The sequence below is a fragment of the Micromonospora sonchi genome (assembly GCF_014646235.1).
Lineage (GTDB): Bacteria > Actinomycetota > Actinomycetes > Mycobacteriales > Micromonosporaceae > Micromonospora > Micromonospora sonchi.
Genome location: NZ_BMNB01000027.1, coordinates 1 through 57,671, shown reverse-complemented (window position 1 = coordinate 57,671; position 57,671 = coordinate 1). Strand labels below are relative to the sequence as shown.

51 protein-coding genes and 1 pseudogene (1 of these 52 running past the window's edge) are annotated in these 57,671 nt (G+C 71.3%); 23 read left to right on the top strand and 29 right to left on the bottom strand.

Features of this window, described 5'->3' with window-relative positions; translation table 11 throughout:
* Nucleotides 1-799, top strand: partial view of an RICIN domain-containing protein gene (locus IEY61_RS23835; protein WP_189048075.1) — the 3' portion only. The gene continues 608 nt to the left of window position 1, outside the view; the window shows 799 of its 1,407 coding nt (coding positions 609-1,407); its start codon lies off the left edge, out of view; the stop codon is at nucleotides 797-799.
* 89 nt (nucleotides 800-888) lie between these two features.
* On the opposite strand, the gene IEY61_RS23830 is transcribed toward IEY61_RS23835, so the two are convergent.
* On the bottom strand, nucleotides 889-1,659 hold the full coding sequence (locus IEY61_RS23830; RefSeq protein ID WP_189048074.1) for a FadR/GntR family transcriptional regulator: 771 nt from the start codon (nucleotides 1,657-1,659) through the stop codon (nucleotides 889-891).
* Nucleotides 1,660-1,810: 151 nt separating this feature from the next.
* Between IEY61_RS23830 and IEY61_RS23825 the strand changes: the two genes are divergently transcribed.
* The 4 genes from IEY61_RS23825 to IEY61_RS23810 are packed head-to-tail and all read left to right on the top strand — an operon-like array spanning nucleotide 1,811 to nucleotide 6,122.
* Complete coding sequence (locus IEY61_RS23825; protein WP_189048073.1) at nucleotides 1,811-3,076, top strand: ABC transporter substrate-binding protein; 1,266 nt, start codon at nucleotides 1,811-1,813, stop codon at nucleotides 3,074-3,076.
* Nucleotides 3,077-3,086: 10 nt separating this feature from the next.
* Nucleotides 3,087-4,058, top strand: coding sequence for a carbohydrate ABC transporter permease (locus tag IEY61_RS23820; RefSeq protein ID WP_189048071.1), 972 nt, complete (start codon nucleotides 3,087-3,089; stop codon nucleotides 4,056-4,058).
* Nucleotides 4,058-4,885: a carbohydrate ABC transporter permease gene (locus tag IEY61_RS23815; protein WP_189048069.1), complete on the top strand. Its 828-nt coding sequence runs from the start codon at nucleotides 4,058-4,060 to the stop codon at nucleotides 4,883-4,885. The genes IEY61_RS23820 and IEY61_RS23815 overlap by 1 nt, the downstream gene beginning before the upstream one ends.
* A gap of 1 nt (nucleotide 4,886) precedes the next feature.
* The gene (locus IEY61_RS23810; RefSeq protein WP_189048067.1) at nucleotides 4,887-6,122 is read left to right on the top strand and encodes a mandelate racemase/muconate lactonizing enzyme family protein; all 1,236 of its coding nucleotides are present in this window, start codon (nucleotides 4,887-4,889) and stop codon (nucleotides 6,120-6,122) included.
* A gap of 82 nt (nucleotides 6,123-6,204) precedes the next feature.
* Here IEY61_RS23810 and IEY61_RS23805 read toward each other — a convergent pair whose 3' ends face one another.
* Complete coding sequence (locus IEY61_RS23805) at nucleotides 6,205-9,768, bottom strand: ThuA domain-containing protein (RefSeq protein ID WP_189048065.1); 3,564 nt, start codon at nucleotides 9,766-9,768, stop codon at nucleotides 6,205-6,207.
* Between the two features lie 463 nt (nucleotides 9,769-10,231).
* Between IEY61_RS23805 and IEY61_RS23800 the strand changes: the two genes are divergently transcribed.
* The 12 genes from IEY61_RS23800 to IEY61_RS23745 all read left to right on the top strand — a co-directional run bounded on the left by IEY61_RS23800 (nucleotide 10,232) and on the right by IEY61_RS23745 (nucleotide 23,934).
* Entirely contained in the window at nucleotides 10,232-11,740 is a 1,509-nt protein-coding gene (locus IEY61_RS23800) for a sugar ABC transporter ATP-binding protein (RefSeq protein ID WP_189048063.1), read from the top strand.
* The gene (locus IEY61_RS23795; RefSeq protein ID WP_189048061.1) at nucleotides 11,737-12,711 is read left to right on the top strand and encodes an ABC transporter permease; all 975 of its coding nucleotides are present in this window, start codon (nucleotides 11,737-11,739) and stop codon (nucleotides 12,709-12,711) included. Before IEY61_RS23800 ends, IEY61_RS23795 begins: the two co-directional genes overlap by 4 nt.
* 1 nt (nucleotide 12,712) lies before the next feature.
* Nucleotides 12,713-13,696, top strand: a complete 984-nt coding sequence (locus IEY61_RS23790) for an ABC transporter permease (RefSeq protein WP_189048059.1) — start codon at nucleotides 12,713-12,715, stop codon at nucleotides 13,694-13,696.
* A 13-nt stretch (nucleotides 13,697-13,709) separates the two neighbouring features.
* Nucleotides 13,710-14,891, top strand: a complete 1,182-nt coding sequence (locus IEY61_RS23785) for a substrate-binding domain-containing protein (RefSeq protein WP_229706393.1) — start codon at nucleotides 13,710-13,712, stop codon at nucleotides 14,889-14,891.
* Nucleotides 14,892-14,897: 6 nt separating this feature from the next.
* Nucleotides 14,898-15,749 (top strand): sugar phosphate isomerase/epimerase family protein, encoded by an 852-nt coding sequence (locus IEY61_RS23780; protein ID WP_189048057.1) that lies wholly within the window; start codon nucleotides 14,898-14,900, stop codon nucleotides 15,747-15,749.
* Between the two features lie 45 nt (nucleotides 15,750-15,794).
* Entirely contained in the window at nucleotides 15,795-18,200 is a 2,406-nt protein-coding gene (locus IEY61_RS23775) for an RICIN domain-containing protein (RefSeq protein WP_229706392.1), read from the top strand.
* Between the two features lie 170 nt (nucleotides 18,201-18,370).
* On the top strand, nucleotides 18,371-18,778 hold the full coding sequence (locus IEY61_RS23770) for a hypothetical protein (RefSeq protein WP_189048055.1): 408 nt from the start codon (nucleotides 18,371-18,373) through the stop codon (nucleotides 18,776-18,778).
* A gap of 467 nt (nucleotides 18,779-19,245) precedes the next feature.
* Nucleotides 19,246-19,863 carry a mycothiol-dependent nitroreductase Rv2466c family protein gene (locus IEY61_RS23765; RefSeq protein ID WP_189048053.1) on the top strand — a complete coding sequence of 206 codons (618 nt, stop codon included), beginning with the start codon at nucleotides 19,246-19,248 and terminating at the stop codon, nucleotides 19,861-19,863.
* A 132-nt stretch (nucleotides 19,864-19,995) separates the two neighbouring features.
* Complete coding sequence (locus tag IEY61_RS23760; RefSeq protein WP_229706391.1) at nucleotides 19,996-20,502, top strand: N-6 DNA methylase; 507 nt, start codon at nucleotides 19,996-19,998, stop codon at nucleotides 20,500-20,502.
* A gap of 419 nt (nucleotides 20,503-20,921) precedes the next feature.
* Nucleotides 20,922-22,115 carry a helix-turn-helix domain-containing protein gene (locus IEY61_RS23755; RefSeq protein ID WP_229706390.1) on the top strand — a complete coding sequence of 398 codons (1,194 nt, stop codon included), beginning with the start codon at nucleotides 20,922-20,924 and terminating at the stop codon, nucleotides 22,113-22,115.
* 267 nt (nucleotides 22,116-22,382) lie between these two features.
* Nucleotides 22,383-22,553, top strand: a complete 171-nt coding sequence (locus IEY61_RS23750; protein WP_189048051.1) for a hypothetical protein — start codon at nucleotides 22,383-22,385, stop codon at nucleotides 22,551-22,553.
* Nucleotides 22,554-22,899: 346 nt separating this feature from the next.
* Nucleotides 22,900-23,934 (top strand): XRE family transcriptional regulator, encoded by a 1,035-nt coding sequence (locus tag IEY61_RS23745; protein ID WP_268240686.1) that lies wholly within the window; start codon nucleotides 22,900-22,902, stop codon nucleotides 23,932-23,934.
* 6 nt (nucleotides 23,935-23,940) lie between these two features.
* On the opposite strand, the gene IEY61_RS23740 is transcribed toward IEY61_RS23745, so the two are convergent.
* From IEY61_RS23740 to IEY61_RS23710, 7 genes are all read right to left on the bottom strand, one after another.
* The gene (locus tag IEY61_RS23740) at nucleotides 23,941-24,846 is read right to left on the bottom strand and encodes an LLM class flavin-dependent oxidoreductase (protein WP_189048049.1); all 906 of its coding nucleotides are present in this window, start codon (nucleotides 24,844-24,846) and stop codon (nucleotides 23,941-23,943) included.
* A 32-nt stretch (nucleotides 24,847-24,878) separates the two neighbouring features.
* Nucleotides 24,879-25,790 (bottom strand): NADP-dependent oxidoreductase, encoded by a 912-nt coding sequence (locus IEY61_RS23735; protein WP_189048047.1) that lies wholly within the window; start codon nucleotides 25,788-25,790, stop codon nucleotides 24,879-24,881.
* A gap of 92 nt (nucleotides 25,791-25,882) precedes the next feature.
* Nucleotides 25,883-26,578, bottom strand: a complete 696-nt coding sequence (locus IEY61_RS23730) for a class I SAM-dependent methyltransferase (RefSeq protein ID WP_189048045.1) — start codon at nucleotides 26,576-26,578, stop codon at nucleotides 25,883-25,885.
* Entirely contained in the window at nucleotides 26,575-27,360 is a 786-nt protein-coding gene (locus IEY61_RS23725; protein ID WP_189048043.1) for an ABC transporter ATP-binding protein, read from the bottom strand. The genes IEY61_RS23730 and IEY61_RS23725 overlap by 4 nt, the downstream gene beginning before the upstream one ends.
* Nucleotides 27,357-28,337, bottom strand: coding sequence for an ABC transporter substrate-binding protein (locus IEY61_RS23720; RefSeq protein WP_189048041.1), 981 nt, complete (start codon nucleotides 28,335-28,337; stop codon nucleotides 27,357-27,359). Before IEY61_RS23720 ends, IEY61_RS23725 begins: the two co-directional genes overlap by 4 nt.
* Nucleotides 28,338-28,359: 22 nt before the next feature.
* A complete protein-coding gene (locus IEY61_RS23715; RefSeq protein ID WP_189048039.1) occupies nucleotides 28,360-29,448 on the bottom strand; it encodes a FecCD family ABC transporter permease in 1,089 nt (362 codons plus the stop codon).
* 142 nt (nucleotides 29,449-29,590) lie between these two features.
* Nucleotides 29,591-30,976 (bottom strand): MFS transporter, encoded by a 1,386-nt coding sequence (locus IEY61_RS23710; protein ID WP_189048037.1) that lies wholly within the window; start codon nucleotides 30,974-30,976, stop codon nucleotides 29,591-29,593.
* A gap of 303 nt (nucleotides 30,977-31,279) precedes the next feature.
* Between IEY61_RS23710 and IEY61_RS23705 the strand changes: the two genes are divergently transcribed.
* From IEY61_RS23705 to IEY61_RS23685, 5 genes and pseudogenes are all read left to right on the top strand, one after another.
* Nucleotides 31,280-32,920 carry a hypothetical protein gene (locus tag IEY61_RS23705; RefSeq protein WP_189048035.1) on the top strand — a complete coding sequence of 547 codons (1,641 nt, stop codon included), beginning with the start codon at nucleotides 31,280-31,282 and terminating at the stop codon, nucleotides 32,918-32,920.
* Nucleotides 32,920-33,993 carry a hypothetical protein gene (locus IEY61_RS23700; RefSeq protein ID WP_189048033.1) on the top strand — a complete coding sequence of 358 codons (1,074 nt, stop codon included), beginning with the start codon at nucleotides 32,920-32,922 and terminating at the stop codon, nucleotides 33,991-33,993. Before IEY61_RS23705 ends, IEY61_RS23700 begins: the two co-directional genes overlap by 1 nt.
* Nucleotides 33,990-35,045 carry a right-handed parallel beta-helix repeat-containing protein gene (locus IEY61_RS23695; protein ID WP_229706387.1) on the top strand — a complete coding sequence of 352 codons (1,056 nt, stop codon included), beginning with the start codon at nucleotides 33,990-33,992 and terminating at the stop codon, nucleotides 35,043-35,045. Before IEY61_RS23700 ends, IEY61_RS23695 begins: the two co-directional genes overlap by 4 nt.
* A 52-nt stretch (nucleotides 35,046-35,097) precedes the next feature.
* A pseudogene (locus IEY61_RS23690) lies at nucleotides 35,098-35,310 on the top strand (type II toxin-antitoxin system RelE/ParE family toxin); the annotation flags it as partial.
* Complete coding sequence (locus IEY61_RS23685; RefSeq protein ID WP_189048027.1) at nucleotides 35,310-35,630, top strand: helix-turn-helix domain-containing protein; 321 nt, start codon at nucleotides 35,310-35,312, stop codon at nucleotides 35,628-35,630. The pseudogene IEY61_RS23690 and the gene IEY61_RS23685, both read left to right, overlap by 1 nt.
* Before the next feature lie 66 nt (nucleotides 35,631-35,696).
* On the opposite strand, the gene IEY61_RS23680 is transcribed toward IEY61_RS23685, so the two are convergent.
* From IEY61_RS23680 to IEY61_RS23660, 5 genes are read right to left on the bottom strand one after another with little or no spacing between them, the layout of a single operon-like run.
* The gene (locus tag IEY61_RS23680; protein ID WP_189048025.1) at nucleotides 35,697-36,323 is read right to left on the bottom strand and encodes a hypothetical protein; all 627 of its coding nucleotides are present in this window, start codon (nucleotides 36,321-36,323) and stop codon (nucleotides 35,697-35,699) included.
* Complete coding sequence (locus IEY61_RS23675; protein ID WP_189048023.1) at nucleotides 36,320-37,615, bottom strand: ABC transporter permease; 1,296 nt, start codon at nucleotides 37,613-37,615, stop codon at nucleotides 36,320-36,322. The genes IEY61_RS23680 and IEY61_RS23675 overlap by 4 nt, the downstream gene beginning before the upstream one ends.
* Nucleotides 37,612-38,367, bottom strand: a complete 756-nt coding sequence (locus IEY61_RS23670; protein ID WP_189048021.1) for an ABC transporter ATP-binding protein — start codon at nucleotides 38,365-38,367, stop codon at nucleotides 37,612-37,614. Before IEY61_RS23670 ends, IEY61_RS23675 begins: the two co-directional genes overlap by 4 nt.
* Complete coding sequence (locus IEY61_RS23665) at nucleotides 38,364-39,146, bottom strand: zf-HC2 domain-containing protein (RefSeq protein WP_189048019.1); 783 nt, start codon at nucleotides 39,144-39,146, stop codon at nucleotides 38,364-38,366. The genes IEY61_RS23670 and IEY61_RS23665 overlap by 4 nt, the downstream gene beginning before the upstream one ends.
* Nucleotides 39,143-39,679, bottom strand: coding sequence for an RNA polymerase sigma factor (locus IEY61_RS23660; protein WP_189048017.1), 537 nt, complete (start codon nucleotides 39,677-39,679; stop codon nucleotides 39,143-39,145). The genes IEY61_RS23665 and IEY61_RS23660 overlap by 4 nt, the downstream gene beginning before the upstream one ends.
* Before the next feature lie 198 nt (nucleotides 39,680-39,877).
* Here IEY61_RS23660 and IEY61_RS23655 point away from each other — a divergent pair, with 198 nt between their 5' ends.
* Entirely contained in the window at nucleotides 39,878-42,775 is a 2,898-nt protein-coding gene (locus IEY61_RS23655) for an AfsR/SARP family transcriptional regulator (protein ID WP_189048015.1), read from the top strand.
* Here IEY61_RS23655 and IEY61_RS23650 read toward each other — a convergent pair.
* From IEY61_RS23650 to IEY61_RS23580, 15 genes are all read right to left on the bottom strand, one after another.
* Nucleotides 42,690-43,946 carry a zinc ribbon domain-containing protein gene (locus tag IEY61_RS23650; protein WP_189048013.1) on the bottom strand — a complete coding sequence of 419 codons (1,257 nt, stop codon included), beginning with the start codon at nucleotides 43,944-43,946 and terminating at the stop codon, nucleotides 42,690-42,692. The two genes, IEY61_RS23655 and IEY61_RS23650, sit on opposite strands and share 86 nt — an antisense overlap.
* Entirely contained in the window at nucleotides 43,943-44,467 is a 525-nt protein-coding gene (locus tag IEY61_RS23645) for a phage tail protein (protein WP_229706386.1), read from the bottom strand. The genes IEY61_RS23650 and IEY61_RS23645 overlap by 4 nt, the downstream gene beginning before the upstream one ends.
* A gap of 31 nt (nucleotides 44,468-44,498) precedes the next feature.
* Nucleotides 44,499-46,454 carry a putative baseplate assembly protein gene (locus IEY61_RS23640; protein WP_189048008.1) on the bottom strand — a complete coding sequence of 652 codons (1,956 nt, stop codon included), beginning with the start codon at nucleotides 46,452-46,454 and terminating at the stop codon, nucleotides 44,499-44,501.
* Nucleotides 46,454-46,864 carry a GPW/gp25 family protein gene (locus tag IEY61_RS23635; protein WP_189048006.1) on the bottom strand — a complete coding sequence of 137 codons (411 nt, stop codon included), beginning with the start codon at nucleotides 46,862-46,864 and terminating at the stop codon, nucleotides 46,454-46,456. The genes IEY61_RS23640 and IEY61_RS23635 overlap by 1 nt, the downstream gene beginning before the upstream one ends.
* Before the next feature lie 5 nt (nucleotides 46,865-46,869).
* Entirely contained in the window at nucleotides 46,870-47,133 is a 264-nt protein-coding gene (locus IEY61_RS23630; RefSeq protein ID WP_229706385.1) for a PAAR domain-containing protein, read from the bottom strand.
* Between the two features lie 61 nt (nucleotides 47,134-47,194).
* Nucleotides 47,195-48,937: a VgrG-related protein gene (locus IEY61_RS23625; protein WP_189048002.1), complete on the bottom strand. Its 1,743-nt coding sequence runs from the start codon at nucleotides 48,935-48,937 to the stop codon at nucleotides 47,195-47,197.
* The gene (locus tag IEY61_RS23620; RefSeq protein WP_189048000.1) at nucleotides 48,927-49,697 is read right to left on the bottom strand and encodes a CIS tube protein; all 771 of its coding nucleotides are present in this window, start codon (nucleotides 49,695-49,697) and stop codon (nucleotides 48,927-48,929) included. Before IEY61_RS23620 ends, IEY61_RS23625 begins: the two co-directional genes overlap by 11 nt.
* A gap of 4 nt (nucleotides 49,698-49,701) precedes the next feature.
* The gene (locus IEY61_RS23615) at nucleotides 49,702-50,139 is read right to left on the bottom strand and encodes a phage tail protein (RefSeq protein WP_189047998.1); all 438 of its coding nucleotides are present in this window, start codon (nucleotides 50,137-50,139) and stop codon (nucleotides 49,702-49,704) included.
* A gap of 61 nt (nucleotides 50,140-50,200) precedes the next feature.
* On the bottom strand, nucleotides 50,201-52,993 hold the full coding sequence (locus tag IEY61_RS23610; RefSeq protein ID WP_189047996.1) for a hypothetical protein: 2,793 nt from the start codon (nucleotides 52,991-52,993) through the stop codon (nucleotides 50,201-50,203).
* A gap of 4 nt (nucleotides 52,994-52,997) precedes the next feature.
* Entirely contained in the window at nucleotides 52,998-53,156 is a 159-nt protein-coding gene (locus IEY61_RS23605; protein WP_189047994.1) for a DUF6760 family protein, read from the bottom strand.
* Nucleotides 53,153-53,602: a hypothetical protein gene (locus IEY61_RS23600; protein ID WP_189047991.1), complete on the bottom strand. Its 450-nt coding sequence runs from the start codon at nucleotides 53,600-53,602 to the stop codon at nucleotides 53,153-53,155. Before IEY61_RS23600 ends, IEY61_RS23605 begins: the two co-directional genes overlap by 4 nt.
* Before the next feature lie 4 nt (nucleotides 53,603-53,606).
* Complete coding sequence (locus IEY61_RS23595; protein WP_189047989.1) at nucleotides 53,607-54,050, bottom strand: phage tail protein; 444 nt, start codon at nucleotides 54,048-54,050, stop codon at nucleotides 53,607-53,609.
* 24 nt (nucleotides 54,051-54,074) lie between these two features.
* Nucleotides 54,075-55,604 (bottom strand): phage tail sheath family protein, encoded by a 1,530-nt coding sequence (locus IEY61_RS23590; protein WP_189047985.1) that lies wholly within the window; start codon nucleotides 55,602-55,604, stop codon nucleotides 54,075-54,077.
* A 311-nt stretch (nucleotides 55,605-55,915) separates the two neighbouring features.
* The gene (locus IEY61_RS23585; RefSeq protein WP_189047983.1) at nucleotides 55,916-57,010 is read right to left on the bottom strand and encodes a HEAT repeat domain-containing protein; all 1,095 of its coding nucleotides are present in this window, start codon (nucleotides 57,008-57,010) and stop codon (nucleotides 55,916-55,918) included.
* On the bottom strand, nucleotides 57,007-57,393 hold the full coding sequence (locus tag IEY61_RS23580) for a hypothetical protein (protein WP_189047980.1): 387 nt from the start codon (nucleotides 57,391-57,393) through the stop codon (nucleotides 57,007-57,009). The genes IEY61_RS23585 and IEY61_RS23580 overlap by 4 nt, the downstream gene beginning before the upstream one ends.
* Nucleotides 57,394-57,671 lie beyond the last annotated feature (278 nt).

Below are 57,671 nucleotides of genomic sequence, written 5' to 3'. Positions count from 1 at the left end.
GCCGGGTGGCAGCGGGTGCGGCAAGGCCCCGACGCTCTCCAGCGGCACGCACACGATTCAGAGCAACGGCAAGAGCCGCCAGTTCATCCTGCGGGTGCCCGCCAACTACAACAACACCAACCCGTACCGGCTGATCTTCGCGTTCCACTGGCGCGGCGGCACCATGCAGGAGATCTCCAACGGTGGCACCAGCGGAGCCGCCTGGTCGTACTACGGCCAGCAGGAGCAGTCCAACAACAGCGCGATCCTCGTCGCGCCGCAGGGATTCGGCAATGGCTGGGGCAATGCCGGCGGTGAGGACGTCACGTTCGTCGACGACATGATCAGGCGAATCGAGAGCGACCTCTGCATCAACCCGCGCCAGCGCTTCGCGCTCGGGTTCAGCTGGGGCGGCGGTATGAGCTACGCCCTGGCCTGTGCGCGAGCCGACGCCTTCCGGGCCGTCGCGGTGATCTCCGGTGCCCAGATCAGCGGGTGCAGCGGCGGGACGCAGCCCATCGCGTACTTCGGGTTGCACGGCATCACGGACAACGTCCTGAGTATCGGCCAGGGGCGGTCGCTGCGGGACACCTTCGTCCGGAACAACGGTTGCACCCAGCAGAGCCCGCGCGAGCCGGCATCGGGCAGCCGTACGCACGTCACCACGACCTACTCGGGATGCCGGGCCGGCTATCCCGTGCAGTGGGCCGCGTTCGACAACGGGCACATGCCAGGTCCGGTGGACGGGACGTACGCCGAGAGTGGGGTCACGACCTGGACCAAGGGTGAGATCTGGCGGTTCTTCGCGCAGTTCTCCTGACCTGCGCTGATCCTGCCGGGGGCAGGCTCTCGGGTGGCCGGGCGGTTCCGACCGCCGCGGTGGACCGAGGGCCCGCCCCCGGTCATCTGTCACCGTCGCAGCCGGACCGGATCGCCTGATCCGCCGCGGCGCACGACCCAGGCCTCGGTGATGTGCGTGAACATCGCCTCGGCGGCGCCGTCCGGGTCGTGGGCGGCGATGAGTTCGTAGATGCGCCGGTGCCCGCGGTTGGACGCCACGCAGAGCGAGCGTTCGGTCCGGCCCATGTAGCGGGCGGTGTTGACGACCTGACTTTCCAGCGCCCGGACGACGCCGCGAGCGATGCGGTTCCCGGACGCCTGCATGATTGTGTCGTGGAAGGCCCGGTCGTGCTCGTGGTAGGCGACATGATCGCCGACCAGCTCGTCCATCCGGTCCACCAAGGCGCGCAACTGGTCGATGACCTGTGCGTCGGCCACCCGCGCGGCGACGTTGGCCATGTCGGACTCGAGGACCCGCCGGGTGACGACGAGGTCGTCGAGAATTGTCAGGTCGTCGTCCTCGGCGATGGTCGCCGCCAGCACCAGTTCGTCGAGCATGTCCCAGCTCGACGGCGAAGTGATCATGGTGCCTGCGCCCTGGCGGACCTGCACCAGCCCCTTCTCCTGAAGGATCTTCACCGCCTCCCGGACGACCGTCCGGCTCACCGAGAAGGTCTCGCAGAGAATCGGCTCGGGTGGTAGCGGCGTGCCGGGTGCGTGCACCCCGCGCACGATGCGCTCGACCAGCTCGGCGGTGACCGCCCTGGCGAGGTTGGCGGGCCGGCGGGTCCACGCCGGGGGCGGTGTGCCACTCAAGCCCGTCTGCTGCGATGCCGTCATGTCCCCTCCGAATGGCCTTGTCCGGCGTGCCCGCCAGGGGCCAGTGTACGAGCGAGGATTGACGTCACACGTCATACGAGTTACGTTTCCGGCAATGATGGCTGTCGACCCCAGGCCCGTCAGCCACGTGACTCTCCAGAGGTGACCAACGATGAAACAGCGAGCAGTGTGGTCGGCCGTTTTGGTGTTGGGACTGGCCATGGCCGGCTGTGGCAGTGCCGCAGGTCCAGGCTCTTCGTCGAAGGGGTCGGAGGGCAAGCTGGTGGTGTGGGACTGGAAGTCGGGTGAGCCTTCCGCCGCACCCTACATCGAAAAGGCCAAGGCCGACTTCGCCAGGAAGCACCCGGACGTCGCGGTCGAGTTCGTCGCGCAACCGTTCGATCAGTATTACACCCTGCTCGGTGCGGCGATCCAGTCCGGTAAGGGACCGGACGTCATGCTGTTCAACGGTGGCGGCCAGATCCGCGACCGGGTGGACGCGTTGGTGCCCCTGGACGAGTACGTGGCCGAGGACAAGGAACGGCTGGCCGGCTGGGACGCCTTCACCAGGGACGGCAAGATTTACGCCGGCCCGGTGACGCTTCAGGGGCATCCCATCTACTACAACAAGACGCTCTACGAGAAGGCCGGGCTCGACCCGGCGAGCCCGGCCACGACCTGGGAGAAGTTCCTCGCCGACTGCGCTGCCATCGTCAAGGCCGGCGCCAAGTGCTTCGCCCTCGGCAACAAGGAGGGCGCCGGTATCCAGTTCTGGCTCTCGGCTCTGGGGTCCGGCATCCTCACCGCGCAGGAGTACGACGACTGGATCGCCGGGAAACGCGACTGGAGCTCCCCCGCGGTCAAGCGCGTCTTCCAGCTCTGGAAGGAGGCCGGCGACGCGGGTCTCAACAACGACGGGGCCAACTCGACCGCGATGTTCAACGACGCCTTCGCCCTCTTTCAGTCCGGCAAGGCCGCCCACGTCATCGGCCTGATGTCGGACGTCGGGCACTGGAAGGACTTCAACGAGTTCCTGACGGCCGACAAGCTCGGCGTGATGAGCGCCCCGGTGGTCACCGCCGGCACCACCCCGAGCCTGCCCTACGACGGCGGTATCGGTTACGCCGTCGCGAAGTGGACGAAGGACCCCAAGGTCGCCGCCGACCTCGTACGCTCGCTGACCTCGACCGACGCGCTCAAGGCCTTCTACGCCGACGCGGGCGCGATCGCCGCCGACACCACGGTCGACGTGTCAGCGGGTGGCCCGGCCGTCGCCACGATCGTCGCCGAGATCAAGGGCGGCAAGCCCGCCCTGCATGTGGCGCTCTCCTCGAAGACCCTGGATCTGATGGGTCGGCTCTCCCAGCAGTTGCTCAGCGGTTCGGCCACCGTCGACGAGGTGGTGAAGCAGCTGGCCGCTTCCGACCAGGCGGGCTGAACCTGTGCCGATGGGAAATGCGCAGCCGTCGGTCCGTCCGGCTCAGGCCGGACGGACCGACGGGGCGGTGGCCAGTGGAGCCGCCCGCCGTGGCGGCCGGTCCCGGCGTGCCGGTGGTGGCTCGCGGACCGAGCGGCTCGCCCCGTACGTCCTGGTTGCCCCGGCCATCCTGATCATCGTGCTGCTGCGGCTCTACCCGCTGCTGCTCGGGGTCAACTTCTCCTTCACCGGCGACGGTGCGCGCAACGGGACACCGGTCGGCCTCGACAACTACCTCGAGCTGGTCGACGATCCGCTGTTCCGGACCGCGCTGGGCAACGTCGGGCTCCTGGTGCTGCTGCTGCCGGTGGCGGTGGCGATCCCCGGGCTGCTCGCGACCTTCATCTACCTGCGGGTGCCCGGTCACCGGGTCTACCGCAGCGTCTACTTCTTCCCGGCGGTGCTCTCCCCGGTCATCGTCGGCGCGATCTTCAATCTGCTGCTCGCCTTCGACGGCCCGCTCAACGCCGCCCTCGGCTCGGTCGGCATCGGTTCGGTGGACTGGCTCGGGAATCCCGACATCGCGATGTTCGTGGTGGTTGGCGTACACATCTGGGCGACCTTCGGGATGGCCCTGGTGGTGTTCCTCGCCGGGTTCGCGACCCTGGACTCCGCGCTGCTGGACGCGGCCCGGGTGGACGGGGCGTCGCTGTTCCAGGTCATCCGGCACGTGATCGTCCCGGGCCTGTCGCGCACCATCGCCTTCGTCTTCGTGACCACGATGGTCGGGATGCTGACCTCGATGTTCGGCCTGCTCTACGTGATGACCAGCGGCGGACCGGAGGGATCCACCTACCTTCCGGAGTACTACATCTGGATCCAGCAGGGCCAGATGAATCGGCCCGCCCTCGCCTCGGCCGCCTCGACAGCGCTCTTCGTGATCATGCTCGTCGTGGGGTTGCTGCAGGTCCAACTGCTCAGGCGGGCGGGAAGGGAGGACTGATGCCTGGTATGCGGCTGAGCCGGTGGCTGCTGGCCGTTCCGATGTCGCTGCTGGCGCTGGCGACGATCTATCCACTGCTGTTCACGGCCAACGTGGCGATGAAGACCCGGCGCGATTACATTCTCGACCGGTTCTCGCTCACCGACGCACTGCGTTGGGACAACATCAGCACGGCCTGGAACAGCGCCGGCATGAGTCGCTACTTCGTCAACTCCCTGCTCGTGGTGGCGTTGTCGGTGGTGCTGTTGCTGCTGCTCGGGTCGATGGCCGGCTTCGCCCTGAGCCAACTTCGGTTTCGCGGTTCGTCGGCACTTTTCCTGGGCTGCCTCGCCGGACTGTTCGTGCCGTTCCAGGTGGTCATGGTGCCGCTCGCCCGGATCATGGCCGACACCGCACTCATCGACACGTACCCCGGGTTGATTCTCGTCTACGTGGCCCAGTTTCTGCCCTTCACCGTCTTCCTGATGACGAGCTACTACAAGATGATCCCGTCAGAGATCATCGACGCGGCCCGGATCGACGGCAACAGCGTGTACGGCGTGTACCGACGGATCATGCTGCCGCTGGGCACCCCGGCCCTGTTGTCGGTCGGCATCCTCAACACGCTGTTCTGCTGGAACGACGTCCTCATGGCGCTGGTGATGATGCCCTCGGCCGAGCACCGGACGCTCATGGTCGGGGTGACCTCGCTGCGGGGGCAGTACTCCGACGACATCCCCACCTTCGCCTCGGGAGTCCTGATCGCCGCGATACCGGTCCTGGTGGTCTACCTCTTTCTCCAGCGCCAGATCGCCGACGGCGTCGCCGCCGGCTCCACGAAGGGCTGACATGCGGATCACCGGATATCGGACACTCACCACCGTCCAGGAATGGGGAAGACCCGTCGGCGACGCCAACGGGGTCTTCGCCGACGGGATGGTCCCGGTGCCGATCGTCATCGTCGACACCGACGCGGGGATCTCGGGATTCGGCATCGGACCGCACGTCGAGATCGAGCGGATCTTCGCGGCGATCGACGGCGAGGACCCCCGGGCCGTGACGACGCTGTACGACCGCATGCTGCGGCACACCTTCAAGGCGGGTCACGGGGGCCCGGTGTTCGGCACCATCGGGGCACTCGACACCGCCCTGTGGGACATCAAGGCGCAGGCCGCCGGACAGCCGCTGTGGCGGTTGCTGGGCGGACGCGACCGGCGGGTCCCCGCCTACGCGTCCGGCCTGGACATCGCGCTGACCGACGACGAACTCGTCTCGGCGTACGAGGACTATGCCCGGCACGGGCTGCGGGCCGCCAAGCTCAAGGGCGGCCTCGACATCGAGCGCGACCGGCATCGCCTGACCCTGGTCAGGGAGCTCCTGACCGAGGCCGGACACGGACTGCGGCCGGGTCTCATGCTCGACGTCAACGAGGCATGGACCCGCAAGCAGGCCGTCCGGCACATCTGGGAGCTCGAACGCACCCTGGACCTGATCTGGATCGAGGAGCCCGTCCGGCGCTGGGACGCCGAAGGCCTCGCCACCGTCGGGCGGGGTGTCCGCGCGTCAGTTGCCACCGGGGAGAACCTCACCGGGCTCGAGCAGTACCGTCCGCTGATCGCCGCCGACGCGGTCGACATCGTCCAGACGGCCGCGGTCGGGGGAGTCACCCATTTCCTGCGGGTGTCCGCCCTGGCGCACGCCCACGACCTGCCGGTCAGCCCGATCGGTAACAGCCCGATCGGACTGCTGCACGCGGCGACCTCCGTGCCGAACCATCTGACCAGCGAGTTGCAGGACCTGCATCCACCGGTCGGCGTCACCATCGATCTGCACGTCGAGGACGGTGCCTTCGTGCTCGGGGACTCGCCCGGACTCGGCGTACGGGTCGACGAGCAGCTCATCCGTGCTGCGGCCCGGCAGCCGCAGGCGCAGCCGGCCGACGGGCCGAACGTCCGGCCGGAGCGGGCCGGGCAGCGACTGTTGGCGCAGGCCGACGGGGTCGTACCCGCCCGGCGGCTGCCCTTCCCGGCGGCCGCCGGACCACCGCGCAACAGCCATGAGGTGTCGCCGACAGCGCGGCACTGAGAACAGGGGTCGGGACCGGCGTCCGACTCGTCGGACGCCGGTCCCGACCGGACCGTCACCGGCTGGTGCCGGCCGCGGGTCGTCAGGCGGGGCTGAACCGCCACTGCTGGTTGGTGCCGCTGTGGCAGGTCCACTGCAACAGCCGAGCCCCGTCGCTGGTGGCGGCGCTGTTGACGTCCAGGCAGAGCCCGCTCAGCACGCTCTTCACCGTGTACACGCCGGAGGTTCCGGTCGCCGTGGCGGTGAACTTCTGCTGGTTACCGTTGTTGCAGGTGGCCTGCTGGAGGAAGGCACCCGCGCTGGTGGAGCCGCCGGTGATCTCCGCACACTTGCCGCTGTGCACCGCCTTCAGGTAGACGGCGCCGCCGCCGGCATCGACCGCCTGCCACTTCTGGTTGTTGCCGCCGGTGGCCGCCCACTGATGGATCTGGGCGCCGTCGGCGGTGGAGACGCCGCTGACGTCCATCAGCTTGCCGCTGTGCTGCGCGGTCAGGGTCCACGTCTTGCCGGCCACCCCGTCACCCGGGGGGTTCCCAGGATCACCCGGCTGGCCGACGCCGGCCCCGCCGAAGGTGAACGAGTCGAGGTCGAACCAGTTGTTCGAGCTCCCCTTGAACACCATGTACAGGGTGTGGGTCCCGGCGAGTGCGGTGACGTTCACCGGGGACGTGGACTGGTAGTTGTCCCAGCCGCCGGTGCTCGGTACCGGTGTGGTGGCCAGCAGTGTGCCGGTCGGCGAGCCGGCGCGCAGCTCGATGGTGCCGCCGCCGGACGGCGAGGACAGCCGATACCTGACGTTGGTGATGCCGGTCAGGTTCATCGGGGTGAACGCCACCCAGTCGTTGTTGGAGATGTCCCCGACCCGCTTGCCGCTTTCCGCGCCGGCCTGGTCGACGATCCGGATGCCGGACTGGCTGCTGTAGTACTCGGCCTGCTTCTGCTTGGGTTGCAGGATCGCCTGCGCGTGGCCGGTGAGCGGGGCCGCGCCGCCCGCGCCGCCGTTGTCGGTGTACCGCGCGTTGAGCACGTAGAACAGGTTCGCGCCGTCCGGGTGCCCGCCGAGCAGGTCGGTCGGAATGGTGCCCGAGCAGCCGGGATAATCCGTGGTCTCGTGCGCGTGGTCGTCGTGCCCCAGCGCGGGGTTGAGGAAGACCTTGGCGCAGTCGATCGGTGCGCCGCCGGGGTCGGTGACGGTGATCTGGTATGACACCCGGTCGCCGAAGGTGAGCATGCCACCGTTGGCCGGGGTGGTGATGGTGACCACCGGCGCGGTGTTGCCGACGGTGATCTGGACGTTGGCGAAGCCGCTCTTGCCGGTGTTGTCGGTGACCTTCAACTGGGCCGTGTAGTTGCCGTTGGCGGTGTAGACCTTCGACGGGTTGGCCGCCGTCGAGGTGGTGCCGTCGCCGAAGGTCCACTGGTAGCTGATCGTGTTACCGGGGTCGGGGTCCATCGACCCGGCGCTGGAGAACTGCACGGTCAGCGGGGCGTTGCCGCTGGTGGGCGTGCCGGTGGCCTTGGCGATGGGAGACCGTCCGCCGTGGACGTAGTCGATCCGGTAGAGACCCGAGTCGCTGTTGCCGCCGCCGAAGTTGGTGCCCCATTCCAGCAGGTAGAGCGAGCCGTCCGGGCCGAACTCGAGGTCCATCGGCTTGTTGAACCGCGCGGTGGACATGAACGGGTTGGTCCGGGTCACCGCGGTCGCCGAGTCGAAGTGCACCTCCTTGATGTAGTTGCGGGTCCACTCGTAGAGGAAGTGGACGCCGTCGTAGTAGGGCGGGAACTTCGTCGCCGACGGGTTGGCCGGGTCGTAGCGGTAGACGGGTCCGCCCATCGGCCCCGAGCCGCCGGAGCCGAGCTCGGGGAAGGTCGGCGAGGTGCCGTAGCCGTACCACAGGTTGGGCGCGACCACCGGACGGAGACTGGTCAGGCCGGTGTTGTTGGGGGAGTTGTTGACCGGTGCGGAGCAGTTGAACTTGGCGCCGACCACCCGGGTGTCCGGGTTGTACGGCGCGTACGGCTGGTTGTCGCCGTGGCAGAACGGCCAGCCGTAGTTGCCCGGCGTCTTGATCACATTGAGTTCGACGAGGCCCTCAGGGCCGCGGTTGGTGGTCGGCGGATTCCGGTCGGGCCCGTAGTCGGCCAGGTAGACCCAGCCGTTGGCCGGGTCGATCGAGAAGCGGAACGGGTTGCGGAAGCCCATCGCGTAGACCTCCGGCCGGGTCTGCGCCGTGCCCTGGGGGTAGAGGTTGCCCGCTGGGATGGTGTAGCCACCGCTGGCCGAGGGCCGGATGCGTAGCAGCTTGCCGCGTAGGTCGTTGGTGTTGCCGGCGGTGCGCGCCGCGTCCTGCATGTGCTTGCCCGACCGCCAGTCCAGCGGGGCGTACCCCTGCCAGTTGGGGTCGAGGTTCGGTGCGACGTCGTCACCGGTGCCGATGTAGAGGTTGCCGTCCGGCCCGAAGTCGATGTACCCGCCGGTGTGGCCGGGCTCCGGGAACGTCCGGTCCCGGTACGCCGGGATGTCGATGATGGTGACCCCGCTGGACATGTTCAGCGTGTCACCGCTGAGCGTGTAGCGGGAGACGCGGTTCACGTCCGTGCTGCTGCTGGCTGGCGAGTGGTACAGGTACACGTACCCGTTGGTCGCGAAGTTCGGGTCCAGCGCCAAGCCGGTGAGGCCGTCCTCGCCGCCGGTGTAAACGCTGAGCGTGCCGGCGGTGACCGTGCTGTTCGTGCTCGGCTTGAAGATCTTGACCTGGCCGCCGCGTTGGATGTACAGCACCCGACCGTCGGGTGCCACGGCCAGCGCCATCGGGTCGACCGTGTTGGTGTCGAGGGTGCGCTTCTCGAAGTTGCCCCAGACCGTGCCACCGCAGTCGCCGGGCTCGTTGCCGGCGGCCCACTTCACTCCGCCGAGGACGTGGTTGCGGAAGTGGGTCTCGCTGTAGGACTCGGCGGCATGGCCCATCGCGGTGCTCCAGACCCGACCGCCGCCGGCCGTGCGGCACCAGGAGATCGGATGGTCCGGACCCATCGCCCGGGAACCCGGGTTGTACGTCCGCTCGTCGGCGGTCACCAGGACGTGCACGCTGCCCCGGGGGTTTTTGTCGAAGTTGTACCATTCCTCGCTGCGGTTCCAGCGGTCCGGCAGGCTGGCGGTCGACGGGTGCTTCTTGTCGGCGACGATGGCGGTGCCGGGCAGCACGCCGGGGGAGTGCTCGGGCATGTGCGCCCCGCCGTTCACGGTCTGGTCCCACCACGGGTACTCGCCCTCGATGCCCATGTCCGTGGCGTTGTGGATGGCGACGATGCCCTTGCCGCTGGCGAGGTATCCCTCCACCGCCTGGCGTTGGGCCGTCGAGGTCCACACCATGCCCGAGGTTTGGAACATGATGAGGACGTCGAAGGTGGCGAGGTTGGCCGGGGTGAAGACGTTCGAGTCCTCGCTGTGCACCAGCTCGAAGTTGTTCGCGGCCGCCTGCTGCTGGAACATCGAGACCCCGGCGGGTATCGAGTCGTGCCGGTAGCCGGCGGTCTTGGTGAACAGCAGGGCACGGAAGGCCGGGGCGGCCGATGCCGGGTGGACGAGCGCGAGCGAGAGCAACAGCCCCCCGATCACTCCGATGATCAATGTTTTGCGACGCATGCCGTCTCCTAGGTCGGGCGGGCAACGGTGGAGTGCGACCACGGCCCGACGGCACGCCAGGACGGCCAGCCGGTTCGGCGGGATGTCACACAGCGTGATGGAGGCCGTGTCCGTATCCCCGTGGTCGGTGGTGGTTGATGGGCGAATATTGACAATTGTCAATGCCTGAGGGAAACGTCCTACGTCACTCCTGGTGAGAATGATGGCGGTTGATCTCGCTGGCTCGCCCGACGCTGCCCGTCGGGGTGCGAGCTGACGGTTGCTCGGGTTGAGCATTGCGAAGAATCATCGAAACATCTATCTTCATACGTGTGATGTTTCGCTGATGTCAAGCGAATGTTTGCTCCATAAGAACGCAACCCTCGCAGCCAGCTGCGAATGTTCCGTCGTGCAGCGCCTCGATCCGCTCGGCGGCGCGGGCACGGATCTCGTCGGTGACTACTACCTGTAAGGGCTGCCTGCGATGTCAGATCCACCGCCGGTGCCGCTGCTCGCCCTGCGCGGCATCGGCAAGGCCTTCCTCGGCGTACGCGTCCTCGACGGCATCGACCTCGACGTCGCGCCCGGCGAGGTGCACGCCGTCGTCGGTGAGAACGGGGCCGGGAAGTCCACCCTCATGAAGATCATCTCGGGGGTGCACGTCCCCGACGGAGGCAGCATCGAGTTCGCCGGCGAACCGCGCGCGTTCCGCGGCCCGCGCGACGCGCAGCGGGCCGGCATCGGCATGATCCACCAGGAGTTCACCCTGCTGCCGGAGCGCACCGTCGCGGAGAACGTGCACCTCGGCCACGAGCCGGTACGCCGTGGCCTGGTCGACCGCCGGCAGATGCTCCACCACACCCGACAGTTGCTCGCCTCGATCGGAGAGAGCGCCCTGCCCGCCGACGCCCGAGTGAGCCGCCTCGGCATCGCCCAGCAGCAGGTCGTCGAAATCGCCAAGGCGCTCGCCCTGGACGCGCGACTGCTCATCATGGACGAGCCGACCGCGGCGCTGGCCGACCACGAGGTCGAACTGCTCTACGGGCTGGTGCGCCGACTCCAGCAGCGCGGCATCGGCCTGTTGTACGTCTCGCACCGGCTCACCGAGGTCTTCGACCTGTCCGACCGGATCACGGTGCTGAAGGACGGTCGCCGGATGACCACGCTGCGTACCGCGGACACCACCGCCGACGAACTGGTGCGGCACATGGTCGGCCGGGAGCTGTCCAGCTACTACCCCGACCGGGCCGACCCCGCGGACCTCGGTCCGGCCCGGCTAACCGTCCGTGGCGGGGGGAACCGGAAGCTTCGCGACGTGGACCTGGAGCTGCGGGGCGGCGAGGTGCTCGGCGTCGGCGGCCTCCAGGGCTCCGGGCGGTCGGCGCTGGCCCGAGCGGTCTTCGGGGCGGCGCCGTTCACGACCGGCGAGGTCACGCTCGACGGCGTACCGGTGCGGCTGCGCTCGCCGCGCGCCGCGATACGGGCCGGCGTCGCCTACGTCACCGAGGATCGCAAGGGCGAGGGGATCGTCGCCCGGCAGTCGGTGCTCGACAACGCGCTGCTCGCCAGCCGGGCCGCCGTCGCGGCGCGGTCCGGCCGCGCCGCACGGGCCACCCGCATCCGCGAGCTGCTCGCCGCCGTGCGGGTCCGGGCCGCCGGTGACGACCAGGAGATCCGCTTCCTCTCCGGCGGCAACCAGCAGAAGGTCGTGCTGGCCCGATGGCTCATGCTCAGCCCGCGGATCCTGCTCTTCGACGAGCCGACCCGGGGCATCGACGTCGGCGCGAAGTCGGCCATCCACGATCTCGTCCGCCGGCTCGCCCGCGACGGCGCGGCGGTTCTGATGATCTCGTCTGAGCTGCCCGAGCTGTTGGGGATGAGCGACCGGATCATCGTCATGCGGGACGGCCGGATCGCCGGTGAGTTGCCCGCCGGCACGACCGAGAAGGACGTGGTCGCCCTGGCGGTCGGCTCGGTGGAGGCGGCCGCGTGAGGGCTCTTGCCTTCCGGCCGACGCGCTGGGCCGTACCGGGCGTGTTCGTCGCCCTGGCCCTCACCCTCGCCATCGGCTGGCTGGTCGTGCTGATCGACGGCGGTCAGTTGTTCAACCAGTCGACGACGGTGAGTCTGCTGCACGTCGCCGCCGGGCTCGGGCTCGTCGCGGTGGGGCAGACCCTGGTCATCCTCGGCGGTTCGCTCGACCTGTCCGTGGCCTACGTGGTCAGCCTCAGCACCCTCGTCGCGGCCGAGACGATGAACGGCAGCGACGGGGCCCTGGTGCCGGCGATCGGCCTGGCCCTCACGGTGAGCGCCGCTGTCGGGCTGTTCAACGGCCTGCTCGTCACCCGGCTGCGGATCAACGCGTTCATCGCGACCCTCGGCGTCGGGCTACTGCTCAAGGGATACCTCGACAACGGTTACGACGGACCGGCCGGGGCCACCTCGCCCGCGCTGGTGCAAACCCTCGGCTACCAGCGCATCGGTCCGGTGCCGCTGTCGTTCCTGCTGCTGGTCGCCGTCGCCGGGGTGGTCTGGTTGGCGCTGGCCCGGACCCGCTTCGGTCACCACCTGGTCGCCGTCGGCGGTGATCCGGAGGTCGCCCGGCTCTCCGGCGTCCGCAACGACCGGGTGCTCGTCACCGCCCACGTGCTGTGCTCGCTCTGCGCCGGGCTCGCCGGGATCTACCTCGCCAGCCGGCTCGGCTCGGGCGCGCCCCGGGTGGGCAGCGAGGGCCTCTACGACCTTGAGTCGATCGCCGCGGTGGTGATCGGCGGCACCGCCCTCGCGGGCGGACGCGGGGGCGTCCTCGGCACCGTCGGCGGCGTGCTGCTGCTCGCCAGCATCGACGCCATCTTCAACCAACTCGAGGTCGACGCCTTCTTCAAGCAGGTGATCCGGGGTGTCGTCATCATCGCCGCGGTCGCCGTCTACGCCCGCCGGGCCCTGCGCAAGGGGGCGGTCTGACATGCAGACCGTCCAGCGCCCTCCGCTGCCGCTGCGGCTGCTGCGGGTACGTCCCGGCGGCCTCGTGCCGATCATCGCGCTGCTCGCGGTGCTGCTGATCCTCGTCGCCGTCCGGCAGCCCGACTTCTTCGCCCCGCCGTCGTTGATGTCCTTCCTCGGCCGGTCGGCGCCGATCATCCTGCTCGCCGCCGGCCAGTACTTCGTGATCGTCTCCGGCGAGTTTGACCTGTCGGTCGGCGCCCTGGTCACCGCGCAGGTGGTCGTCGCCGCCCGACTCATCGACAGCGAGCCGGCGCACACCTGGCCGGTGGTGCTGCTGCTGCTCGGCTTCGGAGCACTCGTCGGGCTGGTCAACGGCCTGATCACGACGCGCCTGCGGGTCCCGTCGTTCATCACCACCCTCGGCATGCTCCTGATCCTCCTCGGCGCGGTCTACCTCTGGTCCGACGGCGCCCCCAAGGGCGGGCTCTCCGACGAGTTCCGTCGGTTCGGCCGGTGGGCCTTCGAGGACGTTCCGGTGCTCGGCCGCGTCCCGTACGCGTTGATCGTGCTGCTCGCGTTCGCCGCGCTGGCCGTGCTGGTGGCGCGGTCCGATTTCGGGCGGACGCTGATCGCCGTCGGCGACAACCCGCGCACCGCCGAGCTGAGCGGGGTACGCGTCTGGCGGCACCGGACCATCGCGTTCGTCCTCAGTGGAGTCGCGGCCGCGGTGGCGGCGATCCTGATCGGCGGGTACAGCGGAGTGTCGTTCCAGGCCGGCGCCGGCCTGGAGTTCGGTGCGATCACCGCGGTCGTCCTCGGTGGGGTCGCGCTGGGCGGTGGTCGTGGCTCGGTCGTCGGCGCGATGCTCGGCGCGCTGAGCCTCGAACTCCTGTTTGCCCTCATGAACTTCTACGGCGTCTCCGGCGCCCTCAGATCGACCGTCCAGGGCGCGATCATCCTGCTCGCCGTGGCGGTTTCGGCACCGCGCTCCTCGTCCAGATAAGGGGAAAAACATAGTGCGACGTACCATCGCGGCGTTGGCCGCCGTCACCCTGCTCGGCCTCGCCGGCTGCGCCACCGACGAACCGGCCGCCGGCCCGTCGGGCAGCGCCTCCGCCGCCGGATCGGGCACCGGGGAACAGTCGAAGTTCTTCGTGCAGGCCGACTACGACGCCGAGCTCGCCCTGCTCGACGCCACTGCGACCGGACCGGCCGACCGACCGTGGGAACAGGTGCTCAACCCGAAGATGGTGGAGACCGCGAAGTTCAAGAAGGCCGGCCCGCACAAACTCTGCTTCTCCAACGCCGCCCTGAACAACCCGTGGCGACAGGTCGGGTTCAAGACCATGCAGGCCGAGGTCGAGGCGCAGGGCAGCCGGATCAAGGAGTTCGTGCACGTCGACGCCGAAGGCAAGGACCAGAAGCAGATCGCCGACATCAACGACCTGCTCGGCAAGGGCTGCGACGCGCTCATCGTCTCGCCGAACACCACCGCCACGCTCACCCCGGCCGTGACGGCAGCCTGCAAGGCCGGCCTGCCGGTCATCGTCTTCGACCGCGGCGTCGACACCCCGTGCCCGGTGACGTTCATCAACCCCATCGGCGGGTACGGCTTCGGCCACGTCGGCGCCGAGTTCGTCAGCCAGCGCATGAAGCCCGGCGGCAAACTGCTCGCCCTGCGCATCCTGCCCGGCGTCGACGTCCTGGAGACCCGCTGGTCCGCCGCGAAGGTCGCCTTCGACAAGGCCGGGGTCGACGTCGTCGGCGTCGAGTTCACCGACGGCGACCCGGCCAAGACCAAGAAGATCGTCAACGACTACATCCAGCGGCACGGCACGATCGACGGGGTCTGGATGGACGCCGGCGCGGTCGCGGTCGCAGCGGTCGAGGCGTTCCAGGACGCCGGTAAGCCGGTGCCGCCGATCAACGGCGAGGACCAGCTCGACTTCCTGAAGCTCTGGAAGGACAAGGGCCTCACCGCGATCGCGCCCACCTACCCCACCTACCAGTGGCGTACGCCGATCATCGCCGCGCTGCGCATCCTCGACGGCCAGCCGGTGTCCAACCCGTGGAAGCTGCCGCAACCGACCGTCACCCAGGAGAACCTGGACAGCTACCTCGACCTGGACATGCCGCCGCTGCACTACGCGATGTGCGGCTGCACCGACCTGCCGGGTTACCCGCAGCGCTGGAAGTAGGTGCCGTTGTACGCCATCGGTGTCAACCCCTGGGTGTGGGCGTCGCCGGTCGACGACCGGGCCTTGGCCGAGCTGATTCCACGGATCGCCGGGTTCGGCTTCGACGCGGTCGAGCTGCCGATCGAGCAACCCGGCGACTGGGATCCGATCCGTACCCGTGACCTGCTGGCCAGGCACGGCCTGACCGCGGCCGGCGTCTGCGCGGTCACCCCGCCGGGGCGGGACCTCGTGAACGCCGCCCCGGCGGTCGTCGAGGCGACCGTGGCGTACCTCAAGGGTTGTGCGGACAGCGCGGCGGTCGTCGGCGCGCCCTGCGTCGGCGGCCCGGTCTACGCCTCGGTGGGCCGGACCTGGCGGATGACCCCGACGGCCCGCGCGGCCTGCTACGCGGAATTCCGCCGCGCGCTGGCCCCGGTCGCCGACCACGCCGCCGAGCGGGGCGTGTCCATCGGAGTGGAGGCGCTCAACCGCTACGAGACCAGCGTCGCCAACACGATCGAACAGACGGTGGAGCTGATCGAAGGGCTGCCGTCGAACGTCGGCATCATGCTCGACACCTACCACCTGAACATCGAGGAGGCCGACCCGTACGCCGCCGTCACCCTCGCCGGGCCGTACATCAAGCACGTCCAGGTCAGCGGCACCGACCGGGGGGCTCCGGGCGCGGACCACCTCGACTGGCCCCGCTTCTTCACCGCCCTGGCCGCAACCGGCTACCGGGGCGCGGTCTGCATCGAGTCGTTCACCGCGGAGAACGAGACGATCGCCACCGCCGCGTCGATCTGGCGTCCACTCGCCCCGTCGCAGGACCGGCTCGCCCTGGACGGCCTGGCCTACCTCCGAGGGCTCCTGCGATAGGGGCGGGCCACCCGTCGAATCCCCCATCCCGGAAGGGAGAACCGCGTGTCCGTACCAACTCCTCTCACCTTGACCAGACCGGTGCTGGCCGCAGCCACGGCGGTGGCGCTGGCCGCCGTGGCCACCGCGACCGTCGTGGCCACCTCGGCCGCGCCGGCGCTCGCCGCCACCACCACCCTCTACGCGTCCCCGTCCGGCAGCGGCAGCAGTTGCAGCGCCGCCCAACCGTGCTCGCTGACCGCCGCGCAGACCGCGGTGCGCGGGCTGAACGGCTCGATGTCCGGCGACATCGTGGTGCAACTGGCCGACGGGGTGTACCGGCTCTCGTCACCGCTGCGGCTGGCCGCCGCCGACTCCGGCACGAACGGCTACCGGGTGGTGTGGCAGGCTGCCCCGTCGGCCCGCCCCGTGATCAGCGGCGCCCGGGCGGTGACCGGCTGGTCGCTGGTGGACGCCGGGCGCAACATCTGGCGGGCCAACGTCGGCGCCGGGCTGGACAGCCGGCAGCTCTACGTCGACGGAGCCCTCGCCACCCGGGCCCGCACCCAGGTCAACCGGGCCGACTTCACCGCCGACAGCACCGGCATGAGGTTCACCACCAGCGCGTTGAGCTACCTGAACAACCTGGCCAACCAGAGCCGGATCCAGATGGAGAGCGTCAACTCGTTCACCGACCGGTACGTGTCGGTGCAGAGCATCAGCGGGAACCAGATCCGGATGCAGCAGCCCGGCTGGAGCAACAACAACTTCGGCTACGACACGTTCACCAGCCCGCACCGGGCCGGCCCGCTGTATCTGACCAACGCCTACGAGTTCCTGGACGCGCCGGGGGAGTGGTATCTCGACCCGGGCAGCGGAGCGCTCTCCTACATTCCGCTCGCCGGACAGAACATGAACAACGTCCGTGTGGAGCTGCCGACGCTGGAGTCCCTGCTCGGTGTCGGTGGGACGTACGCCGCGCCGGCACACCACATCACCTTCACCGGAATCACCTTCACCGGCACCAGTTGGCGGGGGGCCAGCAGCAACCAGGGCTTCGTGGACCAGCAGACCGGTGCCTACATCTACGGCAACTGGAACTGGCCCAGCTTCACCTCCTGCCACAACGGCTGCCCGCAGTTCGAGGCCACCCGGCCGAACTGGCAGCAGATGCCCGCCGCGGTCCAGATCTCCGCCGCCAACAACATCACCTTCAGCGACTCGCAGTTCGTCAACCTGGGGCAGACGGCCATCGGGATCGGCAACGACGCCAACGCCCACGCCAGCGGCGTCGGCCTCGGCGCCAGCAACATCACCGTCACCCGCTCCGAGATCGCCCGCAACTCGGCCGGCGGCATCGTCGTGGGCGGGGTGCGCGCCGACGCCCATCACCCGAGCGACCAGCGCATGGTCAACCGGGACATCACCATCAGCAACAACCGCCTGCACGACCTGGGGATCGAGTACCGGGGCATCGTCTCGGTGCTCACCACCTACGTCAGCAATGCCACCGTCTCGTACAACGAGGTCTACAACATGCCGTACACCGGCATGTCCATCGGCTACGGCTGGGGCTCCAACGACGCCGGCGGCAGCAACCACTACGCCGACCGCGGCCTGTACAACTACCAGCCGCGCTACAGCACCGCCACCACCGCGTCCAACAACCGGCTGGTCGGCAACTACGTGCACGACGTCATGCAGCAGATGAACGACGGCGGCTGCATCTACACCCTGTCGGCGAACCCGGGCGCCCTGATCAGCGACAACTACTGCCTGCGGACCAACGGCCACTTCGGCCTCTACTTCGACGAGGGCTCGCGCTACTACACCGCCCGCAACAACGTCTTCTCGTCCACCGGCACCTGGGCCACCGCCAACTACTGGTTCGCCGAGAACATGGGCAACTTCACCGTCACCAACAACTGGTCGACCAACGGCAGCACCAACGTGACCAACGGCGACCGGGGCAACGTCGTCTCCGGCAACGTGACGGTGACCAACGGCAACTGGCCCGCCGGTGCCCAGGCCGTGATGGCGGCCGCCGGCCCGCAGGGCGGCACCACACCACCGCCACCGCAGGGCGTACGGATCGTCGGCGCTCAGTCCGGCCGCTGCCTGGAGATCGGCGGATCGAGTACGACCAACGGCACCCAGGCCCAGCTCTGGGACTGTCACGGCGGGACGAACCAGCGGTGGACGTACACCGCGAGCAAGCAACTAATGGTGTACGGCAACAAGTGCCTCGACGCGTCCGGGCAGGGCACGGCAAACGGCACCCTGGCGATCATCTGGGACTGCAACGGTCAGACCAACCAGCAGTGGAACGTGAACGCCAACGGCACCATCACCGGCGTCCACTCCGGGCTCTGCCTCGACGCCAGCGGCTACGGCACCACGAACGGGACGAAGGTGCACCTCTGGGCCTGCCACGGCGGCACCAACCAGCAGTGGAGCCTGACCAGCGGCTGACGCTCGCTCGGCGGGTTCCGGCGTGGCTGTTTGATCGACACCATGCCGGCGAAGTGGCGGTGTCCGGCGGCGTGGGACACCGCCATTCCGGCGAAACGGGGTCGATCAGGCTCGGGCCGCGCCTGATCGACCGGCAGGTTTTCGCACCACCAGGTGGGGAAGCCAGCGGTATGGCCGAGACTTTCCGGGACGAAGACCTCGTGACGCTGCGATCCATCGCCCGTGGCGCCGGAATAGCGGACACCGAAAACATGCCGCACGACGAACTGGTCGACATGCTGCGCCGGGCCGGGCTGGCGGAACCGGACGGCCGCCCCATCGAAACCGACCCGGGCGGTCCAGGCGGCTACCACGCCCGAGGGGTCGGACGCCGCGAGTCGGCCGGCGGGCCGGCCGCCCAGACCTCGGCCCGCGAGGACACCGACCGGCCGACCCGGGATCCCGCCGGGCTGTCCGGCCTGCCCCGCAGCGACCTCAACCTGGGTGACCAGAGCACCGGCGGGCGGGCCGCCGAGGAGGCGATCGGCGCGCGCCCTGGCGAGTCGGGCACCGAGATCGACGACCGTACGCAGGGCTGACCCGCCGGCTTCGCTCCTCGGCGAGTGAGTGAGCCCGGCAATAGGCGTTGGTGACGTCCTGGCCGGTTGCAGCGCCAGCCGATCAGCCTGAGGCGCTTGTATCCGGCCTCGTCGCGCAACGTGCCGCAACTCGTGGCCTTCGCGCAACATGCCGCAACTCGTGGCCTTCGCACGAGATGCCGCAACTCGTGGTCTGCGCACGAGATGCCGCAACTCGTGGCCTCAGCAGGGCCGGATGCCCCGACATGCCGCAAGCCGCGCCGCTCACCGGACGGGATACCGCGGCATGCCGCATCTCGCGCCCGCCCGATCGGCCCGAACACCCCGACATGCCGTATCCCGCGCCGCCCACCACCCGAGGCACAGCATCACCAGCCCTGGACCCCGGCCTCGCCTATTGCTGGTCTCTCTGCGGTGCTGATCGGCGCCTGAAGCGGGTAACTTCTCCTGTCGTCAGGAGGAGGCCGATGGCGCGGAACGTGGACTTCTGGTTCGACCCGAGTTGCCCGTACACCTGGGTCACCTTGCGGTGGCTGGTCGAGGCCGCCACGGTCCGACCGCTCGCCCTTCGCTGGCATGTGATGAGCCTGTCCGTGCTCAACGAGGGCCGGGAGGTCGATCCGGAGGGCGACACCGAGGGTTGGCTGTGGCGCCCGGTGCGGGTCTGCGCGGCGGTGCGACAGCGGCACGGTCAGGACGGGCTGGCGCGCTTCTTCACCGCGTACGGCAAGCGGGTCCATGAAGGAGGCCAGTGGTGCGACCTCGGTGACGCGCTGGCGGACGCGGACCTGCCGAGGGACCTCGCGGACGCGGCCGACACGACGGTGTTCGACGGCGCGGTGCGCGCCTCGCACGCCGAGGGAATCGCGCTGGTCGGCGACCACGTCGGCACCCCGATCATCGCCGCCGAGGACGACACCGGCCGGCGGGTGGCCTTCTTCGGCCCGGTCATCTCCCGCATCCCACGCGGCGAGGCTGCCGGCCGCCTCTGGGACGGCACCCTCCTCGTCGCCGCGACCCCAGGCTTCCACGAGCTGAAAGGCCGCCCCCACACCACCCCTCACCCTCACCACTCACCCCGTTGATCATGAGGTTAGCGGCGAAGTCGATCTCCTCAACTGCCGCCAACCTCATGGTCAACGAGATGAGCTGGGCGGGGACCGGCCGCCAGGTCGGGTCCGACCCCGACCGAGCGCGCACATCTGCGTGACACCTTCGTGCACGGCGTCGAACTGGTTGACGGCACCGCCCGGCTCGCCGCGCACACCATGCTGCGCCTGCCGACCGGCATCTTCTACGCCCAGGGCGTCAAGGCCAACGTGCTCTTCTTCGACAAGAAGCCCGCCGCCGAGCAGCCGTGGACCGACCGGCTGTGGATCTACGACCTGCGGACCAACCAGCACTTCACCCTCAAGCAGAACCCGCTTCGCCGCCACCACCTCGAAGACTTCGTCTTTAGCTACCTGCCAGGCAAGCCCCGATCCGAGCGCGTCGAAACCGAGCGGTTCAAATCGTTCACGTACGACGAATTGCTCGCCCGCGACAAGGTCAACCTCGACATCACTTGGCTGCGCGACGAATCCTTGGAGGACATGGAGAACCTCCCGGCTCCCGAGGTCATCGCCCGAGAGATCGTCGAAGACCTCACCGCAGCCCTGGCCGAATTCGAGGCGGTCGTCGCAGCGCTCGAAGCCTCCGCTGCGGCAGACTCGACGGTGCGGTGAGTGGCAGTACGGGGGGATGGCAGATTACTCCTTAATCAGCAGCGGCCCATATAGCGACAAATATCGGTAGCAGTGGCTCTTCAGTCCCAGCGTTGACGGCGGGCCCAGCAGGCTCCGTCTGCGATCGTTGGCACTTCAGCTGCACTTCTGTCGGCGTGGCGTGCAGCTCAGCCGCCAACGATCGTGGGCTTACGAGGGGAGAGGCCAGACCGAGTCAGGGCGGGGAGCGAGCACGGCCGGGATGGCCACAATCCGTGGACTATTCGGATGCTCAGCGTCACCATGTTGGGTGCAGGTCGGTGTACCGTCCGAAGTGCTGGACCGTCGGTCGGGGCCGGCGGGCTGGGCTCAGATTCCTCCCTGGGAGGCTGCAGTGCTGACGGCTTTTTGTGATCACCTACGGCGCCCGGCAGAGCGTCGTGGCTGACTACATCGGACTGCGTATCGCCCGGTGGCGGGCCACCGCAGGCATGACCCAGCAGCAACTTGCCGACCGTGTTGGCGTCTCCGCTGCTTACATCACGATGATCGAGGGCGGCAAACGGGCCGTCACGAAGCGGAGCCTCATCATCGCCCTGGCCACCGCGCTGGGCGTCCGGGTCGAGGATCTCACCGCTCAACCGGCCCAGCCTCGGGATGCCTCCGAGCTGGCGATCTACAGTGCTGCACCCGGGATCCGGCGGGCGCTTGACGAGGACCCGGACGGTCCGCCGCCGAACGTTGCCGATGTCGTCCGCAGTGCTGAAGAGGTGATGCGGACGCGGATGGCGTGCGATTACGTGGCCTACGCTGCTCTGCTCCCTGACCTGATCGCGGCCACCCGGTACCTCGCTGCTGAGCCTCGCACCGAGCGGCAGGGCTTGGCGCTGTTCGTGAAGGCGGCGTTTGCGGGCGCGACCGGCATGAAGAGTCTCGGTCACGTGGACCTGTCGATGCGTCTCGCCGAGCGAGCCCAACACGCCGCCGCGCTGCTCGGTGAACCCGATGAGATCGCGGCGGCCGATTTCGCCACCGCGCAGGTCGCCCTGACCGGCGGATCACAGCGCCGATCCCTGACCCTGGCGGCGATTGCTGCCGAGCGGGTCGGCGACACAGCCACCGAGGGCTTGGCGTCCTGGTATGGGATGTTGCATCTCCACGCGGCGATCTCCGCCGCCTCGCTGGGCCGTGGTGACGACGCTGCCGCTCACTACGCCGAGGCCGAGGGCGCTCTGCGCCGGGCGGGCGGCGCGGATCGGTGGCGGATGGAGTTCGGGCCGGCGAACGTAGCGACGTGGCGGGTGGCGATCGCGCTGGAAAATGGTGAGCCGGAGCGAGCGCCGGAGTATGCCCGAAAGGTCGACCGGACCGCTTTGCGTAACGCACAGCGTCGGACTCGACTGCACATCGATGTTGGTCGGGGCCACTTCCTGGCCGGCAACCACGAGAAGGCGGTGCGGCAGTTCCTGGCCGCCGACGATGTCTCCGCACAGGAACTGCGGTCCCGGGCAACGGTCAAGGAGATCACCGGTCAGATGGTGCGGGATGCGCGCCGCCGTGGCTCCGCAGAGTTGCGTGACCTGGCGACACGGCTCGGCATCGACCCGCTCGACCCCGACCCCACAGCAACGTAACAGCCTGTTACGAAACGGGCACCAATTGTCGCCGACGATGCAAGTGTGGCGGCGGTGCCTTCCCTTGTCGGTCCCCTGAGCATCGCCGCCGCCTCACATCAAGGAGGCGACACTGATGATGCTCGTTCGCTGGATGTCCCGACCGATGCGGTGCCAGAACGGCCGCCAGCCCGTACCCGCGCAGCTCACCCTGATCCATGAGCTGGCGCTTGCCAGATCCCGGCTGGCGCATCACCCCTGCTGGCCGGGCGAGGATGGGCGGACGCGTTGAGCAAGCGCGACCGCGACGCCGACGCGGCGAAGACCGGGCCTGCCGTCCAAGCCGCCGAGCACGAAGCCGCCAAGCAGCGCATTCTGAAACAGGCCGAGGCGGAGCGTACGCCCCTCGACGACACGACCCGGGCGGTGCCGGATCGGCGGCGGCGTCGTGAAGGGTGACCGGGTGCCGGCAGCCGAGGGCAGTCGGCGGCCCATCTCGTACGGCGATCTGGTCGCGGCGGTGGCGCTCGTCCTCGCTTGCCGGCATCGGCCGGTCTGGTCGTGGCGAAAGCGGCGGCGGAGCTGCCGGTGTGGTGCGGACCTGCCGTGCCGGGCGCGGTTTCGGGTGCCGGTGAACCGTGGCCGCTGGACGGTGTCGGATGAGCGGTGACGGGGTGCCGATCGGTCGGCGGGTCGCCTACCTGCGGGTGCGGCGGAAACTGTCGCAGCAGTCGTTGGCGGATCGGCTGGGCAAGTCGAAGCGCTGGGTCGACAAGGTGGAGCGTGGGGTGCGCTCGCTGGAGAAATGTCGACCATCCGGGACATCGCCGCCGTGCTACGGGTCGATGCCGCGACGCTGCTCGGCCGCGATGCTCGGCCCGCTGACGCGGTCGCACGCAGCGCGGACATCGCACGAGTCCGTGGGGCGCTGTCGGCGTACGCGGTGGTGCGTGACCGGCCGACGCCGAAGGTGTCGGTCGATTGGCTCGTGCGGCAGGTGGGGTACGTCTGGACGGCGTACCAACATGCGCGGTATCCGCAGGTGGTGGAGTTGCTGCCCCGGCTGCTCAGCGACGTCGACCGGGCCGGCGCCCGGGATCCGGTGGCGGGTCGGGTGGCGGTGGTGGAGGCGTACCGGGTGACGGCCGCGCTGCTGGTGAAGCTGGACGAGACGGATCTTGCCTGGCTGGCGGCGGACCGGGCGGTGGCTGCGGCGAAGGGTGATCCCGTGCTGGTGGCTGCGGCGGCGGTGCAGCTCGGGCAGGTGCTGCGCGCCTTCGCGTGGACGCGGTCGGTGCTGCTGGCTGCCGCGTACCGGGTCGCTCCGCCCGAGCTTGCCACCGGCTCTGCCGAGGAGCTGTCGCTGTGTGGGGCGCTGCTGGTGCAGGCCGGCCTGGTCGCGGCCCGCTCCGGTGACGAGCGGGCGACCGGTGAGCTGTTGGACGAGGCCGCCGAGATGGCGGTGCGGGTCGGTGACGGGCTCGACCATCACCGGACCGCGTTCGGGCCGACAGCGGTCGAGTTGGCCCGGTGTGCCGTTGCCGTGGAGTTGGGCGACGGACGGGAGGCGGTTGCGCGGCACCGGCTGGCGGTCCGGCGGGAGGGGTGGCGGTCGCTGCCGGTGGAGCATCGGGCGGCGCACCTGGTCAACGCCGCCCGTGCGTACCTCCAGGCCGATGACCCGGCCAACGCGGCCCGGGTGCTGCTCGACGCGGAGATGGTCGCCCCGTACGAGGTGCGGCGCCGGCCGGCGGGCCGGGACGTCCTCGCCCAGGTCGCCCGTGATCCGAAGGCTCCGGCGGCGATCGGCGAGCTGGCGCTCAGCCTCGGGCTGGTCTGATCGGCGTCAGTCGAGCAGGGTGCGAGCCTCGGCGAGGAGTTCGCACTGTCGACGCCAGTCGCCGCCGGAGAAGCCGATGACCAGGTGGGCTGCCCCGGCGCGGCGGTAGGCGGCCAGTCGCCGTGCCGCGTCCCGAGGTGTCCCGGTGATCGGGATCGTGGCGGCCCGCTCCGCCGGCATGCCGTACGACCTGGTCAAGCCTGCGGCGATCTCCTCGCGGGTGGGAAGGTCGCCGCCGGAGCCGAGGACCCCGGTGGCGCCCACCGCGACGGTCGGGGTGGGCCGTCCGTGGGCGGCGGCGAGTTCGGTGAGCCGGGGCAGCGCGTCCGCGATCTCGTCCTCGGGTACGAGCGACGGGAACCAGCCGTCGCCGTGGCGGGCCGCGCGGCGGATCGCGACCGGGGAGGCGTTGCCGACCCAGAACGGTGGCGACGGCACGGACAGAGCGAGGTCCACGACGGGTTGGCCCGGCTCGTCGCGCAGCCGGACCGGCTCGCCGGCCAACAAACCCGGCAGCAGCTCCAGCGCGGTGTCGGTGCGGCGCCCACGTTCCGCGTACGGCACGCCGGCGGCGGCCCACTGGCCCGGCCCGCCGCCCGAGCCGATGCCGACCACCAGCCTCCCCCCCGATACGTGCTGGAGGCTGGCGATCTGCTTGGCGGCCCAGGCGACCGGACGGATCGCCGGAACGAACACGCTGGCGCCGACCCGGATCCGCCGGGTGGCGGCGGCTGCGGCGGCCAGTGCGACGGCGCAGTCCAGTGTGGGCATGCCGACGGCCAGGTGGTCGCCGTGCCAGACGCTGTCCAGGCCCAGCTCCTCGGCGTGCCGTGCGGCGGTCGGCAGATCCAGGCCCTGTCGCTGCTGAACCGCGACCGACGGCAGGATCACGCCGACGCCGAATGCGCTCATGCTTATCCCCTCCGGATGCGGTGCGGTGGCATTCACTCGACGGTGAGGACGACCTTGCCGCGACCGTGCCCGGTCTCCACCACACGATGGGCGTCGGCCGCCCGAGCCAGCGGAAAGGTCTCGCGTACGTGGATGCGCAGTTTTCCGTGCGCGTACAGTTCGGCCAGTTCGGCGAGCCGAGCCGCCGAACGTGAGGCGGGGGTGACCCGGATGCCGAGTTCCTGCGACCTGCCGTGCTCGACCAGGGTGAGGATCCGGCTTCGGTCGGCCACCAGGGCCAGCGAGACGGCCAGCGCGTCACCGCCAGCGCCGTCCAGGGCGACGTCCACACCGTCCGGCGCGGCTGCCCGTACGCGCTCCAGCAGGCCGTCGCCGTAGGCGACCGGGGTCGCGCCGAGCGAACGCAGGTAGTCGTGGTTCACTTCGCGGGCGGTGCCGATGACGGTGGCGCCCCACTGGACCGCCAGCTGAACCGCGACGGTGCCGACCGCGCCGGCGGCCCCGTGGATGAGGACGGTGTCGCCCTTGCCGACGTTCAGCTCCCGCAGCGCGATGTGCGCCGTCTGCGCCCCGGCGCTGAACCCACCGGCCACCTCCCAGGGCATGCCGGCTGGTTTGGCGGTGACGTGCCCGGCGGGTACGACGACATGTTCGGCGTACGCGTTGAGCAGGTCGAAGCCGAGCACCTCGGTGCCGACGGCGACGCCGGTGACACCCTCGCCGATCTGGTCGACCACGCCGGCGAACTCGTTGCCCGGGATCCTCGGGAATCCCGGCGGCGCGCCGGGCGGCGTCCAGCCGGCCCGCACCGCGCAGTCGAAGGGCTGCACGCCCGCCGCCCTGACCCGCACGCGCACCTGCCCCGTGCCGGCCTGTGGCGTGTCGACCTCCATCAGGCGTAACACGTCCGGGCCGCCAGGTTCAGCGAATGCCGCTGCCTTCATCACCGACTCCTCTCGTCGCCAACGAGATCGAGTCTCCGACCTCAACCGTGGTTGAGGTCAAGCCGTCGGCATCCGCCGTCCCCGGGGCCGGCTCAGACCGTGCCGGTGACCAGGTACTGCATCTGGTGTTCGTGGTTCGGTGCGACGCCGTACCGCTGGTCCAACTCGTAGATCGAGGTCAGCGGCGTCACGTTGACCTTCGACAGCCCCGCCTGCTGCAGGACCGCGACGGTCTGGTCGATGGAGCTGGCGGCGGCCAGCGGCAGGACGGCCTGGACCTGCGGATCGTAGTGCTCGGTGAAGTTCTCCGAGGCGTTGTCGAGACCGTCGGGGAACCAGGTGCTGTCGACCACGGCGATGGTGCCGCCGGGCCGGAGCAGGCGCGCCCAGTTCGCCACGGCCTCCTGCGGCTCGCGCAGCGTCCACATCAGGTAGCGGCTGGTCACCGCGTCGAAGCTCGCGGCCGGGAAGTCCGGTGCCACCGCGTCGCCGTACTGGATGACCGGGCCGTTGGCGACGGCGGCGGCGTGCCGGCGGGCCTGGTCGAGCATCCCCTCGGAGAGGTCGATGCCGGTGACGCGGTGCCCGAGGCCGGCGAGGACCATGGCGACCTGCCCGCTGCCGGTGCCGACGTCGAGCACGTCCAGCGGCGCCGCCGGCAGGGCCTCGGCCCAGATCCGCGACCAGGCCTCCTGGTCCGCGGCGAGCCGGTCGGGACGTTGCTGGTACGCGTCGTAGTCCGGCGCGCGGCCGGTCCAGTAGTCGTTGATTTTCTCCTGCACGCTCATGCGGCACTCCTCTGTTTGGCGGTGTGGTCGATCGGGTGGAACAGCAGATGGATGCCGTCGTCGAGGTCCAGGCGCTGGATGCCGATGCCGTAGACGGGTTCCAGGACGGTGGCGTCGAGCACCTCGTCGGTGGTGCCGGCGGCGGCCACGCCGCCCGAGCCGAGCAGCACCAGGTCGTCGCAGTAGCGGGCGGCGAGGTTGAGGTCGTGCAGCACGACGACGGAGCAGGTGCCGAGGGTACGCACCAGGTGCAGTACCTCGTGCTGGTAGCGGATGTCCAGGTGGTTGGTGGGTTCGTCGAGCAGCAGGTGGGTGGCCTGCTGGGCCAACGCCCGGGCGATCAGCACCCGCTGGCGCTCACCTCCGGAGAGCTGGGCGAAGGCCCGCCCGCCGAGATGGGCGGCCCCGACCCGGGCCAGGCAGCGGGCGGCGATCTCGTGATCGGCGCGGCTGGTGCGCTGGAACGTCGACAGGTGCGGTCCCCGGCCCAGCAGCACCAGCTCGGCCACGGTGAGGGCGGTCTCGCCGCCGGCCTCCTGCACCACCACGGCCAACCGGCGGGCGGCCTCCCGCGACGGCAGGGCGGACAGCTCGTCACCGTCGACGGTGACCTGTCCGGTGGGGCTGCGCAGGGCGCCGTAGAGCAGCCGCAGCAGGGTGGTCTTGCCGCTGCCGTTCGGGCCGATCAGCCCGAGGACCCGGCCCGGCCGCGCGGTCACGCTGACCCCGTCGATCACGGGGTTCGCGCCGTAGCGCCAGGAGACCTCGCTCGCCCGGATCACGTGCCGTCCCCGAAGTGCCGCACGATCCGCTCCAGGCCGTCGATGGACAGCGGCGTCGGCGGCTCGGTGAAGTTGAACAGCTGGGTCATGATCCGGCCCTCGCGGACGGCGGTGAGGTTCCCGGCGCCGGGCAGCCCGGTGAGCGCCTTCTCGACGGCCTTCGGGTCGCCGTCGCTGTGGAGCAGGATCAGCACGTCGGGATCGCGGCCGAGCAGTTCCTCCACGGTGACCTCGAAGACACGCTGCTTGACGTCGCCGAAGACGTTGCGGAGACCGGCCGCCGTCAACTGCGGGTGGGCCATGCTGCCGGTGCCGTAGGCGTACGTGACGCCGCCGCCGATCGTCGGGTACAGCACCGCCGCGCTGCGTCCGGACGGCGTACCGACCTCGGCCTGAACCGTGGCCATGCGTTCGCGCAGCGCGGTGACGGCCGTGCTGGCCTCGGCCTCGCGGCCGAACACCCGGCCGTAGGTCTCCAGCTGCCGGTAGATGTCGTCGAAGGTCGGCACGGCGGTGCTGTCGGGGCACATCGCCGGCTCCTCCAACAGCGGGATGTCCACCGCGGAGAGGGTGTCGCGGGAGAGGTTGTCGACCTCGCCGAGCACCAGGTCGGGCTGTTGGCTGATCACCACCTCCTTGGAGATCTGTAGGTGGCCGCTGGTGTCGGTCCGGTCGGTCAGCAACGGGATCCGGTCCAGCTCGGCGAGGGCCGCGGCGTCGTAGTACTCCCTCGGGTACTGCCCGGCGCGGGCGGTGACCCGATCCATGACGCCGAGCGCGTGCAGGTACGGCACGGCCGCGCTCTTGAGCAGGACGACCCGCTGTGGCGCGGCGTCGAAGGTCACATCCACCCCGCAGTTGGTGACGGTGACCGGGAAGCCCGGACCGGACGCGGTCGGCCCGTCGGTGCCGCCGCCGCACCCCGCCAGCACCAGCAGGGCGGCGCCGGTGGCGGCGGCGAGACGGGTTGCTTTCATCGGTGCCTCCTCGGGCGGGCGCTCACGCGCCGGTGGCGTGCAGACGACGGATCAGGATCAGCAGGAAGGGTGCGCCGAGCAGGGAGGTGATGATGCCGATCGGGATCTCCTGCGGGGCCAGCAGCACCCGGGCGAGCACGTCGGCCCAGATCAGGAGGATGGCCCCGAGCAGAGCGGCCACCGGCACCACCCGGACGTGCGCAGCCCCGACGACGCGTCGGGCCAGGTGGGGGACGACGAGGCCGACGAACCCGATGCTGCCGGCGGCGGAGACCAGCACGCCGACGCTGAGCGAGACCAGCACGAGCAGGCGCAGCCGGAACCGGTCCGGCGAGACGCCCAGGGTCTGTGCGGTCTCGTCACCGATGGCCAGGACGTCGAGCCGCCGCCCGACGACGGTCAGGTAGCCGATCATGCCGATCAGCACGATGGCGGCCACCGCCAGCAGGGCGTCCCAGCGGGCCAGGCCCAGCGAGCCGAGGAGCCAGAACATCACCGACCGGGCGCCCTCGGCGGATCCCGAGGCGAAGATCAGGAAGCTGGTGGTGGCGTACAGCGCGTAGCCGACGGCGACGCCGGAGAGCAGCAACCGGATCGAGGTCACCCGGCCGCCGCTGCGCGCGATCAGGAAGACCAGCAGCGACGCCGCGAGCGCCCCGAGAAACGCGCTGGTGGAGAGGGCGTACTGGCCGAAACCGGCACCGGCGCCGAAGAGGATCGCCGCGGCCGCGCCGCTGGAGGCGCCGGAGTTGATGCCGAGCAGGTACGGATCGGCCAGCACGTTGCGCACCATGGCCTGCAACGCCACCCCGCAGACGGCCAGCCCGGCGCCGACCAGCATGCCGAGCAGCACCCGGGGCAGCCGTACCTGCCAGACGATGGCCTCCTGCGGCGGCGTCCAGGTCACGTCGCCGGGCACCCCGACGAGGTGGTGCCCGATGATCCGGGCCACTGTCAGCGGGGGAATCCCGACCGCCCCGGACCCGACCGCGACGACTCCGGTCACGATCAGTCCGACGGTCAGCGCGAGCAGCCAGAACCCCGTCCGGCGTCGCTGCGCCGCGACGCCGAGCAGGTCCGGTCCACCCTTGCACAGGGCGATGGCGGTCACCGTACCCCAATCTGCACTGCTCTGGCTCTTGCAAAATCTTGGCAAAAGCTACCAGCAAGATCAGGCGACGGAGAAGCCGGTGCGGCGCTCTTCACTCCGCAGAATGTGTCGCTGGTCCTCCCGACGGCGCGGCGGCGCGATGTTAAGAAGGGGCCCTTTTACTACCTGAGGCGTTAACAGGGGGCCCTTCCTTAGAGGGCGGGCCGTCGAGGGTGTCGAGCAGCCGGCGCCGCCGCAGTGACGCCACCAGCAGGCTCAACCCGACCCCGGTCAGCGCCACCGCCCACCGCACGCCGATCAGGTCCGCCAGCCAGCTCTGCAGCAGGGCGCCGGCCGGGTAACCGCCGGCGAATGCCATCCAGTACAGCGACGAGACCCGGCCCCGCAACGAGTCGGGGGAGAGCACCTGCACGGTCACGTGGGCGGTGGAGAGCACCGCGAGGTAGTTCACCCCGACCAGGAGCACCGCCGCGAACCCGGCCCAGAGTGCCGGGGCCGCGGCCAGGGCGATCGTCGCGAGACCGTGCGCGGTCAGGGCCATCGCGGTCACCTCCGAGCGCCGACGGTCGGTGCCGTAGACGCTGAGCAGGACCCCGCCCAGTACGGCGCCGGTGCCCAGTCCGGAGGCGAGCAGGCCGGCGCCGGCGGTCCCGGCGTGGTAGACGTCGGTGGCGAAGACCGCCGCGAGTTGCACGATCGGCGTACCGACGAAGGAGACGCACCCGGCGAGCAGCACCGCGATCAGCAGCCCGGGCACCCGGCGGGTGTACCGCACACCGCCGCCCAGCCGGGCGAGCGCCGACTGGCGGGACGCCGGACCACGGGCCGGGCGGGGCCGGACCGTCGCGAGGGCGAGCAGCATCAGGACGTTGGCCCCGGCGGCCGCCAGGAAGGCCGCGGTGCTGCCGGCGCGCACCAGCACCGCCGTGGCCAGCACCGGCCCCAGCGCACGGGCCAGGTTGGCCTGCATCGAGTTGAGCGCGATCGCGTTGAGCAGGTGCCGGGCGGGCACCAGTTGGGGGATGAGGCTCTGCCAGGCGGGGGTCTGCACCCCGTTCGCCGCGCCGGCCAGGGCGACCAGGGCCAGCAGCGTCGCCGGGGGCGGCGTCTCGGCCCGGCTGAGCAGCGCCAGCAGCAGGGCGACCAGCAGCGCGATCAGCTGCGTGGTGGCCAGCACGGTCCGGCGTGGGTAGCGGTCGGCCAGCAGCCCGCCGACCGGGGAGCCGAGCATCGCCGGTATGAACTGCGCGAAGGCGCCGAGCCCGGCCCACACCGCCCGCCCGGTCGCCTGGTAGAGCAGCAGCGGCACGGTCAGGTTGAGCATCCAGGTGGCCGTGCTGGCGCAGACCGCTCCCACCCAGAAGGCCCGGAACTCCCGGCAGCGTAGCGCCGCCACCGCGCCGGCCCAGCGAACCCGCTGCGGTGGCGTCGGCACCCCGCCGCCCGGCGGCACGAGCACGGCTTCCGAGCCCGGCTGCGCGCTGCCGGGCCCGGTCGCGTCCGTGCGGGTGGTCCGATCGTCTGTCATCGCCTCACCGGTACCTCGACCATGCCGGCCAAATGTGGGCGTCGGGCTCCCTTCCGGTCGGGCGGTTGCCCGCAGTGACGACTACCTAACAGTAACATCGATGACAGTAGATGAAGCCGGCTTGGTTTTCCAGACCTGCGGACGGTCCGCCCGGGGCCGCTGCGGCAACGGCCGCCGGACAAGGGTGGGCGGACAAGGGTGGCGGGCTGTTCATCGGCCGGCTACCGACAGTTCGACTGCGATGCGAAACCCCGCCGTATCGTCCCGACGCTGGCTCATCTCACGACAAGGACGGTCCTGCGGGTGTGGCTCGAAGCTGACAAGAAGGAGCTCGAGGCGTTCCTCGACTCCGCTTCGGTGTACTGGCGCAAGAACCTGGGGTCCACACCGTCCCCGCGATACCTGGTCGTCGAGGTGTTCCACCAGGACATCAGGGTGGCCATGCGCAACCTGGCGGTGGCCAACGCGATCCGCCGGATCGTGCCCGCCCAACTGGTGGTCGTGACCGGCGTGGAGCAGATGTGGCACGAGGCGCTCTGGACCGGGTTCGACGTGACGCTGGTCGAGCGGCTGGCAGCGGCGTACGGCGCCAGCGAGGTCATCGACCTCTATCGCCTGGTGGAGGGCGCGGCCGGCCCGGTGCCGGTGGAGCTGTCCGGGCGGCGGTTGACCCCGGGCGCGGCGATCAGCGACGAGACCCTGGCCGAGTTCGTCAGCGCCACCTACTGCCGGGTGACCAAGCGGCCCCGCGCACCCGAGGACCCCACCGCCGACCCGCGATACCAGCGGCGGCAGGCGCTGGCCCGGGCCATCTCGTCGTACTACGACGCGCTGCTCGGCGGCGGTCCCGCAGTGGCCCTGGTGACCAGCCACGTCGACTACGACCACTGGGGTCTGGCGGTGGACTCCGCCCGGCGAGCCGGCGTACCCGTCGTGCACACCCAGCAGACGGGATGCCTGAAGGCGTACGCCCTCTATCCCGAAACCGACACCGGAGAGTTCACCTTCCGCGGCGAACTCACCCGCCAACTCGGCGACTTCTTCGAGCGGCGGGTCTGGTCGCGGCGAGCCGAGGTGCGACGCAACGCGGAACTGGTGGCCTGGCGATCCAAGGTGAACCTGGGCCGGCCGAGCTGGTGGCGCGGCGGCGCCAGCGCCTCCGTCGACATCACCAGCAGCGCGGAGCGGGCCCGGCTGCGTACGCACTTCGCGGCCCGTCTCGGGTTCGACCCGGCGCGACCGATCGTGGCGGTCTTCAACCACGCCGTCTCCGACGCGCCCGGCACCAACCACCAGTCCTTCCCCACCCTGGCCGACTGGTTCGAGCAGACCGCGCGCTTCGCGAGCACCTGCCCCGAGGCGCAGTGGTTGTTCCAGGACCACCCGAGCCAGTTCCGTTACGACAGCACCGGCTTCTTCGAATCGGTCGCCCGCCGCTACGAGCGGCACCGGCACATGGTGTTCCAGCCGAGCAGGGACCTCAGCAAGAACGGCCTGTGGAGCGTGGTCGACCTCGGGGTGACCGTACGCGGCAGCGTGAGCAACGAGCTGCCCGCGTACGGCATCCCGGTGATCCAGGCCGGCTGGTCCGAGTGGAGCGACTGCGGGCTGTCCACCGTCGTCGAGGACCCGGAGGCCTACTGGAAGGCGCTCGACTCGGCGATCGGCGCCCTACGCAACGGCGAGGAGATCATCTCGGCCGAGCAGGTCGAGCGGGCCCGGCTGTGGCTGTGGTTCTACCGCAGCGCCACCGACCTGTTCACCCCGCAGGTGCCGCACTGGGAGGTCTGGCCGGCCGACTACCTGCTCCGCGCGGTGCGGACCGCGTTCCGACACATCGAGAGCGACGCCGATCCGCTGTTCGAGGCCGTCGAACGGATGTGGACCCGGCGCGAGCCGGTGCTGACCCGGATGGACCTTCCGGTGCCCGGGGGTGACCGGTAGTGGCGATCGGCACCTGGTTCGCCACGGAATTCGACGATCCGGTTCCGGCCCGGGATCTGCCGGCGGTGTTCACCTCCGGCGGCGACCCCGAGGTCCTGGTCGCCGACCGGTTCTCCCGCGGCGTGGCCATCGTGGGGCGGGTCCAGGCCGAGTCCGGGGCGGTCGTGCTGAAGGTACGCACCGACGGCCGGGCCGTCCGCGTCCGGGTCAACCTGCACGTCGACAGCGCCTCGCAGGCGGCCTGGTCGCGTGCCGCGTCACCGGCCCGGGGCGTACGCGAACTGCCCCGCCTGATCCTGGTCCGGGCCCAGGCCACGGCACGGGCCGCCGTCCTGATCCATCGCCACCGGGGGCGGGTGCGGATGGTGGAAGCCCACGCGTGGGTGGAGTTCGACCTGGGCGCCGACGAGGTGGGCGCGGACGGTCTGCTGGTCGTCGAGCTCGCGGACGCCGCGTTGCCGCCGTGGTCGGCCTCGTCGCTCAGCCCGCTGTCGGCCGTCGGCGTGCGCATCAACCAGGTGGAAATCAGCCCGGCCGAGGACGCCGACCGGCCGACCGGTTCGCGTCGGCTCCCCGGCACCGCCGCGCAGCTCGCCGGCCTGGTCAGCGCCGGCGGGCTGGTCGGGGCACGGGGTCGCGGCGAGGGTCAGCCCCGGTCCCGGTTCGTCGTGGTCAACGCCGACGACGCCGAGGTACGGTGTCGGCTCCGGATCACCGCCGCGTCGACGCCACCGCCCGCGTTCCGGCACCCCAGCCGCGACTTCCTGCGCCGCAAGCGGGGCCAGACCGTGCTGAAGGCCCTCCGGGTGGCGCGGCGCGGGGCGGGGTACGCCCTGTTCGAGGCGTCACCGTTCACCCGGTCGCCGCACGCCGACCACCTGGTCGTACGGGCCGCGAGCCTGCTCGACGGCGCCGACTGCCGGGTCAGCGCGACCGCGCCGGCGGCGGACGCCCTCGACGTGACGGTCGAGCGGAGGGCCCCCGGACCGGTGCTGATCGGCCTAGCCGAGCCCGACGAGTCGCGCCGACGCGTCTCCGACCTCGCCTGCCAGGTCGTCGAGGTGCAGTGGTGACCGGAACCCACGACCTGCCGCTCACCGACGACGCGGTGGCCAACCGGGAGGCGATCGAGCGACTCCTGGCGGCACAGTCGGGCGGCACGCTGCGGCTGCCCGCGGGCACCTTCGCGTTGGATCGCGGGATCGCCGTCGGACCCGGCTGGACCCTGGCCGGCGCCGAGCACGGCGACGGGCCGGTGACCACCTGGCTCACCTCGTCCGCATCGGACGGGGCGCCCCTCCTGCACGTGCTGGGCTCGCGGGTGACGATCCAGGGCATCGGCTTCCGCCCGCCGCCCTTCGGGCCGGGCGAGCACGGCGGCGACCGGGGCACCGCGATCACCGTCGGGCGATACCTCTACCCGACGCAGGCGGAGTGGATCGAGGGGATCCGGATCCGACGCGTCCAGGTCGAACGCCCCGACACGCGTACCGCCAACTGCATCGCCGTCATGGGGGCGGTACGCGACCTCACCATCGCCGAGGTCTCGATCGTCGGCGGCTGCACCGGGGTCGCCGTGCACTGGGGTGCGGTCGGCGAGCGCGTCGACTCGATCGTCGGACCCTCCTACCACCCGCACCACCTCAGCATCACCGACCTGCACGTGACCGACGCCTTCGAGGGCTTCTACCTCAGCTCCGTGCACGACGTGGTCGTGGACCGGGCCCGGCTGTCGGCCGTCGAGATCGGTTTCCGGCTGCTGCCCGGCGACAACACCGACCGCTTCCACGCCGCCGACGACAACGCCGTCGGCGAACGGATCCGGGTGACGCGCGCCTGGGTGTCCTGGAACGGCCCGCTGTACGCGATGCGCATCGCCGGCTGGGGCCGCAGCGAGATCGACCAGTCGATCCGAGTGCTCGAATACCGCGACGTCGTCGTGTCGGACTGCACCCTGGTGCCGCTACCGCTGGCTACGCCCGGATTCGGCGACCCCCGCCGCTCCCGCGCACCCGTCGTCCTCGAACAGGCCTCCGGGGTGACGCTGGACGGAATCCGGGTCGACGTGCCCGGCGATTCGAGCACCGCCGCCGGATCATGGTCGTCAGCGGTTGATCGAACCTGAAACCCGCTAGCGTCACCTCTCGAACCGGCGACGCCGCGAGGTCGGTAACCCCTCACGCATCCCCAACATGAAGGAGTTGCGACCACCCTCGACGGGTCATTCCGAGATCCGGATTCTGTTCGTGTTCGATCCTTGGAGAGCGGCAGTCCTCCTGGTCGCCGGCGACAAGTCGGGCCAGTGGAAGCGGTGGTATCGAGACGCGATCCCCGAGGCGGAGCAGCTGTACGCGACATATCTCAAGGAACGCGAGAGGGAGGAAGAGTGATGAGCGAGGTTCGGCGCTGGCGAGAATCCGGCCATCTGGAGCGCGCGGTGGAGACCGCTGGGGGGCGCGAGGCTTTCGATGCAGGGGTCGGCCAGATGCTCGATGAAGCTCGGGGCTGGCGGCTCGCTGAGATGCGGAAGCGGCGAGGGCTCACCCAGGAGCAGGTAGCTGCCCGAATGGACGTATCGGTTTCACGCGTCTCGCAGATCGAAGGCGGCGATGTGTCCACTCAGGAGGTGTTGAACCGGTACATCTCTGCTCTCGGCGGCACGCTCAAACTCATTGCTGACTTCGGTGACGAGCAGCTGAAACTTGCTTGACGCCCCGATCGTAGGCACCTCCCATACGCGCCCGTCGGCGCCGCACAGCAACCGGCCGGCGGTTGATCAAACTGACGGGTGGGCCGCCATCGCCGGGCCGGGACCGAAGCGGGCGTAGGCGGCGACGCCGAGTCCGAACAGCGCGACCACCGGCAGCCAGGACGTGGCGGAGGTGGAGGGTTGGACCGGCCAGGCCCAGAGAGCGGTGGCCGGATCCGTCTGGCGGGGAACGGCGGCGTAGACGGCGCACACGTAGCCGAACGCCGGCAGCCACGCCAGACGTACGCCGAGCAGCGCCGCCGCGCCGGCGACCAGGCCGGTGCAGCCGAGGGTGTTGCGGACCAGCGCGTACGCGCCGAAGGCGTGCGGCTCACGCAGCCCGGCCAGGCTGAGCGCCGCCGCGATGGCCAGCCCGGCGAGCAGGACATGCCCGGCCCGCCACGCTCGCCACCGCAGCGGGGTGCTGCGCTCAAGGTCATCGTCGGCGCCGCCCAGGGTGGGGGCGACGAGGATGGCGGCGAGCAGCGGCGCGAGCGCGACCACCGGCACCCGGGCGAGCGCCCCGTTGAAGTAGGAGCGGCTGGCCAGCCAGCTTCCGGCGGACCAGGCCAGCACCGTGACGACGGCCAGGCCGACCGCGAATTTCGGTACGCCCCGCGCGGTCAGGTGCAGCCTGAGCAGCCGGGCGCTCACCGTGGCCGCCCGAGGTGCAGCAGCGCCGGCACGTCGCAGCGGGCCGCAGCATCCAGGTAGGCCGCGAACCAGGCGCGCTGTTCTGCCAGCGGCAACGCGCGCAGCGATTCGAGCGCCGGATCGACGGGTGCCGGCGCAAGCGCCGGGTCGGTGGGTCTCCACTCGTCGAGCAGCCAGGCTGCCGCGAGCCCACTGACGAGGTACACCTGCTGGTTCACCTCGCGACCCGGCTCGACGGGGCACTGCGGCCAGGTCACCGCTCGGAAGTCGGCGCGGAGCCCATCAGGGCTGGCCAGGCCACCCCGGGCGGTGGACTGCTGGTCCAGATGGAGCCAGACGGTCCCGTCATCGGGTGTGTCTTGTGTCCGGGCAGGCGCGGCGGCGTGGTCCACCGCCCGCCGCGGCGCACCGGGGATGCCGTCGAGCCGCGCCAGGATCGGTTGCGCGACCGGCGCCACCTCGTCGAGGAGGAAGGCGTTGATCCTGGACACGCAGACCTGCGGCCCGGTGTCCGTGCAGACCAGCTCGACCGCGCCGGGGTCGGCCGGCAGGCGGTGCGGGCCGGGCCCGGTGACGATCACCACCGCGACGGCGATCGCGACCGCGCCGGCCAGGGCGGAGACGCGCCACCGCCGGGCGGCGGCGGCCAACAGAAGGGCGGTGAGCGCCAGCAGCCAGGCCGCCTGCCCCGCGGTGACCCGGTCGGGCACGACCCGGTGCACGCCCCACCCCGGGTTGACGGGGGAGAGCCAGGCGGCTGCTGTCGTGTCCCAGTACAGCAGGATCGCCAGCCCCAGGTACGTGGCCAGGCCGGCGACGGGCGCGGCGACCCGCAGCGGCGACAGCCGACCCACCAGTGTGCCGCACGCGGTGGCCGCGCCCAGCGCCACGACGCCGACGAGCAGAGTCCACCACCAGCCGCCTCCGCCGTACGTCGCGACCGGGGCAACCAGCACCGCCGCCCCGGCGAAGGCGACCAGCACACCGACACTGCCGGCCAGTGCCACGGCCAGCCACGCCACCAGCAACAGGTGCCAGCCGGGACGGGGGGTGGAGCCGATCAACTCGTCGAGGTCGCGCCGACGCTCCCGGCCGGCCTGCCACGCTCCGGCGGCGACCATGAGCGCGCACAGGATCAGCATCGAGACTCGGAAGTAGTTTGCCAGGCCGGCCCACCGGCCAGCCCAGTGGTCCACGTGCACGGCCAGCATCCACACCCCGGCACCGAACATCGCCAGGGCCGCCGCTGGCGCGGTGCCCCGGCGCAGCTCCACCCGCAGCACCCGGTTCACCGCGCTGCCTCCCGCGCTCCGCGCAGTACCGCGGTGTAACCGCGCTCGATCGGGGAGTCGCCGCTGTCGCCGTCACCACCTGCGGCGATGAGTTCGTCAGGCAGGCCGGTGAAGACCAGCCGCCCGTTGTCGACCAGACCGACCCGGGTGCAGGCGGCGACGACGTCCTCGACCAGGTGGGTGCTGACCACGACGACGGCGTCCAGCCCCAACTCCCGCAGCAGGGCCCGGAACTCCACCCGCTGTTCCGGATCGAGGCCAGCGGTCGGCTCGTCCAGCAGCAGCAACCGTGGGTCGTTCACGATGGCCTGGGCGATGCCGGCCCGCCGCAGCATCCCCCCGGACAGGTGCTTCATCCGGTCGTCGGCGCGGTCGAGCAGCCCGACCCGCTCGATCGCCCGGTCCACCGCCAACGGGATCGCCGCTGACGGCATCTCCCTCAACCAGGCGAAATACTCGACGAACTCCCGCACAGTGAAGCGCGGATAGAACCCGAAGGACTGCGGCAGATAGCCCAGCCGGCGGCGGGCCACCCGCAGCCCCGCGTGATCCGACAGCGGCTGCCCGAGCAGCCGGACGTCGCCGCGATCGGGTCGCAGCACCGTGGCCAGGACCCGCATCAGGGTGGTCTTGCCAGCCCCGTTCGGGCCGAGCAGGCCGTGCACTCCCACACCCAGTTCGAGGTTCAGGTCCTCAAGGACCGGCCGCCTGCCGTAGCCGACCCGCAGGCCTGAGATGCTCACCGTCGTCACGCCGCTCGTCTCCCCACCTGTTCCCGACGTACGTACAACACTCCGAGGGCCGCCATGGTGACACCCAGCCACACCGGCCCGCTGTCCACGACGACCGTCCAGGCGCCGAAGGGCGCCAACACGACGAGGGCCCACCCTCCCAGCACCACACCCGCCGCGGTGGCGGGCTCGATCAGCGAGCCGAGCGCCAGCGCCAGCGCGGTCAAGGCGAGACACATCAGCGGCCACACCGCTGGCGGACCGAGTCCCGTCACCGCGCCGGCGAGGACCGCGACCGGCGCGGTGGCGGTGAGTACCGCAAGCGTGCGCCACAGCACGATCCGCAGCCCACCGTGCGGGGTGCCCGCCACCAGCTCGTGCAGCGGATCGGTGCGCGGCCCGTACGACAGGGCGGTGCCGACCACCGGCAGTGCCGGCGCGACGAGCAGCAGCAGCCACGGTGGCAGCACCGCCGGACCGACCGACACTCCCAGGGAGGTCAGCCCGGCGACGGCCACCGCCATCAACCAGGCGCCCCGGGCCGCCGGCGCGGCACTGAGCAGCACCAGGAGGCGCCGCCACGCGGACGCCGGCCGCGCCCGTCCCGGCGACGGCAGGCGTCGTACCAGCGCCACCGCCACCGCCTCGACCAGCCGCTCGGCCGGCTCGTCGAGGACGATGCCAGCCCGGCACCGGGCGCATCGGTCGAGATGTGCCTCCACCGACCAGGCATCCGCGTCGTCCAGACCACCGTCGACGTACGCGGCGAGCACCCGCGCGTCAAGGTGAAACTCAGTCACGACAACGCCTCCCGCAGTTCGCGGCGGGCCCGCATCGCCCGGGTCTTCACCGTGCCCTCCGGTACGCCCAGCACCACCGCCGCCTCCCGCACGGTCAACCCGTCCAGCACCGTCGCCTGCAACACCGCCCGCAACTCGGGCGACAACGAATGAAGGGCCCGCTCCAGATCCGCGTCGTACGTCCCGGCCAGCGCCTCTTCCTCCGCCGACGGCGACCAGGCCAGGACCGGTTCCGGCACCGGGCCGGCGCTCTGCGGGCGGGCCAGGGCACGGCGTCGGGTGTCGATCAGCCGGCGCAGCGCGACCGCCCACAGCCAGTGCACCGCCGCGCCGTCACCCCGGTAGCCGGCCGCCGCCCGCCAGACCGTCAGGAACGTCTCCTGCAACAGCTCCTGGGCCAACTCCCGGTCGCGGCAGCGGCGACGCAGGCGCAGCACCAGCCATGGTGCGTGCCGCGCGTAGAGCACGTCGAACGCACGCCGGTCGCCCGCTCCGACGAGGCGCAGCAGCGCCCCGTCGTCCTCGTCCATCACGCAAGGTTAGGACGCAGCCGGCCGCGAAACGGTTCTCGAAGCGACGGGGACCGGTCAGGTGATCGGTGTCGATCGCCTCACAGCCGATGGGTGTGGGCCGGACTACCGGACGCTACGGAGCGCCTCCGGTGACTACCATGAGCGTTGGTGCGGTCACGGCAACGTGTCCTGATGGCGGCGTCGGGGGAGGTGCACGTGATGTCGACGGATTCTGCCCGCAGTCCGTCGCAGGGCCTGGTGCGATCGAGGCTGATCACCTCGTTGGACGTCCGACCCCGATCGCTCGGCCTGGTCGTGGCGCCCGCCGGGTGCGGCAAGACCACGCTGCTCGCCCAGTACGCCGATCGGGTCGACGGGCCGGTGCACTGGCTACGAATCGTGCCGGCGGACGCGGACCCGGCGCGGGTGCTGGACCGCGTCGACGCGGCGCGGCCCGACCGCGACAACGGGCTGCTGATCGTCGACGACCTGCACCTGATCGAGGGCTCGCCGGGGGAGTCGGTGCTGCTGGAACGGGCGCTGGGCCTGACCGGGGAGGGCCTGGCGGTCCTGATCGGCACCCGTCGGGTCTCGCCGCTGATCCTGACCCGGCACGAGTTCTCCGACAGCGTCGTCATCGACGCCGAGCAGCTGCGCTTCCGCACCTGGGAGGTGGAGCGGCTGCTGCGGGACGTCTACCGGGAGCCGTTGCCCGCCGACGACGTGGCGGCGCTGGCCCGACGGCTCGGCGGATGGGCGGCCGGGCTGAAGCTCTACCACCTGTCCACCCAGGGCCAACCGCTGCCCGACCGGCGCCGGGCCGTGGCCACGCTGGCGGTCCGCTCGGCGCTGTCCCGGGACTACCTCACCCGTACGGTGCTGGCGGAGCTCGCCCCGGACCTGCACCGCTTCCTGGTCCTCACCTCCGTCTTCGAGATCGTCACCGCCGAGCGGTGCGACCGGCTGCTGGGCGGCGGCGACGGGCAGGCCGCGCTGGAGGAGCTGGAACGGCGCCAGGCATTCACGGTCTCCCACGACGGCGGCCGGTCCTTCACCTACCACGAGGTGCTCCGCGGCCACCTCACGGCCGTGTTGACGGAGCAGAAGGGAGAGTCCGGGGCCCGGGAGTGGCACGCCCGCGCCGGGCGGCTGCTCGCCGAGGAGGGCGCGGCGCTGGAGGCGGCCCGCTGCTTCGCCCGCGCCCAGCAGTGGGCCGAGGTGCACCGGCTGCTCGACGCCGCCGGCAACGCCGTGGCCGTGCGCGGTCTCGACCCGTGGTCCGACCTGCTGCCGTCCTGGTTCATCGCCGAGGATCCCTGGCTGGTGCTGGCCGACGCTCAGCACCGGATCAACGAGGGGCAACTGGCGTCGGCGGTCCCGCTGCTGCGCCGGGCCGAGGAACTGTTCGGTGCCGGTCCGGGCGCGGCCCGCTGCCGGTCGCTGCGGGCGGACGTGGCGGCCTGGCTGCCGGACGCGGCCCACTGGCGCGGGCACTGGTCGGGCTGGTTGCGGACCGCCACCCGCCGCCATCCGGCGATCGTGGTCGGGGAGGCGGAACGGCTGACCGGGGCCGAGGACGTGCTGGTCCGGGCGACCGCCTCGCTGCTGGCCGGTCACGTCGGCGAGGCGCTGCGCGTGCTGGAACAGCAGACCTGGGCCGACAACGACCTGGTCGGGCTCGCCGGCCGGCTGCTGCGGGCCGCCGTCGCGGTGGCCCGCGCCGACCCGCAGGCGGTCACCGCGGTCGCCGCCGTCGGCCTGGCCGCCGACCGCGCGGGACTGCCCTGGCTGGTCCGACTGGCCCGGGCGGTGTCGGCGCTCAGCGGGGAGGAGGCCGACCTGAAGGAGGCCGCCACGGTCGTGGAGGAGTGCGACCGGCTGGGGGACCGGTGGGGTGCGCTGCTCGCGGCGGGCTGCGCGACGCTGGCCCGCTCGGTGCGCGGCGGCCCGGAACCGGAGCAGGCGGCCCGGCTGCTCGACCGGGCCCGCGCGGTCGACGGCGGGGTGCTCGCCGCCTGGGCGCAGTCCCTGCTCGCGCTGGCCGCGGCGCGCGCCCGGGTGCCCGACGCCGAGGTCGAGGTCCGGCGGGCGGAGAGCACCGCGCGAGCCGCCGGAGTGCCGGGGGCGCCGGTGCTCGCCCTCGCCGCCGGGATGCCCGCCGGGCCCGGCCGCAGCACCGCGCTGGCGGCCGTGCACGCCGCCGCCGAGCACGCCGGGCTGCCGAGGACGGTGGTGTTCGCGTGGCTCGTTCCCGAGGCCCGGCCGTCGGCGACCGCGCCGCGTCCGGCCCCGCTGACCGTACGCTGCTTCGGCGGCTTCCAGATCTGCCTGCACGGCGAGCCGCTGAACTGGGCTCCGCTGCGCCCACGGGCACGGGCACTGGCCCGGATGCTCGCCATGCGGGCCGCCCCGGTGCACCGCGACCGGTTGCTCGACGCGCTCTGGCCGGACACCGACCCAGCGACGGCCACCCGGACCCTGCACGTCGCCCTCTCCAGCCTGCGGCGGTTCCTCGACACCCAGCTGCCGCTCGGGGACCGGGAGACGCTGCTGCACCGCGACGGTGACGCGTACCTGCTGGCGTTGCCGCCGGAGACGTGGTGCGACGTCAGCGAGTTCCGGCGCGCGATGGCACGGGCCGCCCGGCACGGGCCCACCGATCCCCGGGCGCTGGACGACCTGCGGGCGGCGGTGACCGCGTACGCCGGGGAGTTGCTGCCGGAGGACGGCCCGGCGGAGTGGGTGGTGGCCGAGCGGGAGACTCTGCGCCGGCAGGCGGCCGACGCGGCGGCCCGGCTCGCCGACGCCGCCCTGCGCGGCGGCGACGGGACCGAACCGGCGGTGGCGATGGCGGCGCGCTGCGTCGAGATCGACCCGTGCCACGACGCCGGCTGGCGGACGTTGATCGCCGCGCACGACCGGGCCGGCAACGCCGCCGCGGCCGCGCACGCCCGCCGCCGCTACGCCGACGTGCTCGTCTCCCTCGGGCTGGACCCGTCCGTGGTCGCGGGCGCCCCGTCGCCGGCCCCGGTCACCGGCGGCCGAAGAATTCCGCTTCCCCGATCGCCACGGCCGGGATCAGCCCCGGACCGTACGTCGAGCGGACAACCAGCCTGATCCGCACCAGGTCCGGCATGGACACGTCGAAGTGCTGCTCGCCGGGCTCGTCGACCAGTTCGATGTCGGTGCTCTGCTTCTCGCCGGCGGCGTTGACCGTGACCACGGTCAACTCGCGGGGCCGCCCGGCGGCGAGGTAGGCCTGCCGGCGCGGACTGACACCCGGAGTGATCACCACGGTGAGCAGCCGCACGGGCTCGTTGAACCGACCCTCCACCCACGAGTCGGTGGCCTTGCCGGCGGGCGCCCAGTACCGGTTGCTCGCCCCGTCGGTCAGCCGGCTGGCACCGGCGCCGGGGGCCTCCGACGAGGCGACCACCGAGGCGGGTACCAGCGGGGTCGGGTCCTGGGTGCGGTCGCGTACCGCCTCCAGCGCCCGCCGGGCCAGCGGCGGCCCGACGACGGCCAGCACCGCGACGAGGCAGACGGCCAGCACGATCAGCACGAGCCGGCGGGCTGCGGCGCCGACGCGGCGTTCCTCCTCGCGCAGGCTACGGCGACGGCGGGGCGTGCGCCTCCGCAGCCGGTCCCACAGCCGCTGCCACCAGGTGCGTCTGCGTTCGGTGGCGACCGGCGCGGCGGCCAACGACGTACCGCAGCGCAGGCAGAACCGCCGGCCCGGGTCGTTCTGCGCACCGCAGGCCGGATTCGGGCAGGTCACCCGGGCGTCCGGCGGGCGTGGCGGCCCGTCCGCCGACACCGGCCCGGGCTCCGGCGGCCCAGGCTGCACCGGCTTCGGTGCACCGGGCTGCATGGGTTTCGGCGGTTCGGGTCGCGCGGGCCGGGGATCCGGCGCGCCGGCGGCGGCGCCGTCGTCCGGGTGCCGGGGGCGCGGGGCGGAGTCGCCGCGCCGGCTGTCGGTGGTCGCCGTGCGGGCGGGCGGGCGCTGGTCGCCGGATTCACCCGCATCGGCGTCGACCGGTGCCCGGCTGTGGGCCTGCTTCGCTTCTCCGACCTCGACTACCGGCTGCGCAACGTCCGCGGCCGCTGATGGCCCGTCCGTGGTGGCGGTGGCTCGCCCGCGTTCGTCGGGCGGCGTCCTGGTCGGTTCCCGGTCGGCGGCCTCGGACGGCTGTTCCGGTGCCGAGCGGCTCCACAGGAACTCGCCGCAGGTGCCGCAGAACTGGGCGCCGGCTTCGTTGGTCGCGCCGCACACGTCGCATATGATCATGGCAGGATCTCCAGGGTCGCCCGCACGTGTGCCGGCACTGCGGAGCCCAGCACCTGGCGTACCAGCGCTTCGTCGACGTCGCCGTGGATCCGGACCCGGACCTGCGGTGTCTCGTCGGCCGGCGGCGCGTCGGTCGGCGTCGCCGACCAGCTCACGCCGCCGTTGTCGGTGACCTCCACCCGGGCCCCGGTAGCGATCCGGAGCGCCAGTTCGACGCCCCGGGCGGTGCCGCGCCAACGGTGCAGCTCCATCGCGTGCCGCACCAGGTCGCGGCGGGCCTGGTGCGGCCGGTCCCGGTCCACCGGCGCGGCCACCCAACCGGCCAGCCAGTCCAGAAAATCCGGGGGCGCCAACTCCAGATCGAAGTAGGCGTCGAGACAGTCCAACGTCAGCAGGATCGGCGCCAGCACCTCGTCTAGGCCGGCGGTGAACCGCTGCGCGAAGTCGTCCTCCAGATACACCGCGGGCAGTTGCTGCCCGATCGGGTGCGGGCTGACCAGCCCCGGTACGGAACCCCGCATCAACCCCTCCTGACCTCGGCTGGTCGGCCCGTCACCCGGTGACCCGCACCTGGTGGCCGTACGAGAAGGCGAGCGCGTTGACGTCGAGTTCGAGGCGCTGCACGGCCTCGCCGCGATCCCCGCTGGTCGGATCGGCCCCGAAGAGCCGTACCTCCTCCACCAGATCGACCCCGGTGACGCGTTGCAGCACCGCGTGCAGTTCCCCGGACTGCACCGGCCGCCCGAACGGCCAACCGATGCCCTCCGGCCCACCCCGCACCGGATCCAGATAGTCGTAGAGGGCACGCACCGCGCGGCGACGCAGATCGGCGTTGGAGCCGCCGGCCCGGGGCCGGGCGCGGACCTGGGCGACCACCGTGACCCCCTGGTAGAACGGCGGCTCCACCAGCACCCGGGCACCGACGCAGCGGCGGGAGTCGAGAAAGGTCCGGATCCGTTCCAGGATCTCGTCGCGCGGCCGCAGCGCGGCGAACCGGGCCGCGTCGTCGTCGGTGTCCCGGTGCTCACCCAACGCCGGGACGACCAGCACCCGCACCGCGCTGGAGCCTGTTCCGGCCGGTACGCACCGCACCCGCTGTACCTCCGGCGCGGCCTGCCGGGACAGCTGCTCGTAGTCCTCGGCGGTGACCGCCCGCTCCCGGGTGCGCAGGGTCAGCGGTCCCCGGACCGACGTCTCGGCCAGCGACTCGCCATCCACCCCGCCGGTCGCCGCGGCCCGGTTGGTCACCGTCGACACGAACGGCACCGGATCGCGCAGCACGCTGAGCGTGCGGGCGGCCACGTTGCCCTGCCGACCGCCGCCCGTCCGGTACGCCGGAATCCGGATCACCGCGCCCTTCGGCGGCACCGCCCCGTGCCGGCTTATCGTGCCGTCGGGCTGCCGCACGGCCGGTCCGAAGCGGATCTCCCCGGTGCTCCGGTCCACGCACACGTGCCGGTCCTCGGGCCGCGAGTCGGCGAAGGACGCCACCTCCCGCCAGACCTGCCAGCCGTCGGCGCCGCTCACCTCGATCTCGATCGCCCCGTCGGCGGCCACGATCGGCGCCCGCTGGACCGTGAACCGCTGACCGGGCACCCCCTCGGACGCGCCGACGCTCTCCCCGGCGATCAGTTCCGCGTGGTAGGCCTCCACCGTGCCGCCGATGGTGGCCGCCTCGGCCCGGCCCAGCCGGGGCGGGGCGTGGAAGAACGGCTGCCCGGCGACGGGCTGGCGCAGCCGGCACCGCAACCATCCGGCGCGGTGCCGCGCGACCACCGAGGCGCTGTGCCCGGCCGGTACGTGCAGCACCACCTCGCCGGCCCGGTTGAGCGCACCGGTGCTGTCCCGCTCCACCGGGCACTCCACCCAGCCGTCGTCGGTCAACGCCTCCCACACCAGCGGAGGGTTCGTCGGGTCCACCCCGCGCCCGGCGACCGCCCAGTCCATGGTGAGCAGCACCGCGCAGCCGGGCACCGGCTCGTCGAGCCCGAACAGCACCGCGTCGCCGGCCGCCGGCGGGTCCGCGAACGCCGGCACCCGGTCCGGGCTGCCCAGCTCACCGGTACGGTCCGTCGGCTGGCCACCGGCCGGCACGGTCACCACCCGCCGCAGCTGGCACGGCGGCACGGTCAGCTCGCGCAGCGTCTCGAAGGTCACCGGCTCGACGTTCTCGGCCCGGACGGTCGCCACGTGCGTGCCGGCGGGCACGACGACCGGCGCGTCACGGGGTGCGGAGAGCCAGAACGTGACGTCGGTCGAGGCCACCGCCGGCGGGAACGGGGTGACGCCGAGCAGGTCGAGGAACTTCACGTAGTGCCGTTCCGGCACCCGGTTGAGCCGGTAGAGCATCTGGTCGACCAGGTACGCGAACGTCTCGATCAGGGTCACCCCCGGGTCGGAGACGTTGTGGTCGGTCCACTCGGGACAGCGCCGCTGCACCAGGCGCTTCGCGTCGTCCACCAGGTCCTGGAAACGGCGGTCGTCGAGGTTCGGTGCGGGCAGGGCCATCACTCGGCTCCGGGGTCGTGCGCGGGAATGACGTAGAACGGGAAGACCAGGTTGCGCGGGTCGTTGTCCTGGCGTAGCCGGTAGCGGATGTCGATGTGCAGGGTGCCGCGGGCGGCGTCGGCGAAGTCGACCAGCACGTCGTCCAACTCGATGCGCGGCTCCCACCGTTCCAGGGCCAACCGCACCTGGTAGGCGACCTGACCGGCGGTGGACGGGTCAGCGGGGGCGAACACCAACTCGTGGATGGCGCAGCCGAACTCGGGCCGGCCGGGCCGTTCACCGGGCGCGGTACCGAGGATCAGCCGGATGCTCTCCACCACCTCCCGGTCCCCACGGACCAGCGCGATCCCACCCGTCGGGTCGGTACGCAGCGGAAACGCCCAACCGGCGCCGACGAAGTCCGTGGTCATCGACCTCACCCGCCGATCAGCACGGTCGGAGAGCCGGCGATGATCGGGGCTCCGCAGCCGGTCAGGTCACCGACGCGGGCGGCGGGTCGCCCGCCGATCAGCACGGTCGGGCAGCCGGGCGGGACGAGCGGTGACGGCGGGTGTGGTGGGGTGCCCGGGAAGGCGCAGGCGTGCGTGGTGCCCACGGTCGCCGCGGGCTGCCCGCCGATGAGCACGGTGGGCACACCGGGACCGCCGATCGTCCCCGGGTGGGCGGTGGGATCGCCCACGCGTGCGGCTGGTGGCACGGCACTCTCCCTTCGGTGCAGCCGAGGAATCTCCCCGGCTCGCTCAGTTGATCCGGACCACGGCGCCACGGATGGTGACCGGGCCCTGTCCCTCGATGCCCAGATCTCCCTTCGCGGTGACGCTGACCCGCTGCCCGGCCAGCTCCAACGATCCGGTACCGGCGTCCAGGCTGATTCCGTTGCGGGCCTGGACGCTGACCTTGCCGTCGCTGACGATCTCGATCTGTTTGCCGGTGCGGTCCAGCCGTACGGTGAACTTCCGGTCGCCGGTGGCGATCAGGATCCCGTCCGGGCCGCTGCCGGCCTCCAGCAGCTCCAACCGGTGGCCGGTGCGGCTGACCAACGCCCGCGCGGCGATCCGGCCGCTGCCGCCGTCCACCGCGTCGGTGTCCAGCTTCGGCGGCGCGTCCTTGCCGTTGTGCAACCCGCCGAGGACGTAGGCGGCGTCCAGGTTGCTGCCGGTGAACCCGACCAGCACCTCGTCGCCCACCTCCGGCAGCAGCACCGCCCCCCGGTCCGGGCCCGCGCCGGGCTGCACCACCCGCGCCCAGCCGGTGGTGTACTTCTCGTCCAGCCACGGCAGGGTGAGCCGGACCCGGCCGAGCTTCTTGGGATCCTTGACGTCGCTGACCACCGCCGGAACCAGGCCCTGACCGGGCCGCTCGGCCACCGCACCGCCGGCGGTCAAGCCGTACAGCGATCGGTCGGAGCGGCCGGAGACGGTGAACGCCGTGGTGTAGCCGGCCTGCTCGCTGAAGACGTGCCGGGTGCTGGTCAGCACGTACTTGCCCTGGAACGGTTCGCCGATGTTGGCCAGCGCCACCGCCGCGCCGGCGCGCAGCCGGGCGTTGCCCTTGGCCACCCCCTCGATCTCGGCGCAGCCGGCACCGAGGTCGCCGGCGAGCGCGCCGGACACCGTCCGGACCGCGGCATCGGTGCCGAGGGTCGGGTCGGCGACCAGGTACGGCGGGCTGCCCACCTTTTTCCCCAGCTCGGCCGGGTCCACCCCGATCCCCTCGGCGCCGGGCACCTTCGGCGTCGCGGTCGAGCTGACCGCCCGCTTCGTGGCCGGGTCCCAACCCCGCGCGCCCACCTCGGGCACCTGCGCGGTGGCGGTCACCCCGGCACGCAACGAGATCAGGTTCCGGTTGACCTCCAGCACCAGCGGGTCCTGGGTGGCCCGCGCGGAGGTGTCCGGTGCGCCGGCCGGTGGTTCGGGCATCCGCAGGTGCAGCTCGCCGTCGATCACCATCACCTGCGCGCCGACCAGTTCCGCGAGCCGGTGCAGGAAGGCCCAGTCGCTGACATTGTCCTGGCTGAGCTGCGTCTCCGGCTCGCCGCCGATGCCGGCCACCGGGTCGATCCGGCCCGCCTTCAGTCCGGCTCGCTGCGCCACCTTGCGCACGATGTCGGGCACGCTCATCCCCGGGTACGCGGCGACCCGCCGCCCGCGCAGCAGCCGGTGCGCCAGGTCGAGGCCGCGTACCTCGCTGAACGTGCCGGTCGCGTCCAGTTCGCACTCCAGAGCGGTGACCTCGCCGTTGAGCAGCAGGGCAGGACCACCCGGATCGGAGGTCTGCACGCTCAGCCGCACCGGCGCACCGATGGCGAAGCCGCCCTTGGCCAGCACGCTGCGGTCCGGGTCGCGATAGCGCAGCACGAACCGGTCGGGCAGGTTGCGGCTGTCGTCCACCGCCGCGTACGTCAGCAGCGCGGCGATCTCCGCGGGCAGCGGGCTGCCGCCCACCTCGACCAGGAGGGCGTTGGCGAACTGCTCATTGGCCATGGGCACCGTCCGTCAGTTCCTCCGGCGCCGGCACCAGCAGGGCGGTGCCGGGACGCAGCCGCATCGGGTCGTCGATCTCGTTGGCCTCGGCGATCTGCCGCCACAGCCCCGCCCGCCCGTACGCCTGGTAGGCCACCGAGTGCAGGGTGTCCCCGGCGACGACGACGTGGATGTCCCGGGCGGCCAGCGCGCCGGAGGTGGGGTTCTGCCCCGGCTGCTCGCCGGAGATCTCCTCCAGGGTCACCGAGCACAGCGCCCGCACCGGTGTGCCGCCCGGGGTGAACAGGGTGTACTTGGCGTTGACGCTGGCCACGAAGGACGGGAAGCCGACCATGCCGCCCCAGTGGAACACCACCCACGGCGGCGACCCCTTCTTCTGCTGCCGGCTCGCGTCGGTCGGTACGCAGCAGGCGAAGAGCTCCTCGACCCGCTTCACCACCGAGCTGTCCATGGTGTCGGTGGCGTCGAAGAACATCTCCAGGGTCAGCTTGCACGGGTCCGACCCGGTGAACTCCGGCACGCCGCTCTTCTTCGCGTTGCGCTGCGCGTCCCGCTTCCACTTGGCGGTCTTGGTCAGCGCCAGTTCCTTCGGGTTGAACTGGAACGGGATCTGACTCAGCTTCGGTCCGGGGGAGGCGGTGCCGCCGTTGCGGGGCGGCTCGTGCAACTGGAGGTAGGCGTGGGTCAGCTGCGGCGGGGCGCCGCCGCCCCGGCCGGCGGGGCTGCCGGCGGCGGTGAAGGTGACCGGCGAGGCGCTCACGGGCTCACCCCCCGGACCCGGGGCCGAAGAAGCCGTGGTGAGCCAGCTCCAGGGTCTCCACGGCGACCTTCGGGCTGTCCGGGTTGAGCTGCGGCCCGGACCACTTCACCGGGATGACGTCGAGCAGCCCCCAGCGGGCGATCACAGTGCCCTCCAGCGTGCGCGCCTCGATGGTGGCGGTCTTGCGGGTGATCCCGTTGGCCATGCCGGAGAACCAGCGCATCAGCTTGGTGCTCTCCGCCGTGATCGGCCGGGAGAGTTTGACGTTGGAGAACTTCATCCGGGTCGGCAGCTGCCAGACGTGGCCGTTGTTGCCGCCTTCCTCCCGCTGCTCCACCACCACCTCGCAGCCCAGTCCGTCGCAGGTGTTGAACGCGCCGAGATCCTGATCGTCGATCTTGACGACGAAGGCGATCGCGACGGCGACCTCGTCCTTGGTCATCCATTCCTCCTGCTCGTTCGGCGCTGGTTCGCCGCCGTTTCACGGCTGCGTGGTGGTGTGGTCAGCCGGGTCCGCCGAGCACCCCGTGCCGTTCCCGGTCGAGGCGCAACTCGGTCTTCAACCGGCGCAGCAGCGGGTCGTACAGCTTCTTCAGCAGTTCCTCGGGCTCGATCCCGGCGGCCGGCGTCCCCGACGCCGCCGGACCGCCGGCCACCGCCGCGTCACCGGGCGGCGGCGCCGCCGCGGTCGCTGGCGGGGCAGGCAGGTCGGGCGGGGGCGGGCTGGGCACCTCCGCGGGAGGCAGGTCGTCCGGAGGCGCGGCCGCGGATTCGGCCCGCTGCACGAGCAGCGGCCCGCCCAGCCCGTCGGGGTACGCCGCCGGGGCACTGCCCGCGCCGGAACTGGTGAGGTACGTCATCGGAGCGCCACCGCTGCCGGAACTGGTGAAAAAGGTCATCGGGGTGCTACCGCCGCCGGGAATGGTGCGGCTGGTGGTCGGGGTGTTGTCGCCGCCGGAGTCGGGCCGGACGGACGGGGACGGCGAGCCGGGCAGCGCACCCACCCAGCGCTGGACCGGCGTGCTGCCACCCGCCCCGCTCGGCGCCGAGCCGCTCGCGGCCGCCACCAGTTGTGACTCGGCGTGCGGCTCGGAGCGGTCCAGCCCGGCGGCGGTGAGCGGGACGGTGGCCGCCCGCGCCTCGTGGTGCTGCCAGGTCACCCGTTGCACGCTCGGCCCGGCGGGCGCGGCCGGCTCGGGCTCCTCCCCGATCAGCGACCGGATCGGGCGGTCGCCGACCAACCGGGCCACCACGAGGGGCAGTGGTGCCGGTGCGACGTCGGGCTGCCCACTCGAACCGGCTGGCTGATCCGGCGCTTCACCGTAGCCCCCAACCAGGCCGGCAGCGTCGGACCCGGTGCCGGAATGCTCGATGCCCCCGGTTGGCGCGTCGGTCCCGGGGGTCGCGGCACCAGCGTCGAATGCGGCCGGTGCCTCCTGCGTGGTGCTGCCGGTCGGTGCGGCGTTCGCGCCACCGCCGGTCGACCGTACCGGGGAATCGGCTGCGGAGACGGGCATGGCCAGCCGGGACACCATCGGCAGGTCCCCGATGGTCCGGCCGACGCCGGGGTCCGTTGCCCGGTCGGATCGGCCGGCCGGTCCAGGCGTGCTGACCCGGGGCGGTGCCGGTTCCTCGTCGCCGGAGGGCGCCGCTACGGACGGTTGGCCGAGCAGGGGAGCCACCTGCGCCTCGGCGGGCCGCTCGTCGTCCGGTGGCACGAACGTCTGCACGGTGGTTGACGCCCCGCCCTCGCCCGAGGGCGGGCCGCCGGCCGGCGTGCTCCCGCTTGCCAGCGGACCAACGACCGGCAGGTCACCGACCGGTGTCGGGGAACCATCGCCGGTGCCGGTGCCGGTGCCGGTGTCGGTGTCGGTGTCGGTGTCGGTGTCGGCGGCGAGGCGCGAGACGACCGTCTCCCCGATCAGTCCCGCCTGGTCGCCGATGCTCGCATCGCTCTCGGTCGCGCCCCGGTCGTTGCCGTCCGGCTGGTCGGCGTCGGCGCTCGGGCCAGTGACCGGCTGGTGGGCGGCGCTCGGGCTGGTGACCGGTTGACCGACGGCGACCGGGCGGTGGACCAGCGGGGGTGTGGATGCGCTGTCGCCGGCCGGCACGCGCTGCACCGGGTCTGCCGCTGACGTGGCGTCGCGCGGTGGGAGCAGCGGAGAAACGATGGGTTCGCCGAGACCGAGCCGGCGGGGCGGTCGCGGGACGTCCGGCGAACTCCGCTGCACGGCCAGGTCGAGTGGCCGCCCGCCGAACGCTCCCGATGGTCCGGCTGCGTCCGCCGGCGCTGTGCGCCCCGGATCGTCGATGGCGGGTGCGCCGCCTGCGGAGAGCGCCGGGCCAACGGGCTCGCGGCCCAGCGTGGGTACGTCGGGTGCGGCGGGCTGTTCGCCGCCCGGCTGCTCGGCGTCGGTCGGCTCGGCGGTGGACGGTTCGACGGTGCGCTGCGCCACGGTGGTCGGCGGGCTGACCGTGGGCAGGTGCAGTTCCACGGGTGGTGGTGGCGCGGTCAGCAGCCGGCTGACCGACAGCGGCTCCAGCGGTACCGGCCGCGCCGCCGCCAGCGGCAAATCCGGCAACGGCCCCGGCGGCTGGGCCGGCGGCAACCGGAGCGCGTGCGGCGTGGCCTGGCCCGGATCGTACGTGCTGGCGGCGCCCGGTTCGTGGCTCGTGGCCGGGCTGGGTTCGCTCGTCACCGGGCTGGGCGAGGTGGCCGGGCCGGGCGAGGTGGCCGGGCCGGAACTGTGCGGGCTGGCTGGGCCCGGGCTGGCCGGCGCGGGATCGTACGGTCCGGAGCCGATCACCGACCGTTGCAGGGACGCCGTGCGGTGCGATGCCGGCGCGGCCGGCGCCGCGAGCGGCATCGGGGCCGTTTCGTGGGCGGCGGACTGCCCGACCGGGTTCGGATCCGCCGGCGCGGTCACCGGCTCGGCGGCGCCGTGCAGCACACCGGCCGGTTCGGCGTCGGAGACGAGGTGACCGAGGGGGGCGAGGTACGACGGGTCGCGCCAGGACGCCAGCGTGCCGGTGAACGCCTCGGGCAGGTTCAACCGTGGCTCGTCGGGTGTGATCCGCTGGATCGGCGGCAGGCCCTGCCAGGCCGGCGGATCGTCCCGCCGGTACGGCGCGACATCAGTCGCCGTCTCGGCCGTGCGGTCGCTGGTCGCCGTCTCGCCCTCACCGTCGTCGGCCGTCGCTGGCGTGCGGTCATGGGTCGACGCGGCGTCGGGCGTGGCGTCTCGCGCAGTGGAGCGCTGCACCGTCCGCTGCGAGCGCCACGGCCACCGCCACATGGGGTCACCGTCCCTGACTGATGCGGGTGTTGATGTTCGCAATCTCGGCCACGTAGCGCAGCCGTTCGCCGTGTTCGAGGTCGAGGATCTCGTCCAGCGACCAGTGGAAGTGGTAGGCGACGTACGCGACCTCGGAGTAGATGCGGTCGGCCGCGTACGTCACGATTCCCCCAGGCGCCCACCGGCGAGCTCGACCGCGAAGCGGTGCTGACACTCCGGGCACACCACGCTGGCGCGGGTGTGCCCCTCGCTGTTGATCCGCCGGTACATGTCCTGAAGGAACGCCAGGTCGGAGGCGAACAGGTCCTCCACCACGCCGGGGTGGACGTCCACCACCGTGCCGATCCGGGTGACCACCCGGCTGAGCAGCACCACGGTCAGGTAGGCGGGATTCTCGCGTACCCGGTCGTCGCGCAGCGGCACCAGTTCGTCCCGGGCGGTCGCCAGCCGCATCACCCCGTCCCGGTGCACCGTCCCGGAGCCGTCGACGTAGCCGCGGGGCAGCTCGAACGGGAACTCCGTACGCAGCGTCTCGCGCCGCGGCGCGACGGCGGGCGGTTCGGCCGCGTCGGTACCGGGTGGCGGGACGAGCGACGACGTACGGCGCATGGGGCTACTCGACCTCCATCGCCTCGTACGTCACCACGAGCTTCTCGGTGAGCACGCTGGTGTCGCCGGCCTTGAGTGAGCTGATCTCCAGGCTCTTCGGCCAGGCGTTGGTCAGCTTGTACCGCTTGATCGGGATGCCCTCGTAGTCGAAGACGATGATGGCCCCGCCCTTACGGGCCTGGCCCATCTTGCCGAACCGGCAATCCTTGATCCACGATTCGAAGCTGTTGTCCGCGGTCAGGCCCCGGGTGAGCGTCACCTCGCCGGCCTTCGGCGCGCCGGGTGCCTTGCGGACGGCGAACTTGCCGTCGGCGGTGTTCGACTTGTACTCGATGACATCCTGCTCCATCTTGAGGCCGGTGACCTCGGTGATCTGCCGGATGACGATGCTGTCCACCTCCAGCCCGAACGAGTGGCCGACGGCGGAGTCGAAATCGGGGAGCGGCACGACTGCCTCCTGACGCTACGGGGACTACTCGTTGACCAGGCTGGTGCCGCCGGACATCTGCGCCAGCTGGAAGATCACGAACTCGGCGGGCTTGACCGGCGCGACACCGATCTGGCAGACCACCTGGCCGGCGTCGATGCTCTCGGCGGGGTTGGTCTCCCGGTCGCACTTGACGAAGAACGCCTCGTCGGGGGTGAGCCCGAACAGCGCCCCGCGCCGCCACTCGTTGACCAGGAAGGCGCTCACCGTGCGCCGGATCCGCGCCCAGAGCATGTCGTCGTTGGGCTCGAAGACGACCCACTGGGTGCCGTTGAGGATCGACTCCTCCAGGTAGTTGAAGAGCCGCCGCACGTTCAGGTAGCGCCAGGCCGGGTCGGAGGAGAGCGTACGGGCGCCCCAGACCAGGATGCCCCGGCCGGGGAAGGCCCGGATGCAGTTGACGCCCAGCGGGTTCAGCAGCTCCTGCTCCGCGCGGGTCAACTGGGTCTCCAGCGCGACCGCGCCCCGGATCACCTCGTTGGCGGGTGCCTTGTGCACCCCGCGCGACCCGTCGTTGCGCGCCCACACCCCGGCCAGGTGACCGGAGGGCGGCATGAACCGGTTGATGCCGGCCACCGGGTCGAACACCTTGATCCACGGGTAGTAGAGGGCGGCGTACTTCGAGTCGTAACCGGCCTGGTCGGTGCGCCACTCCCGGACCTGCTGCGCGTTGAGCGCGGGCGGCGGGTCCAGGATGGCCATCCGGTCGCCCATCAGCTCACAGTGGGCGATCATCGCCGACTGGACCGTCTTCACCGACTCCAGGTCGATCGCGCCGCGCTGGTAGGCCCCCATCAGGTCGGGCACCGCGACCATGGTCACCTCGTCGACCGCCTCCAGGCCGCCGAAGCCGGTGCGCTCCGCCGCGTCGCCCACGTACTCTTCCGCTGAGACGCTCTCCGGGGCGGAGGTCGGCCCCGGGCCGGCCAGCGCCACCTCACCACCGCTGGGCCGGGCCAGCTGCCCGGTCGGCGCCGCCTCCTCGATGGTGATCAGCTTCGATCGATCGCGGACCACGGTCACCACGTTGTCCTTGCCGCGCTTGGTGGTCACCGACTCGAACGTCTCGACCACCTGCCCACCGCGCTTGACCACCAGGTTGAACCGGTCCTCGCCGGCACCTTCCGGCGGATCGGCGACCTCGACGCTGACGTCCTCCGGGGTGCCCTCGGGCAGCGCCCGGGCGACCACCTTGTACGTGCCGAGCACGGCGCTCGGTGCGGCCGCCGCGGGCAGCGCCTCCTCGGCCCGGTCGCCGCCGACCCGCACGATGTACGCGGCCCCGCCGCCCTGCATGAAGTACCCGTAGACGGCGTGGCCCAGGTAGCAGTCCGGGGCGAACTCACCAAAGATCTGCGAGTACTGGCTCCAGTTGGTGACCAGCGTCGGGGTGTTGAAAGGCCCCTGCGCGGCGAAGCCGACGAACGCGGCGACCGCCGTGCCGACGCCCTCGATCGGGCGGGAGCCGGACTCCACCTCTTCGACGTACACACCCGGCGCCAGGTAGTTGGGCATCACGCCTCCTCGTCCCTCGGGATCGAGTCGAGCGTCCCGCTCATGCGCTGAGGATCAAACGTCCACCAGGCCGCTTGATCGGGAACCCTTCGCTGCCCTTAAGCGCACCTCGTGTAAGGAGGGGCCCCTCATTAACGCTTCATGTATAGGAAGGGCCCCTTGTTAACAGCCGCAGGCAGCGTCGATCCCGGACAGCCCGGCATGGTCGTGCGGCATGGTCGTGCGGCAGGGCCGCGGGCGGCACCGTCAATCGGGCGGCAAACCGACCTCGGATACGCGTCGATCGGAGGCGCTGTCTGTCGTCTTGGTCCTCACCGTTGGGGCAACGGCTGTTCGTACCCCCATTTGTGGACCCGGCCCGGCCGGATCGACGCTTCGGCGGTGGCGTTGCGTACGGCGTCGATGCCTCCTTGTCTGAAGACCGACGGCACGTCGATGCCAGTGACTATTTCCAGCTCCTCGGCGACTCTCTCGCGGAGCTGCTTCTCCTCGGTGAACTCTTCCACGAGGTTCTCCAGGGTGATCGCCTCGCCGAAGCGATAGCACACGTCTTGATCGAGATCTGGCCGCGTCGTTGCCCACTCGTCCTGCGCGAACGAGAGGTCGTCCAGGCCGCCGAGTGCCAGCCCCAGTATGTCGCCGAACCGGAGGAGCGAGTTGTACCGCACAATGTCGTCCGAATCGTCTTCGGCGCGGCGTAGCAGCAGTTCGGCAGCTGCGGGTGAGCCGATCAGAAAGACGGGATCGACCGCAGCAGTTCGCACCTCGGCACTCGGATCAGCGAGAGCGGTCGCCAGTTGTCGTAGGGCGTCCTGGTCGATCACGATGCGGAGTGCGCCGGTGGCCAGTGAACGAGCAGTTTCGTGATCGCTCTCCATCAGCAGGTAGAGGGCGGGGGCGCCGCTGTGGTCGTTCGTGGTGGCCAGGGCGGTAGCCGTGTTGACCAGTAGTAACGGCCATTCCGGATTATCCGGGTCGGTCTGCTGTTCCGCCAGAGTGGCGTGCAGGGCCTGGGTGGCGGCTGGCTGTGTCACGCCGTAGAGCGCGCTGGCCGCCGCCGCTCGAGTCGTGAACATTGCGGCAGGATCAGTGAGGTGTTGGAGCACGACGTCCAACGCGCTCGCCTCATCGTTATGAGCGAGAGCTATGAAGACACTGCCGACTGTCGCGTAGTTACCGATGTCGACATTTCGCTGTAACACGGGGACGGCTGCCGGGTAGGTGCTGCGCCGTACCACCTCGTACAGGCTCGGAAGGTAGCGATTGGCTTTCGTGTTCACGGCGGCGAGGACCTGCTGAAGAGCGTCGGGCCCGCTGGCGACCAGCTCGCTGATCAAGCGCTCAGGATTGTCTGCGACCAGGGATTCTTGGATGAGTCGCTGGGTCTCGCCGCTGACGTCCGTCACTTTATGTCCTTCATGATCTCCGGCTTCAGCCAGTACTCGAAGAAATTCGTGATTGGCGTGTGCTGCCCCGTGCGGATGAAGATCAGATTGTTGAGTGAGTTGTCTCCGCCCCAGTTGACCGGCTTGACGTGGTGTTCTTCCCACATCCCCTTGTGCAGGCGCAGGTCGAGCCAGCCCATGCCGTGCTGCTGTTCGACAGCGCGCTTGGCTCCATTTTCCGCCAAGTGCTGAAGGCCCGGTTGCGTCCACTCGGGATTCTGGAGTTGGAGCTTGCGCTTTTCGAGATCCTTTTGTCGGGTCAACTCGGCTCGCCAGGTGTCCGTGTAGACGGCCCCCTTGGTCCCGCCGCTCGGCACGGTATAGTTTTCGGCCGGTCGCGGCACTTTCCCGTCCGCCCTTACCAGGAATACGTTTCCGGGATGTTTGTCGACAGTGGTTAGTGCGTCGTACTGCTGCCAGGCGGCCGAAACCAGGTTGGCGAAACTGCCGGTGAAGGCGTTGGGTCCTGTCTTGGTGGCCTTGTAGAGCCCTGGCCGTACGTATTCAGCTTGGGGTAGCCGTTTGGGGCAACCACGGCCCGGTGGTGAATAGTTGCTTGAGCACGTCGAGGGCGTCCATGCCGTGCTTGGCGGCAGTGGACAGGTAAGAACGCAGGGTGGCG

Bases quoted from the DNA above. Each gene is read 5' to 3' on its own strand.
- IEY61_RS23830 (WP_189048074.1), bottom strand. From the start codon at position 1,659: ATGACGGCATCGCAGCAGACGGGCTTGAGTGGCACACCGCCCCCGGCG.
- IEY61_RS23825 (WP_189048073.1), top strand. From the start codon at position 1,811: ATGAAACAGCGAGCAGTGTGGTCGGCCGTTTTGGTGTTGGGACTGGCC.
- IEY61_RS23820 (WP_189048071.1), top strand. From the start codon at position 3,087: ATGGGAAATGCGCAGCCGTCGGTCCGTCCGGCTCAGGCCGGACGGACC.
- IEY61_RS23815 (WP_189048069.1), top strand. From the start codon at position 4,058: ATGCCTGGTATGCGGCTGAGCCGGTGGCTGCTGGCCGTTCCGATGTCG.
- IEY61_RS23810 (WP_189048067.1), top strand. From the start codon at position 4,887: ATGCGGATCACCGGATATCGGACACTCACCACCGTCCAGGAATGGGGA.
- IEY61_RS23805 (WP_189048065.1), bottom strand. From the start codon at position 9,768: ATGCGTCGCAAAACATTGATCATCGGAGTGATCGGGGGGCTGTTGCTC.
- IEY61_RS23800 (WP_189048063.1), top strand. From the start codon at position 10,232: ATGTCAGATCCACCGCCGGTGCCGCTGCTCGCCCTGCGCGGCATCGGC.
- IEY61_RS23790 (WP_189048059.1), top strand. From the start codon at position 12,713: ATGCAGACCGTCCAGCGCCCTCCGCTGCCGCTGCGGCTGCTGCGGGTA.
- IEY61_RS23770 (WP_189048055.1), top strand. From the start codon at position 18,371: ATGGCCGAGACTTTCCGGGACGAAGACCTCGTGACGCTGCGATCCATC.
- IEY61_RS23765 (WP_189048053.1), top strand. From the start codon at position 19,246: ATGGCGCGGAACGTGGACTTCTGGTTCGACCCGAGTTGCCCGTACACC.
- IEY61_RS23745 (WP_268240686.1), top strand. From the start codon at position 22,900: ATGTCGACCATCCGGGACATCGCCGCCGTGCTACGGGTCGATGCCGCG.
- IEY61_RS23740 (WP_189048049.1), bottom strand. From the start codon at position 24,846: ATGAGCGCATTCGGCGTCGGCGTGATCCTGCCGTCGGTCGCGGTTCAG.
- IEY61_RS23735 (WP_189048047.1), bottom strand. From the start codon at position 25,790: ATGAAGGCAGCGGCATTCGCTGAACCTGGCGGCCCGGACGTGTTACGC.
- IEY61_RS23730 (WP_189048045.1), bottom strand. From the start codon at position 26,578: ATGAGCGTGCAGGAGAAAATCAACGACTACTGGACCGGCCGCGCGCCG.
- IEY61_RS23720 (WP_189048041.1), bottom strand. From the start codon at position 28,337: ATGAAAGCAACCCGTCTCGCCGCCGCCACCGGCGCCGCCCTGCTGGTG.
- IEY61_RS23710 (WP_189048037.1), bottom strand. From the start codon at position 30,976: ATGACAGACGATCGGACCACCCGCACGGACGCGACCGGGCCCGGCAGC.
- IEY61_RS23685 (WP_189048027.1), top strand. From the start codon at position 35,310: ATGAGCGAGGTTCGGCGCTGGCGAGAATCCGGCCATCTGGAGCGCGCG.
- IEY61_RS23655 (WP_189048015.1), top strand. From the start codon at position 39,878: ATGTCGACGGATTCTGCCCGCAGTCCGTCGCAGGGCCTGGTGCGATCG.
- IEY61_RS23650 (WP_189048013.1), bottom strand. From the start codon at position 43,946: ATGATCATATGCGACGTGTGCGGCGCGACCAACGAAGCCGGCGCCCAG.
- IEY61_RS23645 (WP_229706386.1), bottom strand. From the start codon at position 44,467: ATGCGGGGTTCCGTACCGGGGCTGGTCAGCCCGCACCCGATCGGGCAG.
- IEY61_RS23640 (WP_189048008.1), bottom strand. From the start codon at position 46,454: ATGGCCCTGCCCGCACCGAACCTCGACGACCGCCGTTTCCAGGACCTG.
- IEY61_RS23635 (WP_189048006.1), bottom strand. From the start codon at position 46,864: ATGACCACGGACTTCGTCGGCGCCGGTTGGGCGTTTCCGCTGCGTACC.
- IEY61_RS23625 (WP_189048002.1), bottom strand. From the start codon at position 48,937: ATGGCCAATGAGCAGTTCGCCAACGCCCTCCTGGTCGAGGTGGGCGGC.
- IEY61_RS23615 (WP_189047998.1), bottom strand. From the start codon at position 50,139: ATGACCAAGGACGAGGTCGCCGTCGCGATCGCCTTCGTCGTCAAGATC.
- IEY61_RS23610 (WP_189047996.1), bottom strand. From the start codon at position 52,993: ATGTGGCGGTGGCCGTGGCGCTCGCAGCGGACGGTGCAGCGCTCCACT.
- IEY61_RS23600 (WP_189047991.1), bottom strand. From the start codon at position 53,602: ATGCGCCGTACGTCGTCGCTCGTCCCGCCACCCGGTACCGACGCGGCC.
- IEY61_RS23590 (WP_189047985.1), bottom strand. From the start codon at position 55,604: ATGCCCAACTACCTGGCGCCGGGTGTGTACGTCGAAGAGGTGGAGTCC.